The organism is Azospirillum sp. A29 (assembly GCF_042604625.1).
Taxonomy (GTDB): Bacteria; Pseudomonadota; Alphaproteobacteria; order Azospirillales; family Azospirillaceae; genus Azospirillum; species Azospirillum palustre.
The window spans coordinates 1-50,790 of record NZ_CP170468.1 but is presented as its reverse complement, the minus strand read 5'-3'; the positions used below and the strand labels follow the sequence as shown (position 1 = coordinate 50,790).

Annotated in this window: 40 protein-coding genes, 3 tRNA genes and 4 pseudogenes; 15 read left to right on the top strand and 32 right to left on the bottom strand. The window is 61.4% G+C overall.

Features of this window, described 5'->3' with window-relative positions:
• Positions 1-136 precede the first annotated feature (136 nt).
• From ABNQ38_RS34075 to ABNQ38_RS34045, 7 genes are all read right to left on the bottom strand, one after another.
• The gene (locus ABNQ38_RS34075) at positions 137-1,066 is read right to left on the bottom strand and encodes a replication protein RepA (RefSeq protein WP_377811152.1); all 930 of its coding nucleotides are present in this window, start codon (positions 1,064-1,066) and stop codon (positions 137-139) included.
• A 209-nt stretch (positions 1,067-1,275) separates the two neighbouring features.
• A complete protein-coding gene (locus tag ABNQ38_RS34070; RefSeq protein ID WP_377811151.1) occupies positions 1,276-1,521 on the bottom strand; it encodes a hypothetical protein in 246 nt (81 codons plus the stop codon).
• 535 nt (positions 1,522-2,056) lie between these two features.
• On the bottom strand, positions 2,057-2,740 hold the full coding sequence (locus ABNQ38_RS34065) for an HNH endonuclease (RefSeq protein WP_377811150.1): 684 nt from the start codon (positions 2,738-2,740) through the stop codon (positions 2,057-2,059).
• Complete coding sequence (locus ABNQ38_RS34060) at positions 2,733-4,268, bottom strand: AAA family ATPase (RefSeq protein WP_377811149.1); 1,536 nt, start codon at positions 4,266-4,268, stop codon at positions 2,733-2,735. The genes ABNQ38_RS34065 and ABNQ38_RS34060 overlap by 8 nt, the downstream gene beginning before the upstream one ends.
• Positions 4,269-4,636: 368 nt before the next feature.
• Positions 4,637-6,685, bottom strand: a complete 2,049-nt coding sequence (locus ABNQ38_RS34055) for a UvrD-helicase domain-containing protein (RefSeq protein WP_377811148.1) — start codon at positions 6,683-6,685, stop codon at positions 4,637-4,639.
• Positions 6,686-6,690: 5 nt separating this feature from the next.
• On the bottom strand, positions 6,691-9,675 hold the full coding sequence (locus tag ABNQ38_RS34050; protein WP_377811147.1) for a site-specific DNA-methyltransferase: 2,985 nt from the start codon (positions 9,673-9,675) through the stop codon (positions 6,691-6,693).
• Positions 9,675-12,674, bottom strand: a complete 3,000-nt coding sequence (locus ABNQ38_RS34045) for a BPTD_3080 family restriction endonuclease (protein WP_377811146.1) — start codon at positions 12,672-12,674, stop codon at positions 9,675-9,677. The genes ABNQ38_RS34050 and ABNQ38_RS34045 overlap by 1 nt, the downstream gene beginning before the upstream one ends.
• A 424-nt stretch (positions 12,675-13,098) precedes the next feature.
• Between ABNQ38_RS34045 and ABNQ38_RS34040 the strand changes: the two genes are divergently transcribed.
• From ABNQ38_RS34040 to ABNQ38_RS34030, 3 genes are all read left to right on the top strand, one after another.
• Positions 13,099-13,380, top strand: a complete 282-nt coding sequence (locus ABNQ38_RS34040) for a hypothetical protein (protein ID WP_377811145.1) — start codon at positions 13,099-13,101, stop codon at positions 13,378-13,380.
• Positions 13,381-13,469: 89 nt separating this feature from the next.
• The gene (locus ABNQ38_RS34035) at positions 13,470-14,567 is read left to right on the top strand and encodes a tyrosine-type recombinase/integrase (protein WP_377811144.1); all 1,098 of its coding nucleotides are present in this window, start codon (positions 13,470-13,472) and stop codon (positions 14,565-14,567) included.
• Positions 14,568-15,000: 433 nt separating this feature from the next.
• The gene (locus tag ABNQ38_RS34030; RefSeq protein ID WP_377811143.1) at positions 15,001-17,103 is read left to right on the top strand and encodes a multiprotein-bridging factor 1 family protein; all 2,103 of its coding nucleotides are present in this window, start codon (positions 15,001-15,003) and stop codon (positions 17,101-17,103) included.
• A 569-nt stretch (positions 17,104-17,672) separates the two neighbouring features.
• Here ABNQ38_RS34030 and ABNQ38_RS34025 read toward each other — a convergent pair.
• The 3 genes from ABNQ38_RS34025 to ABNQ38_RS34015 form a co-directional block, all read right to left on the bottom strand.
• Positions 17,673-19,334, bottom strand: a complete 1,662-nt coding sequence (locus tag ABNQ38_RS34025) for a hypothetical protein (RefSeq protein ID WP_377811142.1) — start codon at positions 19,332-19,334, stop codon at positions 17,673-17,675.
• 12 nt (positions 19,335-19,346) lie between these two features.
• Positions 19,347-19,640 carry a hypothetical protein gene (locus tag ABNQ38_RS34020; protein WP_377811141.1) on the bottom strand — a complete coding sequence of 98 codons (294 nt, stop codon included), beginning with the start codon at positions 19,638-19,640 and terminating at the stop codon, positions 19,347-19,349.
• 627 nt (positions 19,641-20,267) lie between these two features.
• Entirely contained in the window at positions 20,268-20,498 is a 231-nt protein-coding gene (locus ABNQ38_RS34015) for a hypothetical protein (RefSeq protein WP_377811140.1), read from the bottom strand.
• Between the two features lie 494 nt (positions 20,499-20,992).
• Between ABNQ38_RS34015 and ABNQ38_RS34010 the strand changes: the two genes are divergently transcribed.
• Genes ABNQ38_RS34010 through ABNQ38_RS34000 form a run of 3 tightly spaced genes read left to right on the top strand, consistent with a single transcriptional unit; the run spans position 20,993 to position 24,459 of the window.
• Positions 20,993-22,933 (top strand): hypothetical protein, encoded by a 1,941-nt coding sequence (locus ABNQ38_RS34010; RefSeq protein WP_377811139.1) that lies wholly within the window; start codon positions 20,993-20,995, stop codon positions 22,931-22,933.
• A gap of 6 nt (positions 22,934-22,939) precedes the next feature.
• Positions 22,940-23,644: a VWA domain-containing protein gene (locus tag ABNQ38_RS34005; RefSeq protein ID WP_377811138.1), complete on the top strand. Its 705-nt coding sequence runs from the start codon at positions 22,940-22,942 to the stop codon at positions 23,642-23,644.
• A gap of 2 nt (positions 23,645-23,646) precedes the next feature.
• Complete coding sequence (locus ABNQ38_RS34000) at positions 23,647-24,459, top strand: PP2C family serine/threonine-protein phosphatase (RefSeq protein WP_377811137.1); 813 nt, start codon at positions 23,647-23,649, stop codon at positions 24,457-24,459.
• 1,761 nt (positions 24,460-26,220) lie between these two features.
• Here the strand turns inward: ABNQ38_RS34000 and ABNQ38_RS33995 are convergent.
• Positions 26,221-27,123: a replication protein RepA gene (locus ABNQ38_RS33995; protein ID WP_377811174.1), complete on the bottom strand. Its 903-nt coding sequence runs from the start codon at positions 27,121-27,123 to the stop codon at positions 26,221-26,223.
• Positions 27,124-27,627: 504 nt separating this feature from the next.
• Between ABNQ38_RS33995 and ABNQ38_RS33990 the strand changes: the two genes are divergently transcribed.
• The gene (locus ABNQ38_RS33990) at positions 27,628-27,801 is read left to right on the top strand and encodes a hypothetical protein (protein ID WP_377811173.1); all 174 of its coding nucleotides are present in this window, start codon (positions 27,628-27,630) and stop codon (positions 27,799-27,801) included.
• Between the two features lie 172 nt (positions 27,802-27,973).
• Here ABNQ38_RS33990 and ABNQ38_RS33985 read toward each other — a convergent pair whose 3' ends face one another.
• Positions 27,974-29,557, bottom strand: coding sequence for a hypothetical protein (locus ABNQ38_RS33985; RefSeq protein WP_377811172.1), 1,584 nt, complete (start codon positions 29,555-29,557; stop codon positions 27,974-27,976).
• Between the two features lie 1,182 nt (positions 29,558-30,739).
• On the opposite strand from ABNQ38_RS33985, the gene ABNQ38_RS33980 reads away from it, so the two are divergent.
• Positions 30,740-31,561, top strand: a complete 822-nt coding sequence (locus ABNQ38_RS33980) for a hypothetical protein (RefSeq protein ID WP_377811171.1) — start codon at positions 30,740-30,742, stop codon at positions 31,559-31,561.
• Between the two features lie 19 nt (positions 31,562-31,580).
• Here the strand turns inward: ABNQ38_RS33980 and ABNQ38_RS33975 are convergent, their stop codons facing one another.
• Positions 31,581-32,798: a hypothetical protein gene (locus tag ABNQ38_RS33975; protein ID WP_377811170.1), complete on the bottom strand. Its 1,218-nt coding sequence runs from the start codon at positions 32,796-32,798 to the stop codon at positions 31,581-31,583.
• A 154-nt stretch (positions 32,799-32,952) separates the two neighbouring features.
• Between ABNQ38_RS33975 and ABNQ38_RS33970 the strand changes: the two genes are divergently transcribed.
• Complete coding sequence (locus tag ABNQ38_RS33970) at positions 32,953-33,177, top strand: hypothetical protein (protein ID WP_377811169.1); 225 nt, start codon at positions 32,953-32,955, stop codon at positions 33,175-33,177.
• Between the two features lie 1,222 nt (positions 33,178-34,399).
• On the opposite strand, the gene ABNQ38_RS33965 is transcribed toward ABNQ38_RS33970, so the two are convergent.
• Genes ABNQ38_RS33965 through ABNQ38_RS33950 form a run of 4 tightly spaced genes read right to left on the bottom strand, consistent with a single transcriptional unit; the run spans position 34,400 to position 36,635 of the window.
• Positions 34,400-34,756 carry a hypothetical protein gene (locus tag ABNQ38_RS33965; protein WP_377811168.1) on the bottom strand — a complete coding sequence of 119 codons (357 nt, stop codon included), beginning with the start codon at positions 34,754-34,756 and terminating at the stop codon, positions 34,400-34,402.
• Between the two features lie 2 nt (positions 34,757-34,758).
• A complete protein-coding gene (locus ABNQ38_RS33960) occupies positions 34,759-35,091 on the bottom strand; it encodes a hypothetical protein (protein WP_377811167.1) in 333 nt (110 codons plus the stop codon).
• Positions 35,092-35,115: 24 nt separating this feature from the next.
• Positions 35,116-36,372: a type II toxin-antitoxin system HipA family toxin gene (locus ABNQ38_RS33955; protein ID WP_377811166.1), complete on the bottom strand. Its 1,257-nt coding sequence runs from the start codon at positions 36,370-36,372 to the stop codon at positions 35,116-35,118.
• Entirely contained in the window at positions 36,369-36,635 is a 267-nt protein-coding gene (locus ABNQ38_RS33950; RefSeq protein WP_377811175.1) for a helix-turn-helix domain-containing protein, read from the bottom strand. Before ABNQ38_RS33950 ends, ABNQ38_RS33955 begins: the two co-directional genes overlap by 4 nt.
• Between ABNQ38_RS33950 and ABNQ38_RS33945 the strand changes: the two are divergent.
• Positions 36,588-37,412, top strand: a pseudogene (locus ABNQ38_RS33945) (IS5 family transposase). The gene ABNQ38_RS33950 and the pseudogene ABNQ38_RS33945 overlap by 48 nt on opposite strands.
• 255 nt (positions 37,413-37,667) lie before the next feature.
• Here ABNQ38_RS33945 and ABNQ38_RS33940 read toward each other — a convergent pair.
• The 6 genes and pseudogenes from ABNQ38_RS33940 to ABNQ38_RS33915 form a co-directional block, all read right to left on the bottom strand.
• Entirely contained in the window at positions 37,668-37,940 is a 273-nt protein-coding gene (locus ABNQ38_RS33940) for a DUF2283 domain-containing protein (RefSeq protein ID WP_377811165.1), read from the bottom strand.
• 571 nt (positions 37,941-38,511) lie between these two features.
• Positions 38,512-40,034 (bottom strand): annotated as a pseudogene (locus tag ABNQ38_RS33935) (IS66 family transposase).
• An 86-nt stretch (positions 40,035-40,120) separates the two neighbouring features.
• Positions 40,121-40,468, bottom strand: a complete 348-nt coding sequence (gene tnpB, locus ABNQ38_RS33930; RefSeq protein WP_377811164.1) for an IS66 family insertion sequence element accessory protein TnpB — start codon at positions 40,466-40,468, stop codon at positions 40,121-40,123.
• Complete coding sequence (locus tag ABNQ38_RS33925) at positions 40,465-40,899, bottom strand: transposase (protein ID WP_377811163.1); 435 nt, start codon at positions 40,897-40,899, stop codon at positions 40,465-40,467. The genes tnpB and ABNQ38_RS33925 overlap by 4 nt, the downstream gene beginning before the upstream one ends.
• Before the next feature lie 241 nt (positions 40,900-41,140).
• The gene (locus ABNQ38_RS33920; RefSeq protein WP_377811162.1) at positions 41,141-41,641 is read right to left on the bottom strand and encodes a hypothetical protein; all 501 of its coding nucleotides are present in this window, start codon (positions 41,639-41,641) and stop codon (positions 41,141-41,143) included.
• Positions 41,638-42,372 carry a hypothetical protein gene (locus ABNQ38_RS33915; RefSeq protein WP_377811161.1) on the bottom strand — a complete coding sequence of 245 codons (735 nt, stop codon included), beginning with the start codon at positions 42,370-42,372 and terminating at the stop codon, positions 41,638-41,640. Before ABNQ38_RS33915 ends, ABNQ38_RS33920 begins: the two co-directional genes overlap by 4 nt.
• A gap of 289 nt (positions 42,373-42,661) precedes the next feature.
• Between ABNQ38_RS33915 and ABNQ38_RS33910 the strand changes: the two genes are divergently transcribed.
• Together ABNQ38_RS33910 and ABNQ38_RS33905 are read left to right on the top strand one after the other, a co-directional pair.
• Entirely contained in the window at positions 42,662-42,943 is a 282-nt protein-coding gene (locus tag ABNQ38_RS33910; RefSeq protein ID WP_377811160.1) for a hypothetical protein, read from the top strand.
• 384 nt (positions 42,944-43,327) lie between these two features.
• Positions 43,328-44,009, top strand: a pseudogene (locus ABNQ38_RS33905) (IS5 family transposase); the annotation flags it as partial.
• A 6-nt stretch (positions 44,010-44,015) separates the two neighbouring features.
• On the opposite strand, the pseudogene ABNQ38_RS33900 reads toward ABNQ38_RS33905, so the two are convergent.
• The 3 genes and pseudogenes from ABNQ38_RS33900 to ABNQ38_RS33890 all read right to left on the bottom strand — a co-directional run.
• Positions 44,016-44,292, bottom strand: a pseudogene (locus ABNQ38_RS33900) (site-specific integrase); the annotation flags it as partial.
• Positions 44,293-44,321: 29 nt separating this feature from the next.
• Positions 44,322-44,756, bottom strand: coding sequence for a hypothetical protein (locus ABNQ38_RS33895; RefSeq protein ID WP_377811159.1), 435 nt, complete (start codon positions 44,754-44,756; stop codon positions 44,322-44,324).
• Between the two features lie 7 nt (positions 44,757-44,763).
• The gene (locus ABNQ38_RS33890) at positions 44,764-45,003 is read right to left on the bottom strand and encodes a transcription factor (RefSeq protein WP_145691100.1); all 240 of its coding nucleotides are present in this window, start codon (positions 45,001-45,003) and stop codon (positions 44,764-44,766) included.
• Positions 45,004-45,249: 246 nt separating this feature from the next.
• On the opposite strand from ABNQ38_RS33890, the gene ABNQ38_RS33885 reads away from it, so the two are divergent.
• Genes ABNQ38_RS33885 through ABNQ38_RS33875 form a run of 3 tightly spaced genes read left to right on the top strand, consistent with a single transcriptional unit; the run spans position 45,250 to position 47,383 of the window.
• Complete coding sequence (locus tag ABNQ38_RS33885; RefSeq protein WP_377811158.1) at positions 45,250-46,266, top strand: hypothetical protein; 1,017 nt, start codon at positions 45,250-45,252, stop codon at positions 46,264-46,266.
• 29 nt (positions 46,267-46,295) lie between these two features.
• The gene (locus ABNQ38_RS33880; protein ID WP_377811157.1) at positions 46,296-46,583 is read left to right on the top strand and encodes a hypothetical protein; all 288 of its coding nucleotides are present in this window, start codon (positions 46,296-46,298) and stop codon (positions 46,581-46,583) included.
• A gap of 8 nt (positions 46,584-46,591) precedes the next feature.
• Positions 46,592-47,383 carry a hypothetical protein gene (locus tag ABNQ38_RS33875; RefSeq protein WP_377811156.1) on the top strand — a complete coding sequence of 264 codons (792 nt, stop codon included), beginning with the start codon at positions 46,592-46,594 and terminating at the stop codon, positions 47,381-47,383.
• 116 nt (positions 47,384-47,499) lie between these two features.
• Here ABNQ38_RS33875 and ABNQ38_RS33870 read toward each other — a convergent pair whose 3' ends face one another.
• The 6 genes from ABNQ38_RS33870 to ABNQ38_RS33845 form a co-directional block, all read right to left on the bottom strand.
• Positions 47,500-48,039, bottom strand: a complete 540-nt coding sequence (locus tag ABNQ38_RS33870; RefSeq protein ID WP_377811155.1) for a hypothetical protein — start codon at positions 48,037-48,039, stop codon at positions 47,500-47,502.
• 105 nt (positions 48,040-48,144) lie between these two features.
• A tRNA-Ile gene (locus ABNQ38_RS33865) sits at positions 48,145-48,220 on the bottom strand.
• 8 nt (positions 48,221-48,228) lie between these two features.
• A tRNA-Leu gene (locus tag ABNQ38_RS33860) sits at positions 48,229-48,313 on the bottom strand.
• Between the two features lie 2 nt (positions 48,314-48,315).
• Positions 48,316-48,392: transfer RNA gene (locus ABNQ38_RS33855), tRNA-Pro, on the bottom strand.
• Positions 48,393-48,929: 537 nt separating this feature from the next.
• Positions 48,930-49,784 (bottom strand): ParB/RepB/Spo0J family partition protein, encoded by an 855-nt coding sequence (locus tag ABNQ38_RS33850; protein ID WP_377811154.1) that lies wholly within the window; start codon positions 49,782-49,784, stop codon positions 48,930-48,932.
• Positions 49,774-50,790, bottom strand: coding sequence for an AAA family ATPase (locus ABNQ38_RS33845; protein ID WP_377811153.1), 1,017 nt, complete (start codon positions 50,788-50,790; stop codon positions 49,774-49,776). Before ABNQ38_RS33845 ends, ABNQ38_RS33850 begins: the two co-directional genes overlap by 11 nt.

Genomic DNA, 50,790 nt, shown 5'->3' with positions numbered 1-50,790 from the left:
CCGTGCCTCCATTCTTGTGTAGGCGCACGGTATTTGGTGGGTTCTACCCTGTCAATAGTATCTACTCACCACCCATCATCAACTTAGGCGCCGTTCGCCGTGGACTCTGGTGATGGGGTGTGGACTCTGGTGACGCTCACCGGATGGCGGTGACGCGTTCACGGATTGGGGGCGGGGAGGGGTAGAGGGTGACGCCCCGGTCGTCCATCGTGACCACGGCCTCTGGATAGACTGCCAGAGCGGCCTCGAGAACGGCGCCGAACTTCGCCTTGAACTGGCGCACCAGCTTGTAGCCTGCGCCGAACTGCTGGTGCATCGCCGCCCAGGTCACCGGGGTCGGCTTGGACAGTGCATGGAGCCGATAGGCCAGCCATGTGTAGAGGTCGATGGCGGCGCTGTTGTTGGCGATCTGGCGCAGCGCCGTTTCGTTGACCGGCACCGGGTGGTCGAGCAGGGCCTGGAAGAAGTCGTCGGACAGGCGGACTGTATCGACCCAGAGGCGCGGCTGTTCGCTGTGGTCTTCAAGATCTTGCAGGCGGAAGCCGCCCTTGACGATGTTACCCTTTACGAATCCTGAGCCACGCTCGGTACGCCAGGTGAAGGTGAGGTTGCAGGCGGCGATGCGGTCGGCTTGGTCGCGCACCTCTTTGAGCGTCTTGCCGCCAACGCTGATGCCCATCCGGCCGAGCCAATCGCGCATGCTGGCGCCCAGCTCGACCTCCGGATTGTTGGTTTGTACGGCGCGGGTTTGCAGGTAGAGCATGATCATCCGAGCGCGGCTGCCATAGGGCACGCCGTGGACTCTGGTGACGCCATCAGCGTCGGGCAGGCTGCCGGGGTCGATAGTTAGGGTGACGTTATGACCATGCCGCTCCCACCGCTCACTGTTGCCAAGCTTTTTGTGTGGGAAGCTGGTCAGGCAGAAGCCTGAATAGGTAAAGGAGAGCGCAGGATCGTCCTCAGCCATCACAGCGGCCGCCATGTCGATGAGCTGCTTTCCTTCCGGTAGCAGTCGACGTGCTTCCGAGTGTCCGTGCTGCAATATCAGCTGATGAACGTTGCTCATGGCTGCCTCCCGGTCCGCACTGTGGCGTCTCGGTGTGACGAAATCAATGTGGACTCTGGTGACGCAAGCTATTTGGAAGTTATTTGGATCTTACTATTTGCTTCGTCACCAGAGTCCACGGGATAACTCCATATATGGCGAGTCGTGCGTCACCAGAGTCCACACGACCGTCACCAGAGTCCACAGGATAAGTTGCCGCTGGCCTTCTGTCACGATTGCAAATCGTCCGACTCGGGTGGTGTGGACTCTGGTGACGGCACGGTGGGGTCGAGGGCGGCGCGGTAGTAGTGGATCACGTAGGTCCGCACGGCTGAGGCAAAGTTGGCCGGTTCGCCGCCATGGGCGCGCACCAGCAGCTCCAGGCGGAAGAGTAGGGCGTTGCGGTGTAGGGTAATTAGAGGAGAGCGCGATGATTGTGCGCCAAACAACGCCAAGGTGAAACAGACGAAGAACACCGGCGCTGAACCTACTGTCCGTTATCCCGTCCGGCATCCAAGATGTCCGGACGCCCATCGAAAGTGGGCACTTCCGGACAGTTTTGGAGCTTGCCGTCAAATATCAATTTCCCGAAAAGTTGTCCTGGGGACCAGGAGGCAAGCCACCGTTCCAGTTCAGTTCACCCTTAGCGTCGTTTGGCGAACACCTATCGCGCTGTCCTCTTTTTGTCCCACCCGGCTTCTGGACGACTACGATGCCGTCGTCCAGGCATGCTGTGATGCCTGGAACGCTCTCACCGCAACACCGGAGCGCCTGCGCTCCCTCACCAATTATCCCTGGCTCCCATGTGTCAATGATTAGGCGCGGCGGTATTACTCAGTGCCGGCTCGTTCCACACAGGCGACAGTAGAACTGCCAAAGAAATGCTAGCAGACTGCCGAAATAGTCTGGCAAAGGAGGTAGGAGCACTTTGTGTTGTTGCCTAATTGCAAAGTCAGACACTGCATATTGCAGCTCCTGGACTCAGACAAGACTCTTCCATACACTGCTGGATCACCTTACCTTTTCACGTCCGCTGCGACGCAATCTACGGGTTATTTTAAATTTTATGTCAGTCAGTGCTTGTATCTTTAAAAGGGGTAACTCTCTTTCTTTTTTATCGCTAGTCTCTAGATAAGATTTCATTTGCTCTTCAATTTCCTCTTCTACCTGTTCTAATGCATCGACTCCTAATAAATCCAGTCCAAATCTTGTAAGCTTACACAGATGTATGGTTTCAACACCCTTCGTAGATATTGGTATATATATAAACTTTCCAACTCTCCATATGTTATCATTATATTCATCGTAATGTGGATGAACAATTGCAAAAGATTCCTTTTTGTTAGGATATCTTTTTACAGATTTGTTATGAAGTACATTCTGGTCTGACTTGAACCCGTTGCACGCTGCACATACCACAGCGAGGTTCTTAGGCTCAAAAGTGAATTGCGGGTGAGTTGCTCTAGGGACTATATGCTCAACATTCCACTCGTTCGCTCTATCGGTTGGATTTACTCTTCCACAAAAACAGCACTCATACGACTGTTGCAAAAGATAATGTTCACGCGCAAACTTTCTGATATCTTCAACTTCATCACGTTGCCAAAAAGACTTCTTTTCCTCTTTATTGGACGCTGAAAACAAATTTATAGTTTTATTATGTTCATCTCCAAATTTTACAGGCTGCTTAATCATGGTTTTCCACCTCATGAACTTCTAGTAATCCATCGATTAGAACTTTCATCGGGTCATCTTTATCTAGCTTTTCATGTATCATAGATACAACAGCCATCAAATTTTTATACTTACTATCATCAATTTCCCCTCGTGCTGCCTTCTTAAGTAACGTTGCGACAACATCACGCAGGTAGTAGTTGTTGTGTGCTGGGGATCTAAACGCCTGTACGAGGAGATAGTCCGATGATCGACCTGACATTTCAGTGGTTGGTATAGCTGCTGGCTTCGGGTTATCAAGAGTAACAAAAAACGAATTTAACTCAGGAACCTCCGATAAAACTAGAGGCGAATGTGTTGCAATTAGGTAGTGGCAACCAAAATAAGTACCAAATGCTTGCTTAAGAAATTCCATATATCGCATTTGCCATTCCGGGTGCAAGCTTATTTCTGGCTCGTCTATCAGTATGAGACTATCTTCTTTGATTACAGATGCTAGCCCAAAGAAAGCCATCATTACATTAATTTGGCCAGAGCTTGCATCCATAACATCGATCACGTCCCCGTCAATGTTTTGTATTTCTATTGAACGCAGGCCAACCAACCCAAATCGACGAAGCAAATATGCATCGTCGAGATAGGTCAAAAGATCAGCTATGGAGCTCTCGCGGTCATTAAGATCAAGAACAACTTCAGACCGCTTGTTGACCGTTTCCTTTCTCCTTCTAAACCGAATAATAGCTTGCTGAACTTTTTTTAAAGATTCAGGGTGGAGTCCTCCAAATCGGCGTATGCTATTAAGGGAAAATGAGTTATGTGACCTTTCCTGAAGATATTCAATGAAGTCATCTCTCATTGCAGCCTCGAATATCTCGCGGCCATACTTTGAATAGAACCTGATCTTTATGATAGGTCTTAAGCTAAGATAATTCAGAATAGTTTCCATTCTAGCTACGTTTTCTTCTGGTGAACAGTAGATCCGCGCATAGTTTTCAACGGTCTTGAATATCAACCCATGAGAACTGAGGCGACCCATACGTTCTTTCAATCCGATATAATGATAAAATCCTTCTACATCCTCGTCGTATTCGCTGTTGTCGTACAGATGTTCAAATGACCGACGATCTCTAGATAATGGAAACTTATCAAATGGAGATGTTGTAAGTGCGATAACCCTTTCTGGCACGTCGCACTCCGAAATTTCGCAGTACTCTTCGTCTTTAAATGACTTAATATTATCCTGCTCCGAAATTTTCAGGAGAAATTTATGACCGTTACATATATATTCTATTTCTGAAATTGAGAAATTTCGCCCAAAATTTTCACTAGCCTTTCTGTTGTCTTTCCCTACCACGCCAAGTTCCTTAAGATTTCTAATATAAATAAACACCCGCGCTATATCAGATATAAGTCGACTCTTACCGGTGCCATTGTTCCCAACCATAACACTGCATGTGGGTGAATTATTCATAATTATTCCGTGTGCCAAGAAGAGATCCTCACCGGCGGCGCCAGTAACTCTCCTAACTACCCTATTCAACCTAAACATGCTCTACACCTTCATGTTAGTTAAACCAACGAAATCTCTAGATTTTTGCTTTCGAGTGTTCTGAAACAGGTATCAGACATCTCCTCTCCAGCACGCTATCCTTCTCACAGCTTTGTGAAAGAAGTACCTTCCATTGTTGCGCATGATTTCATCACTCCGCCGAATCAGTTGTATTAAAGATTGTCTAAACAATCTGTAAGCGTTATAGAATATATTATAGATCACCTACTCTGCCGCGCGTTGCTCGCTCTCCGCGTCTCTGAACAAGCATTCCTAACCATTTCTCTTCTGGTAGTTCCCCCCTGTCACGCAGAGGAAATCTATTTCCAACACAGATAATTTCTGGATGATATTTTTTATCTTCCTTCCTATTGTATAATATCCGCCAAATATTCTGAGCAAGGGATCACGCCGGTCAGCAGCAGATGCTCGCGCGCCCGCGTGCAGGCGACGTAGAGCAGGCGCCGCTCCGTTTCATAGATATCGTCAAGTTCGGCTTCGTCGGCGGCATCTTCAACGCGCTCGTCGAACGGCAGAATGCCCTCGTCGCAAGCCATCACCACGACGGCGCGGAATTCCAGACCCTTGGCCAGGCTCATGGGAACCGTCACCATCGTCTCGGCGCCGGGCAACCCGTCGATCGCCGCCCGCGCGCGGACGACGAGCGGCGAGGTGCGGACGAACACGCCGATCTCATGACCCGCGATCCCCTCCTCCAGCCATGCCGCGACCGTGTCCCGGACGCCTGCGGCCTCGGCCGCGACGGTGGCGAAGGGTTTGACCTGCGGCGGCGGCCCGTCGAACACCGACACGATGCCGCGCCGCTCATCCTCCGTCCCGTCGCTGTCGCGCAGCACGGCCGGCAACAGCCGATCAGCCGCCCGGCGGATCTGTTGCGAAGTGCGGTAACAGACCTTGAGCGTGTGCGAACGGCCCCGCACATCGATGCCAAGGCTCGCCCAGGAATAGGGATGCTGGAATATCCGCTGGCCGATGTCGCCCGCCAGAAACAGGCTGTCCGGCCGGGCCGGCGCCAGCGCCGCGAAGAAGCGCAACTCGGCCGGGGCAAGATCCTGCGCCTCGTCGATGATGATATGGTCGAACGGCTTAGCGGAACGCCGCGTCAGCGCTTCCGCCAAGCCGGTGAACACCGCCGCCCAGGTCGTATAGCGTTCCGACGCCAATACCGACCGCACCGCCGCGAACACCGGCCACAAGGCCGCGCGCTGGTTGGGTCCGAGCCGGCTTTTGCGGCCCATGCGCGGGACGGTCGCATAGGCGTCGAGCGACGTCAGCCCCCAGGCATCGATGACGTTGCTCCATTCCGACAACAGGAAGCGCTCGGAAAAGCCCTTGAGCCCCGCCTCGGCCACCGCCGCACGCAACCGCTCCCTCAATACGGCATCCGAGGCGATGCGGGGACGCACACCATATTCAAGCTGATGCATCTCCTCTGCGATGCCGCGGAACGAGGCGGTGACGATGCGGGGCACCACCCCGCCGGTCTCGGGGGCAAGGACCAGCAGTTTCTTCGCCATGGCATCGGCGAGTGGTTGTGAAAAGCTTGCCAGCAGAATGCGGGCGGCGGGATTGGCGCGGGCAAGGCCGACGGCGCGGTGGATCGCCACGATGGTCTTGCCGGTCCCCGCCGATCCAGCCACCCGCGCCGGACCGGCAAAGGAACGCCCGACCAGCGCGCGTTGTGACGGGTGGAGGAAGACGCCCCATTTCTCCCAGGGATAGGCCAGCGCCTGTTCGAGTTCCTCCTGGTCGGCGATCAGGCGAATCCGGCGTAGCGCGTCCGGATGGGCGAAGGGATCGGCGGGAAGCCGCAGGGCCGGCGCGGGCGGCGCCAGCCGGCCGGTGACGGCATAATCGAGCAGGGCTTCGGCGGCCTCGGCCGGAAGATGGCCGGTCAGCGCGAAAAAGCCGTCTTCGCTCGCCGCCCGGACATCAGCCAACCAGTCGGCGGGCACGCCGACGGACAGCAGCGCGTCGTCGTCCAGCCCGGCGAACGGGCCCGGCGCATCGGCTTTCGCGCTCCTGACACTTGGCGGTGCACTGGCGGGCGGAGCAACATTTTCCACCCGCTCGCGGATCTCGACGATCTGGATCGCCCCGGTTCGCGGATGCGCCTCGATCCGCCGCCGCTCCGCCCAGCCATAGGCGTCGTCATGATGGCCGACATAGGCGACGAGCAGGCTGTCGGCGCTCCGGTGCACGATCAGCCGGATATCGCGGTTGACCCGCGCCGACCAGAAATTGGGATCCTTGCTGCGATCGACGCGATGGAGCCGAAGGCCGTTGCCGGCCGGGTCCATCTGCAGGTCGAAGACGCTCGCCTTCACCGCCTTCTGGTCGGGGCCGGATAGCCGGTTGAAGGAGGCGGTGAAGCTGTCGGCGATCAGGAAGTTCATCGCGCTCACACTCCGAACACTTTCATCACCTCGTCTCCGAAGTGGTTGATCACCTTGACCGCGATGCGGCCGCTGGCCGGACGCGGAAACGGCCGCGAGGTGTCGGAATAGAGCGTCGCCCAGGCCTCTTCGTCGATCTCGGCCTGGAGCGCGGTCTTCAGGCTCTTGTAGGGATCGTTGGCGCCGAGGAAATAGGCATGGCGGACGAAGAAGCTTTCCTCGTCATAGGCGGTGTCGATGAACCAAGCGGCGATGCCGGCGGTGTCGTTGGAGCGGATGTCGCCGGTGTTGGGATCGAACACGTCGACGCCGTTGACCTTGACGCGGATCTCCGGCCCGCCGTCGTCGAGGATGTCGACGTCCGGTTCGCCGAACACCACGAACATGTTGCCGCGGCCGGTGTTCTTCAGCTCCTCCGACATGTGCATGTCGGGGTTGATCCGCGCCTTGAGGATCTTGAGGCTGCCCAGGCTGCCGAGTTCGGAGGAGTGGGCGTCGAAATTGAAGGCGCAGGCGATCAGCACGTCGAAGCGGGCGTCCACCGCCTCGCGCGCGGCGGCGACGATGTCCTGGCGGCCGACGGTGCCGTATTCCGGGCCGATCAGCACGGCGGCGCGGCGTTCGGGACCGTTCCCGCCGTCTGCCGTCCTCCCTTCGATGAAAATGCCGCTGGCGCCGATGAAGTTTCCCGGCCAGGGCGTCAGGCTTTCGAAGACGATGCGGTCGCCCTTGTCCTGCTGCTTGACGCCCTCGGCCTTGAGGTAGTCGATGACGATGGCGGCGAAATCCTGGCCGGCGAGATCGGCGACGGCGGGCGAGCGGTTACCGGCGGCGGCATCGAGGGTCTCGATCAACTCGTCCTCGCCCGCCAGTGCCGCGCGGTGGGGCGACAGGCTTTCGACGGTGAACGGCCCGGCGACGCGGACGCGGGAATTGTCGGTGTAGGGCTTGTCGTAGAGATATTCGACCTCGGCGCGGGCGGCGATGCTGGCGTCGATCTCGCGCTGGCGGGCGATGCGGGCCTCCCACCAGCGGACATGCGGTTCGGCGGCGGCGGCAGGAGCGTTATCGGGCAGCACGCGGGGGATTTGCCAGTCCTCCCAGCTTTCGCCGGTGGCCGTGTTGAGCGCGGCGCGCAACGGCTCCAGCACCGCTTGCCATTTCTCCCAGATGTCATCGATCAGCGGGTTGTTGGCGATCGACTTGAGGGTGATGTGGGGCACCCGCTCATAGACGAAGCCCTGACGAATGTCGTTGTGGACCGGGCTGTCGGACGGCAGGCGCTGGGTGAGCGCGGCTTCCTTGGCGCGGCCCTCGCGGCTGTCGGCGAGCAGGTACCACGGATAGCGCGCCGCCATCAGGCGGGTACGCGCCAGCGCCAGCGCGACACGGCTGGTGTCGATGGTGATCCAGCGCCGGCCCCATTGCTCCGCGACATAGGCGGTAGTACCTGAACCGCAGGTGGGATCAAGCACGAGGTCGCCGGGATCGGTGGCCATCAGGATGCAGTGCTGGATAGCTTTAGTAGCTGTCTGCACTATGTACAACTTCTCGTCACCAAACCCACTTTGGCGAGTATCCTCCCAGATGTCGCTTTGAGGTTTATATGGGAAATCTTCTACGTACCGAAGATATGTAAGAGTATTTCCAATACCATGCAGTCGACCTGCCTTTTTAAGAGCATTCAGCCCTTTCTCGTTTGTGCTAAATGTCCTCTTCCCTGGAGTAAATTTACGGCCAAATACTGTAAACTCTCGAACATCATTTGGCTGCGGAGAACGAGCACTGGTAAGGGGATTTGGGCGATAGGCTTTTGATCCCTCTGGTAACGCAGCACGCCCAATTATTTCTTCAGCAACCATTGGCCTTCTAACCCCATCAGAAAGCTGAACAAATCTAATATTCATATCATCAAGATGGGAGCGCTCGATGAATAAAGGCCTATATTTTACGATGTCTCGATTTTTAGCAAACCACAATATGGCATCAAAAGTGTTGTCGAGAAGACCACTAGCCTTTCCAGTTGTTTTTCTAAAAATAATCTGCGAGCAAAAATTTCTATCACCAAAAATCTCATCCATCAACGCACGCACACGATGCACATTCTCATCGCCGATCTGCACAAAGATCGAGCCGCTCTCTGTCAACAGATCGCGCATCACGGTCAGGCGGTCGCGCAGATAAGCCAGATAGCTGTGAATGCCGTCCTTCCAGGTGTCACGGAACGCCTTGACCTGCTCGGGCTCGCGGCTGATGTCGGTCTGCCGGCCGTCCTGGACGTTGCGACTCTGGGTCGACACCTGCCAGTTCGAGTTGAACTTGATGCCGTAGGGCGGGTCGAAATAAATGCACTGGACCTTGCCGCGCAGGCTCTCGCGCTCGGCAAGGCTCGCCATCACCTGGAGACTGTCGCCCAGGATCATGCGGTTCGACCAATGCTGGTCGTGCTGGTAGAATTCGGCGCGCTGGTCGGGTTCGACGCCGTTGAAGTCGGCGAACAGGTCGGGCGCCTCGGTCCGCGCCTCGCGCGCCTGGGCGGTGCGGCGCTTGAGGTCGTCGATGATCGCCTTCGGGTGGATCTTCTCCTGGATGTAGAGCGGCGGCACGTTGACGACGAGGTCGGACCAGTCCTGCCGGTCCTTGCCGCGCCACACCAGCTGCGCGTCGGACAGCGTCAGCGTGCCGGTCTCGGCCAGTTCGGCCATCTGCTGCTCGGTGATGGTGATCCGTGCGCCGTTCCAGATTAGTTCGGGCACGCTCGGTTCCTGCTCTGTGCGCCGCGCGCCTTCGGGCAGGGGCCGGGTGCGCGGGTAATGCGCGGGCGGCATCGGCGCCGAATCCTCGTCGCGGCGGAAGAAGCTCTCCATCTCCGCCGTCGGGATGTTGCGCCGGGTCGCAGCCTCATGCTTTAGCGTGTCGACCGTCTTGCTCGCTTTGGTCGGGTTCGCCTTGGTGGAGCTTGCCTTGGCGGATTTGGGCGGGCGGGCCATCAGACGGTATCCTTGGACAGCAATTGATCGACCAGCACAGCGAAGTCTTCCTTCATCACCGCCCAGTCCCTGAATTCGGCGAAGCCCCAGCGGCCCCAGCCGCCGAGCGCGTTGACTCCTGGAACCCACAGGTCGCGGGTGGTCTGCGCCTTGGCCTTGTCGCTCTCGTCGCGCAGCCCCTTGACCTCCAGCACCAGGGTCAGCGGCGTGTCGCCGCCATCGTCGAGGCGGACGAGGAAGTCGGGCAGATAGCGCCGCATCGTGCCGCTTTCGAGATAGGGAATCTCGAAGCCCATCGCCTGGTTCTTGGCATACGCGAGGACTCGGGGGTGTTCTTCCAGCGTCAGCGCCAGCTGCTCTTCCCAGCTGCTGTCGAGCACGACATGGCTGATCTGGCATTTGGGCGGACGGGCACCGGTCGTCCAGCACGGCTTGGAGGTGATGAAATTGACATGGCGCGTCGAACCGCGCGGGTTGTAGGGATCGAGCACCGCCAGCATCCGCCCATCGCTGCCACGCGTGCAGGCGATGTCGATCTTCTCCGCGGCACGGGCCAGCTGGTCCTGGTAGAGGATGGCGCCGATCGGCACGCCGCGGGTGTCGAGATAGCCGCCGTCGAGCCAGCGGCGGGCAAGGCGCTGGATCTGCGGGAACAGGTGCTGCTTGGGAAAGCCGTCTTCGTCGCGGAAATGGGTGAAGAGCAGATGCTTGGCGAGGTTGTAGCTGATCTCCGACGGGCGCAGACGCTCCAGCACCTGCGGGGTGATAGTGACGCCGGCGCCGACGATCCCTTCCATCACGACGGAGGTCGGACCGATATCGGCCGGCGTGATCACCAGCCGGCTGTCCTCGGTGAACACCGCCTCCAGCCTGTCGGACGGCAGGTCGCGGCGATAACCGGTGACACGGGGAAAGACGATCTCCAGCCCGGCGCGCTCCCTGATCGCGTGGACGCGGGTTATCGGCTTCGGCTTGACCGGCTTCGTCGTTTGCGGCGCGGCGGCGAAGTCGAAGGGGATACCCATGATGTCGGCATATTCGACGTCGAACAGGCCGGTCTTCGGGTTGAGGTCGTAGGATTGGCGGCGCAGGCCGCGCCCGACCACCTGTTCGCACAGCAGCTGCGTCCCGAAGGCGCGGACGCCGAGGATGTGGGTCACCGTGTTGGTGTCCCAGCCCTCGGTCAGCATCGACACCGAGACGACGCAGCGGATTCGCTCGCCCAGCCGGCCCTCGCGGCCGACGGTGTTCATCACCTCGCGCAACAGGGCGCTCTCGCTTGCCTCGCCTTGGGCGCTGGCGGCACCGGCGCGGATGGCCATCTCGCGCTTGAACTGCTCGATCTCCGGTCCGGCGGCGTCGCGGAAGCTCTTGTCGAGCGCGTCGCCGGATTCGATCTGGCGGGAGTCGATCAGCAGGGTGCGCGGTCGCGGCAGCCGGGCGCCCTGGTCGTCGTAGTTGCGGAACAGTTCGAGATGCCCGGCGTGGAAGGAGGCGCGCTCGCCCTCCGCGGCATCGCCGCGCTCGAAGCCGGCGATCCATTCGAACACCAGCTTGGAGATCGCGGTGTTCTGGCACACCACGATGAACACCGGCGGCACCCCGATGCCGGCACGCCGCCAGCGCTCGAACTCACCCTCATAATGGCTGTAGAGCGCGTTGAGCGCCGTCTGGAGCTTCTGCGGCAGGCTGAACGGGCTGAGCTTGCCGGCCGCCGCCGCCGTCTTCGGCAAGTCCTTGCCGATATGCTGCCACAGGTCGCGGTAGACGACAGAATTGGTCTGCGCGAGGTTGTCGGTGACCGGCACACGGGGCAGCTTGACGATGCCGCTCTCGATCGCGTCCATCAGGCTGAAATCCGACACCACCCAAGGGAACAGGTAGCCCTCGGGATAGCCCGACCCGCGCAGGAAAAACGGCGTAGCCGACAGGTCATAGACTGCCCTGACCCCATTCGGCAGGGCGCGATCCAGCGTTTCGATGCCAGTGATCCACAGCCGGGCCGCCTCTTCGTTCGCGGCGGCCTCCTTCTTGTCATCGCCGGTCAGGGTGCCCTCGTCGTCGCCACCGACCTTGTGCCGGTAGCAATGGTGGGCCTCGTCGTTGATCACGGTGACGCGGTCGTAGGACAGCAGCTTGCCGCATGCCCTTGCCAGCATCTGGGCGTCGGTCTCGAGGGTCTTGATCGGTTCCCGCTGGTTGCCCTGCAGCAGGCTGCGCGAGATCTTGGTCGCCTCCAAGGTCTCGCGGTGCTGGAACGCGTGGTAGTTGGCGATCACAATCTCGGCACGCCGGATGTGCGGCAGCATCTCCGGCGGAACGATCTCGCGCGTTTCATAGTAATTGTCGGATTCGCTCGGCAGCAGCACGCGAAGGCGGTCACGGATGGTGATGCCGGGGGTGATGATCAGGAAGGCACGGGAGAAATTCTTGGAAGTCTTGTGGGCGGCGTTCACCGCCTGCCAGACGATCAGCATGGCCATGACCGTCGTCTTGCCGCTGCCCGTCGCCATTTTCATGGCAAGGCGGAACAGACCGGGATTGGCCTCCTCGTTGGCCTTGGCGATCTGATCGAGCAGTCCCTTGGTTACGGCACGCCTTGGCGCCACCTCTGTCAGCCAGATGATGGTTTCCACCGCTTCGATCTGGCAGAAGAACGGACGGGGGCCGGCGAAGCGATGATCGCGCCAGTGTTCGAGCAGCCGCTGAGTCGCTAAGGTCACACCCCAATCAGCGGGATTGCGCAGCGCGCGCCAACGCTCGACGTAACCGCGGATTTCGTTGATCAGCGCGTTTTCGCTGTAGGTTTCGATATTCAGCGACCCTTGGCCGGCCGGCCGCCTTTTGCGCGAGGCGGGGACAGGCACGATGAAGCGGGACGGACGGCGGCCTTTCCGGGGCTCGCTGTCGAGCGGTTGACCATCCTTGTCGAGAGGATGGTGCAATTCCGGCGCACGGTATGGTGAGTTCAGAATCGGTCGCTCGTAAAAGCTGTTCAACGGCTTATTCCTGCTTCACAATCATATGGCGTCAAAAACCCACGGCACCCTGCAAGAGAGTTAATACTTTTTCTTAGCTTTGTATGCAACTGGCCCCCTAACCCCAACACCGTGTTGTTAAGGCGATAAAACCGAAATCAATACCCTAGATACAGGGGATTATATTAAAAATGCTCCAACATGTTGTGTGTTGATGCCTTAAAGACACGGTATTGCCCCTAACCTGGGCAATTCACCAGAGCTGAAACTGGCGGCGGTGGGCGTGAGTTTAAGCCGCTGAATTCGGGTATGCTTTTGATGCTGAAGCAGCCTCACCACGGATCAATGGAGTTTATGCCCGCCATGGCCGGAGAGTACCGGGATTCTGCCCGGCCTGTCACCGGTTGCCGGCAAGCTGGTTCACGCCGCCTACGATGCCGGCGTTGTGCTGCTGGCCGAGATTGATCGGCGGCTCGGGATTTGCGAGCGCCTAGCGCGCTGCATCGAGGATCCGCGCACTCCCAAGCGCATCCGGCACACGCTGGCGGAGATGATCCGCGCTCGTGCGCTTGTTACCTACCCTCTCGTCCTGCGCCGCCCCCCTGGATCAGAGGACATCGCGACATTTATTCGGCAGACAACGCTAAGTTCGAACAAATGTCGCGATGTCCTCGATCAGGCCTCCACGCCCGCCATCCGCCCTCATCATCCCAACGACCGCCGATAAGTGTCTTTTGTCGGCGATCGTCGGCTTGACGCCGCCGCCGCCCTCGGCGACCCTGTCGCGCCCGCCCAACCCGCGCCGAGACCCTGCCCGTGCCGCTTCCCGCTCCGCTGCCCCCGGACACCGCCCCGGCGCCGACGATCGCCCTCGATGCCGACGCCGCCGAGCGGCTGCGCCGGCTGCGCGCCGAGGCCACCGCCGCCAACACCGCGCGGGCCCAGCGCAGCGACACCCGCTACCTCACCGCCTGGGCCGAGCGGCGGCTCGGGCTCGACCTCACCGACCCGGCGGCCCTGCCGCTGCCGGCCGAGACGGTGGTGACCTTCGTCCTCGACCATGTCGACCTGACCGGCGACGGCATCAGCCTGCCGGCCACCGTCGACGCCGCCCTGGTCGCCGCCGGGGTGAAGCGCCGGCCCGGCCCGCTCGGCTTGGCCACCACTGAACGCCGGCTCGCCACCCTGGCGGCGCTGCACCGCGCCCGCGGGGTGCCCAGCCCCACCCTGCATCCCGGCGTGCGCGACCTGCTGCGCCAAGCCCGCCGCGCCCTGGCCGCCCGCGGCATCACCCCCCAGGCCAAGCGCGCCGCCACCCGCGACGAGGTGCTCGGGCCGATGCTCGATGCCCTGCCCGACGATGCCCGCGGCCTGCGCGACCGCGCCATTCTTGCCGTCGCCTTCGCCAGCGGCGGCCGCCGGCGCTCCGAGCTGGTAGCGCTGCGTCTGGCCGACGTCACCGCGGCCGGGCGCGACTTTACCCTGCGGATCCGCCGCTCGAAGACCGACCAGCAGGGCGCCGGCACCGACGTGCCGGTGAAGCGTGCCGCCGCCGACGCACTGCGCCGCTGGCTGCGGCTGCTCGCCGACCAGGGCATCACCGACGGGCCGCTGTTCCGTGAGCTGTCGCGGCGCGGCCGGGTGGTGCGGCGGCGGGGCGCGGAGGGCGGGGCCAAGCCGCTGGACGGGCGGGTGGTGGCCGAGGTGGTGAAGCGCGCCGCCCGGGCCGCCGGCCTGGATCCGGCCGCCTACGCTGCCCACTCGCTGCGCTCGGGCTTCCTCACCACCGGCGGGCGCGACGGCATCCCGCTCGACCTGCTGATGCAGCTCTCCGGCCACAAGAGCCACCGCATCGCCGCCCGCTACTTCCAGGCCGGCGCCGTGCACCAGAACCCGGCCGCCGACCTGCTGTAGAGGAGCACGCGGTATTGTAGAATTTGTCGGTCTCAGGCGTTGATGGGAACGGAACGATCTTCGGCGACCAAGTTGTGCTGATAAATGGCAATGCAGCTGGCTTTTGAGCGAGAAGAATCTGTGAATGTCGTCTCTTCATGAGACGACTTCGCAATGCTGACAGCCCCCGCCCTGGTTGGCCGGGTTTCCAAATTGTCAGCCCTGCAACGCCGAGGTGGTGACCCTAACTAACAAGCTCTTAGGCCTCCTCTCGCTCACTGCCGCAGAGGTCGAAAATTGCTTTTGATGGCGGATTCCGCAGAGCATATATCCGGCGCTTGCACTCACCTATTACGCAAAAATTCAGATATAACACCCTATCAACCTGCAAATTATCGTGCTATGAACGCATCAGGCTGGGCTTTGATGCGCTGTTTATCTGATGGAGTAAAAAATGGATGGGCAGATCCCGACATCGTTGCTGCGCATGGCGCGTGAGAAATCTGGGATGAGCCAGGGAGCCTTGGCGGCGGAACTGGGTGTAAGCGGAAGTGTGGTTTCTCGGCTGGAATCATCTGACCGAGCCGATGGGAAGATGGCGCAACGGTATCTCGTTGCTTTGAAAACGGAACTCGCCGCTGAGATCATCCAGTTTTTTACAGACCGGTGGCGTCATATTGAACGGCCCGATTTCCTGCATCCGGAGCGGGACGTGATTTGGAGCGCGGAACGGGCTTTGCAAGCGCTTGCCGAGTTTGAAAACGATGCGCAGTTCGATGTTATCCTTCGGGATCCCCTCACCCAACTACGTGCCAGAATTCTATCCGAAGTCGACTTCGTCAGGCACATGGAGCATGGTATAGCATTTGTAGGTGACATCGGCGTAGGCAAGACGACGGCCCTCTCGTTTGTCACCAATCTAGTAGTCGGCGACAGCGAAAAGCAAAAAAGCGTATTCCCTACCGGGAGCGGCCGCACAACTGTGTGTGAGGTGGCCATTAAAATTGCTCCTGCGTTTGGCATTGCAGTGGATTGCCTGACAGAAGAACAGATCCGAGGGTTGGTGACAGACCTTGTGAATGGGCTTGTGTGTGGGAAAAACGGCCCTCCAAGCGAGATCGAGCGCGTTATACGCAATATGGCGGATGTTCGTCGAATTACTATCCGAGCTAAAAACTCATCTGAAAAGCCTGCTACTATCGATTATCTGAAGAAGCTCATTGAATCATTCAGCGATGTCGAAGGTATTATCGCCGAAGTAATGGCTCGGATGAAACTTGAAAGCCGTACTGAGACGCAGTTAATACTGTCAAAAGATACTGAAGGAAGTATGGAATGGTTGGCTGAAAACATCAGCAAGATAAACTATGGGCAACACCCTAAATTCTCAGTTCCGCAGCGGATAACCGTTCTATTGCCGCTTGAAGCGCTAAGGGAAACACCTTACCTGATCAGCGTTATCGACACCAAAGGTGTCGAAGGCACTACTCAGAGGCCAGACTTGATGGCCCAAATTGAGGACTCCAGAACGGTTACCGTTCTATGCTGTAAATTTCCAGACGCTCCTGGAAATACGCCGCTTTCGATTATGCGGGAGGTCGTCGAGACGGGGTCTGACGCACTGGATGCCGAGCGTTTGTGCCTGCTCGTTCTTCCCCGGGAAGATGAAGCCCTAAAGATTGTCGATGACTCCGGGACTACCCCTACAACCACCGAAGAAGGATATGCGATTAGAGAAGCTCAAATTGATCAGCAGTTTGTCACTGATGGCTTGGTCAATATTCCGGTGAATTTCTATCAGGTCGGCACGGACGAGCCTGAAGACGTATGGCTGTGGCTAACCTCGCGCATTGGTGCGATTAGAAAAGCAAAAGTGGAGCGCATCCGACGCCATGTCATGGCGGCAGAAGATCTCGTTATCAACGCCGATGTCGCTAAAACGCGACAAGCTCGACGCACCATTGCGGAAGCTATAAGTAAATCTGCTGAACGCTTTAGGGAGTTGCCAAATGCTATTAGACCAGCCCATGCCAATCTAGTTGCAGAGGCCAAAAAGACGCACCAGAGTTCTGTGGCTGCCTCGGTGAACCGTCGAGGGGTCTGGGAAAATTTCCCTGTCGCGCACATACTTGGTCAAGGTGTTCGCATCGATGCAAACCTCCGAACCCGCGATATCTTCGTTCGTATTGATGAAACGATAGAGGGCTTGAAGGCCAACTTTTCGCATCTAGCGGACATAGCGCAGTTTCTTGAAAACCTTAAAGAAAGCGTCACGGAATGGCGCAAGGAGTTTCTGTCCCGTACCGCTCTTGCGGGTCGAACTCTGTTCGCGCCTCACTTGATCCAAGCTAGCGCCATGTGGTCACAGTGTGAGGCGAGATATGGAGCGGGTGGAGGATACCGTGTGAACGTCGCGGATATTTTCCAGGCCCATTTCGAAGAGGATCAGACGGCAATTGCGACCTTGAAAAAAGTTGAGGGACAGGTTGTAGCGATTTGGTCACAAATTGTTATCGACCCTCTGGAGGCGGCGGCTTCGTTCAGTGATGACGAGTAGTTAGTTGCCGTCCCGGCTCGGCTCTAATCTGTACACAGTGATAACGCCCGCGCTGCCGATTTAGGGGCGCGGGCGTTATCATTGCGATTGACGCACGCTCGACTGAACCGCGTCGAGTTTCCCGGAGACTCCTTTCTGAAAGAATGGGGGCATCATGACAAAACCGGCATCACCCAAATACGCCTCTGAAGTCCGCGATCGGGCGATGCGGATGGTGTTCGAGCACGAAAGGGTGACGCTATAGAACGGGCAGAAAACTACGCCAAGCGGACAGAACCGGAACAGATGGTCAAATTGGGCCGGATGAAACCTGCTTCCATCCAATTTCGGGAATAACTTGTTGTCTTCTTGACGCGCCCGCGCATTAGGGTGCAGATCAAAAGCGATTAGAGATGAGGAAGATCAAGGGGTTTAACCCACTCGGCTGGGGTTTTAGTAAGAGCTATTAGGCACGCAGGCTACGGATCAGAACGACCAAAGACACAGCTGCGGTTGCCACACCCAGCCACTCCTTCACCGCTAGCGCCCAATCCCTTGCATCTTTCGCGAGGCCCTCGCTCATGTCCTTTTCAGCCTTTGACGACATTATCATCCTCCTTCTCATCCAGCGTCGAGAGCAAGGCAGCAACGCCGCAATCTTCCGTCGCTACGTTACCTGCCAATTCCATGTGGACGGCCGTCCTTGCCACATCGTCCGCCCGCTGCCGGGATTCGGCGTACAAGCGCTCATGATCTGCCAGCGCCTGCTTGTGGGCGTTTTCACGCCACGCCCTAAACGAACTCGTAAGGTGCGCCGCCCTATAGTCCAGTTCATCAAGAAATGTACGATCCAGTTCTAGAGCGCTGTAGTTCGCACTTCTCTCGTATTTGGCCTTACGGTCAAGTAGGACGCCCTCGACAAGCGCCAGTACCGTATTTAACATATTCGGCGGGCATAAAATTTCTGCGTGGTCAATTTTATATGGCAAGAACTGGTTTTCAATCTCCATAATTCTGTATTCTGTCAACCACTCTGTCAGAGTCCTAGCGTCAATGCGCTCGAGTCGCATTCTTTGAATTATTTTGCCATCGCTGCCAGGCACCGCTACAGGCGCTCTATAGATGATCGGTGGCAGTGTTGATGCCCAATAGCGTCTGGAGTCGTTATTAGCCAACTCCTCTGGGATCTTTACCGTTTGGTTGTTAACGATCTCAAACGAAACCGTCCGCAAGGCTTTGCGGCCGTCGTGAACCCCGGAGTGGCGGTTTAGCACATGCCCTGTGCCGCGTCCTGCTGGCGGCGGGAAACCTAGCCAGAACCATGGTGCGTCACGGTAACGCCACTTGGCCTGCCCAGTCGGCCAAATGCCTATATGACTGTCAAAGCGCAGATAAGGGATCACGCAACCGTGCTGGAAGCCCAAGGTTAAGCTGATGTGCTCGACCCATGCGATCTCGCCATCCACCTCGTCGCCATCGACTGTCAAACGCGCCGTCGCTGCGGAGCGCACGATGCTCGTCAGGAGCACACTTGGCCACGTCCAAATCTCGGAGTGCTCGAAACATGCAGGGTCGCCGCCCAGATCGCACTTCCATCCGACGACCTCGCCCGTTTCGTGAGCCCATGACGGCATCGCGCGCAGGGCATATATGTCGCGGAAATAGGACTCCAAGCCATAGCGGAGTTCGATCTCCCTCAGCTTAGTGCGCAGCAATTCGGCCACCCGGACCGCGGGTTCAGATTCGGTCTCCATGCGGGTAGCCGCTTGGTCGAAGTGGCTGACATCGCGAGTCAGTTCCAGGATAGCTCTTGATTCCGTCATGCCGGAGATGTATGGCACCGCCGCCAAGGCAATTCTCAAGTATCCCCGCGGATCAGCACGCAGCGTCGCATTCATCTTGCGCTTATCGTCAGGGCAGATCCGATAATAGGCCAGATAGTTTTCCGCCTTCGCAGTGCCGTCGTCGGTTTCGTCCTTCTTGGTCTTGTAGATGCCCGCCTTCTTTGCGATGTCACGCAGGACAGTATTTCTTCTATTTTTACCGCTGCTTGACTTCATCCTCTCCTTAACGCGGTCGAGGATAAGTCCGAGGTTCTTTGCGATGCTGATGCGCACCTTAGATGGCAAGCTACCTTTGTAATTTTCGATCGCCCGGCGGATACGCTCTGCCGGAGCGTCTTCTGCCTGCTTCACGAGATCGGCGACGGTCTCGGCTGCCGGATCCTGGGCACTCTTGTCCATATCCATCATGCTCCTCTCCCTTCACCGAATCCCGCGGCGGTAACGCCGCGACCGTTTCGACCGCCACATCCACAATGCGGTCATCACGTCACCGTCAGCGGCCACAACGACCGCCATACGCCGCAGCGCATTGATCTGCGACCGGGGTGTGCCTTCGGCAGCAAGCTCTGCCGCCGCATGGCGCGATAGCGTCACGCTCCGCGCTCCGCCGCCCACCGGAAGCTCTCGCCCCCAAGTCAGCACCGTCTCGATGTCCACGGGGGAGATGCCCCGCTCGTCTATCCGTAACCGCGCATGCGCTGTCATTACCGTCATGGCAAACCTCCGTTTCGTCGCCAACGGCAGGATTTTGCGCTACTCGCCGCCATACTCGGCCATCCAAGGCACTGTTGAGTGAAAAGAAATTGAGTAGCTAATAGGGCTCTATTTGCATGGCTCAAATCAGCTAAGCTGTATAGCTGTATTTAAAGTTTCGAGCTTGGTCAGTCGGGGGGACATCTGCAGCCGACCCTTTGCCGGGGTGACCCAAGAATGTTTCTAAGCCGCTGTTCGACGAAATGGGGGCCATCGGCACGCTGCCGGTGGCCGTGACAACGCACACTACATCCAGGACCTGCTGGACGCGCGGCTGCGGGAGGTCTGGCTTCCGACTCGCTTTGTCGCTTCACAAACGCCACGGTATCGCCGCCCGCTACTTCCAGACCGGCACCGTGCACCAGAACCCGGCCGCCGACCTGCTGTAGGTCGAGAGGAGCTCAACGACTGCGACGCAGATGGCGAAAAAACACGGTCAAGAAAAAGGCCGCCACCAAATAGGTGCGGCCTTTCAGGTTTCGGTTCGGGGAGGATGAGAACCTGAGATGACCATAGGCTTCTCCACGTTAATGCTCTGTGAACAGCACCACAAATCCGCCCTTCTACTCCCTTATTGTAAAACCTTGATCAGAACAGCGGGAGCTGGATGCGCCCGCCATCGTCCGTGTGGGCTTTGGCGGCGCACACCGCGGCGTCCTGAGCGCCGGTCATCGTCCGGGCACTTCCAGAGCGGACCGGCTCTCCAGCAACGGTGACGGTCCAGCTCCACAAATCCGGCCCGCGCCAGACCACCGCCAGATCGCACCCATGCATCCGCGTCACCGCGTGGCGTGTCGTCCAGGTCGTTGTCGTTGGCATGCCGGCCCCTCCACAAGCTGCGGCTCGCTGTACCACAGGACGACGGTGGCCAGTAAGCACGCCATGTGGAAGCGGTCATCTGAGCAGATGCTCGCTTGCGCCTGCGCACTTGCTGATGCGGTTCTCCGGCCACAAGAGCCACCGCATCGCCGCCCGTTACTTCCAGACTGGCTCCGTTCACCAGAACCCTCCCGTTGACCTGCTGTAGGTCCGAGGAGCGCATTGTTCAGTGAGCACCCGTTGCGCTGCCGCCAATCCACGCAAATTCCAGACAGCACACTGAAATCTACTAGTTTATGGATAAGCTAAATTTCAACCTTAGAGAATGACTCTCATTTCTCTTTTGTTCATTTCTGTTATGTAATTAACCAACACCAATCTCGAGTGGACGCAAAAATCTCTCTGATTGATATAGCGGGTTGCATTCCGATAGCCGCCTGTGGCATTTGAAACTGGTGCACGGCAAGAGTGTGCAACTAGGTTAAGAGCGTGTGATGCTATTCCCGGCGCAGTTCATCCCGAAACACCGGATCATCATCGACACGTGCTCGCTTATGGACCCGGTGGGTCGAGAGTATATCGCCACGGGACTCTGGCCGCTGCTCAAGCAATCGTCTCGCAGGCTGGTGATTCCAGAACGGGTTTGGGCGGAACTGCAGCGCTTGTCGACGTCCGGAGACGGTGATCGGGAGCGTCTGGCGCAGGCGGCCAAGACCTTGGTTGAGCGGCTACGAGCTGACGGATGCGCAGAGGTTTTTGGCGACCCTGGTGATCCGTTCGCCGATGCAGTGATCGCCTCGGTGGTAACGCGGTACCGGACCAAACTCGATATGCTGGTCATCACACAAGACAGGGCCCTCGCTCAGCTCCTTCTCGGCATCCGAAACGCCGACGCAATCAACTCCCGTTTCGATCTTACGATCGCCCGTATCCGTACATCGGGGCTTGAACAGTGGCAGGCGTCCGACACTGCCTGGACGAAGTCGCATGGGCCAGCCTCCAGCAACCATGCTCCCAGGTCCAAGTCTCAGCCCAAGCCGAAACCGGCAGCCTTCGCACTCCCGGCTCAAATTGTGGCGGGAACGCCGCAGCCAATCCGGGTGTCTACGATCCCCGGAGAGGGTCAGACCGTTGCGACAGAAGCAGGGATGGCCTTCACCCTTGGACGGGCGCTCGCGAATGGTGGTGAGGGCACCATCCATGAATTGGGTGGAGGAAAGGTCGCCAAGATTTACAAGGCTGAACGCCTCACAGATCGGACGCTTGCCAAGTTGAAGATCATGACGGCTAAGCCAGTGTCCGTCCGCGGCGTGTGCTGGCCGGAAGACGTGCTCTACAACAGCCGTCGTGAGCCGGTCGGTTATCTGATGCCCAAAGCAGAAGGCATTTCACTGGACACGTCCGTCTTCAAGAAGCCCCTTCTGCAGAAAAAACTACCGGAATGGAAGCGCGTAGACCTCGTGCGTGTTGCCATTCGAGTCGCAGAGATCGTGGGCGAATTGCACAGCCGCAACGTGATCATGGGTGACATCAACCAGGGCAACATCCTGGTGAAACCTGACGGAACAGTCACGTTCGTTGATCTGGATTTGGCGCAGATCGATGGTTACCCCTGCCCCGTTGGCATGATCAACTTCACACGTCCGGAACGGCATGGCCGGGACTATTCGACGTACCTGCGTGACTTCGACGACGATCGGTTCGCACTCGCCGTCATGCTGTTCATGATCCTGGTTCCTGGAAAGCCTCCCTACTCGCACGCAGGCGGCGGCGATCCAGGTGAAAACATCCGCAAGAGGCATTTCCCCTATCCTTTCGGCCAGCGGGGCAGCGACGGTGTGCCTGACGGTCCCTGGCGCTTCATCTGGAGCCACTTTTCACACAAAGTGAAGGAAGCCTTTCACCGCGCCTTTGCGGAGGGCGTGTTGATGGAGCCTGCCGAGTGGATGAAGGTCCTAAAGACCTATGAGTCGGCGATCACCAGGGGGAAGATGGATCTTGAGCAAGGCAACGAGATCTTCCCAACCCGGATTAAACGCCTCTCAGCAGAGGTTCAAAGCCTCTTCAACATCCAGCAGAAGGAGATGGTCGAGTTCTCCTGCCGGACATGTTCCAAAACCTTCGAAATGGCCCGCTCGCGGGTTGACCGGCTGAACTTCACGCCAGACCGATGCCCCGACTGCAAGAAGGCCGCACGCCTGCAGCGTGATGCCAGCTCCGCCGATGTTACGTCCTCGGGCCCGACAAAGTCGGTTCTACGACCAACTGCCGGCGCCCTGCGACAGCCGACTGGTACACAGAGCCGGCCAAGGCCGTATGTCAATCCAACTCGGAGCGCGCCACCACGGATGGGACCGACGCCAATCTCGCCGCCCTCCTGGAACGCCCCGGGCGAAGGGCTGCTGATAAAACTCCTCCGAAAATTGTTCGAGTGAACATCGATGTCCAAAAACGAATTGATCCTCAGCCATCATGAGCTGATTGAGAACCCCACAGCCCGCGTCCCCGTTTGCCTAGTACTGGATGCCAGTCCATCCATGAGCCAACGGCACCGTGGCGACCAGATGACGGCGATCGAAGCGCTGAATGCCGGAGTGAAGGCGTTTTACGACGCTGTCGCAGACGACGAGATCGCGCTGTATTCCGCTGATGTCGCCGTCATCAGCTTTTCCGAAATGGCGAAGGTCGAGGTTGATTTCGGGTCGGTCGAGCGCGGTACTCCTCACATCGATATCCATGATGGCGGTGGCACATCAATCGGAAGCGGGGTGAACGCCGCGCTCAATCTTCTGGAGCAACGTAAGCAGCAGTACAAGGAAACGGGGGTGGATTATTACCAGCCCTGGCTGGTGCTGATGACTGATGGCGCGCCAACGGACAAAACCCACATCGAGGCTTCCAGAAAAGTTGTCGATCTCATCAACAGGAAAAAGTTGACGATCTTCCCGATCGGCATCGGTTCCGAGGCAGAGCTTGGCACGCTGGCCATGTTCAGCCCGACCTGCCCACCGCTGCGGCTCCAGGGACTGCGGTTCGCCGAATTCTTCGAGTGGCTGTCCAAGAGTGTGGCGGCGACCTCGCGCTCGACGCCCGGTGAAACAGTGAAGCTGGACGTCGAGGGGATAAAGGGCTGGGCGGAACTGTAACAATGAAGGCGACCCTAGTGCCACGCGGTGGCTTTGCCGTGCAGATCGGCCGCGCCCATCAGGCCGGAGGATTGCCGTGTCAGGATGCGGCAAGACTGCGGCGCATCAGGCGTTCTGGCTTCGTCACCGCGGTAGCGGATGGCGCCGGCAGCGCACGCTATGCCGCCGATGGTGCTCGGGTCGCGGTCAAGGCTGCGGTCGAGGCATTGGAAAAGAATCCGCGCGCGGTGCTGGCGCAGGCGGACCATCGGTATGTTCTCGATCATGTGCGGGAACGCATGGCAGCGCGGGCGGCAGAAATCGGCTGTGATCTTCGTCAACTCGCCTCCACCTTGATGGCAGTCCTCGCGCACAAATCGGCTGAAGGGGTGGACTGGCTGGCGTTCCACGTCGGGGATGGCGTGATCGCTGCCGATTTTGGCACGGGCCCTGAAGTTCTCAGCCGGCCAGAAAACGGAGAGTTCGGGAACTCGACCTACTTCGTCACCGATGCCAGTGCACACGATCATTTTCGCGTCTACCGCGGCAGCGCGCCATGGTCCGCATTTGCCCTGATGACGGACGGTGCGGCAGAATGCCTGTATCAGCGTTCGACCAGAAAGCTCGCCGGCGCCGTCGGTACCATGTTTGATTGGTCACGGAGCCTAGACGCTCGACGGTTCACCAAAGCGCTGGAACAGAATTTGGCTTCGGTCATCGCCCCACGGACCACCGACGATGCAACACTGTCTGTCGTCTGTCTCGGCCCTCGAATGGGCACAGTGAAGGATGTGCCGCCTCGCGCATCAGCAGTGCACACGGGTGTAGGGCCATAACCTTCAGCGCCGCTCTCTGCAGGAACAGTGCCCAACAGCGGTATATTGGGCTCCGCCAGGAACGAGGTGAACCAGCAATGCTGGGTCGGCAGCATGAACCCCTCGTAAAGAAGTACGCGCGTCCGTGCGGCCCTTTGTAGGGCTGCATCACGCGTGCCTATGACTGCAAGCTTTGGTCTCGTAGGAGCAGTCGGCGGTCGCTTTGATCCCGAAGAAGCGGCTGGCGCGCGGCGCGCGCGCCGGTGGCGCGGACTGCGCGCGCGCTGCGCGCAGCGCCGGCGCGCACCATGGCGCGCGCGCCAGCGACCTGTTGTGGGGTTAGGACACGCGCGCGCCGGACCGCGCGCGCTCCGATCCCGAGCTGGCGCGCGGCGCGCGCGCACCGATGGCGCGGAGTGCGCGCACGCTGCGCGCAGTGCCGGCGCGCACCATGGCGCGCGCGCCAGCGACCTGTTGTGGGGTTAGGACACGCGCGCGCCGGACCGCGCGCGCTCCGATCCCGAGCTGGCGCGCGGCGCGCGCGCACCGGTGGCGCGGAGCGCGCGCACGCTGCGCGCAGTGCCGGCGCGCACCATGGCGCGCGCGCCAGCGACCTGTTGTGGGGTTAGGACACGCGCGCGCCGGACCGCGCGCGCTCCGATCCCGAGCTGGCGCGCGGCGCGCGCGCACCGGTGGCGCGGAGTGCGCGCACGCTGCGCGCAGTGCCGGCGCGCACCATGGCGCGCGCGCCAGCGACCTGTTGTGGGGTTAGGACACGCGCGCGCCGGACCGCGCGCGCTCCGATCCCGAGCTGGCGCGCGGCGCGCGCGCACCGGTGGCGCGGAGCGCGCGCGCCGGCGCGCACCATGGCGCGCGCGCCAGCGACCTGTTGTGGGGTTAGGACACGCGCGCGCCGGACCGCGCGCGCTCCGATCCCGAGCTGGCGCGCGGCGCGCGCGCACCGGTGGCGCGGAGCGCGCGCACGCTGCGCGCAGTGCCGGCGCGCACCATGGCGCGCGCGCCAGCGACCTGTTGTGGGGTTAGGACACGCGCGCGCCGGACCGCGCGCGCTCCGATCCCGAGCTGGCGCGCGGCGCGCGCGCACCGGTGGCGCGGAGTGCGCGCACGCTGCGCGCAGTGCCGGCGCGCACCATGGCGCGCGCGCCAGCGACCTGTTGTGGGGTTAGGACACGCGCGCGCCGGACCGCGCGCGCTCCGATCCCGAGCTGGCGCGCGGCGCGCGCGCACCGGTGGCGCGGAGCGCGCGCACGCTGCGCGCAGTGCCGGCGCGCACCATGGCGCGCGCGCCAGCGACCTGTTGTGGGGTTAGGACACGCGCGCGCCGGACCGCGCGCGCTCCGATCCCGAGCTGGCGCGCGGCGCGCGCGCACCGGTGGCGCGGAGTGCGCGCGCGCTGCGCGCAGTGCCGGCGCGCACCATGGCGCGCGCGCCAGCGACCTGTTGTGGGGTTAGGACACGCGCGCGCCGGACCGCGCGCGCTCCGATCCCGAGCTGGCGCGCGGCGCGCGCGCACCGGTGGCGCGGAGTGCGCGCGCGCTGCGCGCAGTGCCGGCGCGCACCATGGCGCGCGCTGTGCGCGCCTCTGCCTGTCGAGCGCGCAAGTCTTCAGCGACCGCGCGCCTACAATGATGACGGAGAGGTGCGCGCAGACTCAACACGCCCCAGCGCAGGCACGACCGAGGGCGTCAGCCTGAGGCAGGTGCGCACTCTTGGCCGGGCACCGCGTCTCACCCTGACGGAGAGCTTGGCTGGGAGAATGGATCAGCTGTCCAGCAGCTTGCCAATCGGTGGTCGCGACGGATGCAGGATCACCCCAGCACCGCTATTTGCGATCTCGACCCGCGCATCGGGATAGGCTGCCAGTGCCACCGTCAGAGCCTCGAGGAAGGGCCGGCGGAAAAATCTCGGTTCCTTGAAGCCGCCGCCGAACTGCGCATGGAGAGCGGTCCACGACACCGGCATCGGCTTGGCCAAGGCATGCAGCCGGTAGGCGAGCCAAACATAGATGTCGAGGGACATGGAGCGGTCACGCAGATGCCGGACCGCGGCGTCGAGCAGGGGGACCGGATGCTGCCGGGCGGTGTGATAGAACACCTCGTCGAGGATCACGGCTTCGTCGAACAGGCGCGGCAGGGGTCTGTCGTCGTTGTCATCGAAGATCAGGCCGCGGCGGACAACGCCGCCTTTATCGAACCCGGCAGCACCACCTTCAGCCTCCCAGAAGAACTTCATGGAGCAGGCGGCGATCCGCATCGCCTGCTCCCGGAAAGCCTTCGCTGTCTCGCCGCCGACCGATACCCCCATGGCCTCCAGCCATGCCCGCATTGACCGCCCGAGGGCGATCTCCCGGCTGTTCGTCCTGACGGCCTGGGTGATGAGATAGATCAGGATCATCCTGGCTCGGGCGCCATAGGGCACACCGAACAGCCGGAGGTGATCGCCGATCTGCAGCCGACCAGGCTCCACGACCAGCCGCATCTTGTGTCCCACACGTTCCCACGCCTGATCGTCGGGAATCCGGCGATGCGGGAGAGCGGTCAAACACAAACCCGAATATGTGTAGCCATGGGTGCCCTGCTCATCGCCAAGAACCCCTGCCGCGATGTCAACAAGGTTGGCGTCGGCGCTGGAAAGGGCAGCCTCCCGGCCGCCGGCGATGATCACGTCGTGTAATTCACCCATGGCGACACACGGTGACGCCTCCGGATACTCTGCGTCAAGTGTGGGGTTGGGGCACGAAGCCAGTTGGAGATAGTAGATTCTCTATTAGTTGCTTTGTGTTCCAACCCCACGGGATAACCCGGCTCCGCGTGTCCCAACCCCACGGACCCGTGTCCCAACCCCACGGGACAAGCCGCCAGCCTGTGGATAAGCGGGGGAGCGGGAGAGCGGCGAGCAGGCCGTTGGAGTGGCTGTTCCCACCCTTGCCTGGCGAATCGGAGAATGGACGGTGGTGGCCATCGTCGGAACGCCCACCGCTTCCGGATTGATGGCTTGCCCCTCCTCGAGGGAGGCGGGAACGCTGTCGGTACATGGATGACAAGCTCGCGATGAGCAACGGTCACGAATGGCTGCAGCCCCGGCGTCACCGCGACATGGTACAGATCCGTCTGTTGATGTCGCCGCCCCCGCTCCGCCCCTCGCAACTGGAAAGGCGTCTGCTTCGTCATGTTCATCATCTCCGAGGCGGAGACCGCCGCGGTGCTGGCCGCCTATCGAAGAGCCGGTGAGTGGGCGGCGGTCGTCGAGCTGCGCCGGCTGTTCGCCGGCATTCAGGACAACGCGTCAGCCCTCCGGGCGGTGCGGGCCATCGTGTCCCGTGCCGCGGCGCTGGAGCGATGATCCGCGGCCACGTGAACGCGCCAAGCAGACTTCGGGAACAACGCCTGTGAAGCGGGGACGTCACCGCCCCTCGTACTCCAAAGAGCGGTGAAGCGCCTCGGATCCGGCGCAATGGTCGCCAAACCAACGGCAGATCACCTCGCCCCGCTCCGGCACCCCCACCACCGCAGGATCACATCTCGATCCCGCGGTACCGCGTCGATGCCAGGAGCTGTTCGGCGCTGCTCTTCACCCACTCCGCGGTCCATGCGCCTTTCCCGTTGGGGGTCTTCCTCAAATACTGGAGCAGGCCGGCAAGTTGTTGCAGATCCGCCGGATCGGGCCGCTGCCGCAGGACGTCCAGCTCCCGTTTCTGGCGGCGGATGGTGTCCTCATCGTCCAGCAACCGGGCAATGAGCTGGTCCGGAGTGGCCGGCTTCCCATCGAGGGCGACGCCCGTGCGTTCGACCTCCCGTACCACCTCGCGCACCAGGGGCGGGCGGGCCAAAACCGCGGCGGCCTCCTGGCGCGCCCGGTCACGCTCCTGTTCCGCCATGGCACGGGCCTGTTTGTCGGCGTGCGCCACCCGCCGGGCCTGCCGCAGCGCCATCAGCAGCCGGACCGCGGCGCCGGCGGCGCCGGCGGTCACGTCCCAGCCGTCCGGCAACTCCACCTCCAACTGCGTCGCCAGGTCGGCGGCGGTCTGGCGCTGCTTTGGACTGGGCGGCGGCGCGTTGGTGCGCGCCCGCTCCTCGGCGATGGTGGCGCGCAGCCGCTCCGCGCGGTCCTTCCACACCAGGAGCTGATCGAGAATCGGCTTCATCCGGGCCGCCGACACCCTACCGCGGCCGGCGCGGACCGCCGCGACCTCCATCGCCAGAGCGACATGCCGCGCGGCCGCCGCCGCACCGGCGGCGCAGCGCCGCTGCTCGGCGACATGGGCCTCGCGGGCTTGGCGAACCGCATCGGCCTCGCTCTCGGCCATCCGGTTGGCCAAGCCGAGACCATGGTCGCTGGCGCGTGCCCGGTCGGGCGCGCGCAGCGCCACCTCGGGCCGTCGGCGCTTGGCCGGACGATCGATGCCGGTTTCGGCGAGGCGGCCGCCATGCCACGCCGCGGCGAGCTGGATGCCGCGCTCCTCCGCCACCGCGTTGATGGCGGCAGCCACCACCTCGCGGCGCCAGGCGCGCAGCGCCGCCGGGCCGGCGAGGACCGGACGCGCGCCACCGCCGCCCTTCACCCCGGAACGCCCGGCCGGCGCGGCCTCCCAGGCGCCATCGGCGCGCCGGCTGCAGTGGCGCGCGGCGACGGTCATGTGGAGGTGGGGCTGATACTCGCCCTTGCCGTTGCGCGCGTGCACCGCCCAATGAGCAGGGTGCCCGGCCTGCTCGAACCAGGCGGCGATGCGCTCGGCCACCGCGCGGCGCGCGGCGGCATCCATCTCGCAAGGAAGCTCGGCGATGACGCGCCGGGCGACCACCCCGTTCTTGCGCGTGGTCGCATCGGCGCAGGCGTCGAGTGCCGCGCGCATCTCGGCGCGCCCCTGCCCCCCTTCGCTCTCCAGCTCGTCGGCGCGGCTGCGGTGGCGCTCGACACGCGCGTCATAGTCGAGCCCGCCGGCCGCGCGCCGCGCGCCGCCATTGGCGTGGGTGATCGAGGTGACGCGCGCGTGGAAGGTCCGGCCGCCTCGGCCGACACGACCGGAGGCTTTCGGCGCGCGCGCGGCGACCTCGCGGTAGCGGCCAACTTCCCAGTCCTCTTCGGCGCGCGCAGGCATGCGCTCCTCCACCCTTGACCGTTTTGACAGTGATCCATGCCCAAATACCTTTTTGATGAAAAAGTAATTGGGCATGGATCACTGTCTGTTGGGGTAGGCTATACCGAAATCGCATGCAATTCCAGGAGGGATCAGAAGCCAAGACCATAGTGCGCGCGGCTGTGGCGGGAGCTGCGCGCGCCGGATGCTGACGCGCGCAGCTTTCATGGACGAGGCTCAGTCTCACGGCTCAGCCACAGCGTATGGCCACATCCGAGACGTCATCGCGCGGCACGCCCGGCGCGCCTCTCGGATGCACGCGCGCTGCCGCGCGCGCCCTTGCTGGTCCCGGCGCGCGCCGGTGGCGCGCCCGCGCGCAGACGCCGCGGCGCGGGTGCCTGTCCCGCGCGGGGACCGCCGCCCAGCAGACCGGGATGCATTCTGTCGACGCGCACGGCGTCTTGGCGGGCCGATGGCCGACCGCATGGTGGCACGGGCAGAAAGCCGGGACGCGGCTGGGCGCTGCCGGTGCGTTCGTCAACGGCGGGATCCCCGGCGCTTTTGGAGCGGCTGTTCCGCGCGGCACCGCCCAGGTGCGCATGACGGAACCAAGAGCTTCTTGAACGAGCGCGACCGTCCCACGGTTTGGTCGATCGCCCACTCCGACGCGCAAGATCTCAAGCCAGACTGCGCGCCAGGCCAGTGCCGCTTTCAGACAGATGTCAGCCATCGGCCCGTCGGCCCTTGGGCAATCCGCACCTTGCAGCGCTCACGAGAGGGAGTTCGGCAGATCGGACGGAAGGAGGCGGACGGCGTCGGCGCATGGCCAGCATCCAGACAATGAAGCGACCGGAAGCCCCTTGCATTCAGCAGGAGCATCGGCGTTCCCTGCATTGCATCAGGGTGGCTCCCCCAGACTATGGCCCTCTGAGCGACTCGGGGGACGGACTATCCAAAATTCCACTCGTGGCTGCCCAAGGAGCTTCAATAGCGGAAAGAAAGCCTAGGAGAACAGAAAACTCTCTGCGCCAGTCTGTGTTATGCCTGAATGAACTGCCGGGAAACTGGCATAACACAGAACAGAATAAAAGTCAATAATTCATACCCCATTCTCTTGTATTCTGTTGACCTAGTCGTCACTCCCGATTCTTCCTTTTTCAGAAGAAAGCGCTTCCCGCTTTTTGCTAATAAATGAGGAGTGCGATGGAAAAAATCAGATATCTGATCCGGATTACCGAAGAGGAAGCCAAATCCGGAAAATATAACCTCGTCATTCTGGAGAATTGCGACGAGGATAGCCTGATGGATTATCATGAAGGAACAGCACAAGTTCACTTGCTGACAACGCGTGGTCAGATGTTCGAACACAACATCGACCGCCTTAGTGACGCACTTTCCGGAATTCGCAAGGAAACGAAACGTCGCTTCCGCCGTATGTTCTGGTTTTCCCCGTTTGGGGGATCCGGGTCCGAATGCGCCGAACTGATCATGGATCTGGAGAAGGTGCGGGAAGCTTCTTCAACGCGTGCTCACCCCACTCCCCGGGAGAGCGACGCCCAGCCAGAGCCCCCGCGTTCGGTGACCCGCGACCATGGCCCTGTTCAGCCTTCTGCCACCGAGATGACGCGAACTGCGAAACTGGTGGCTCCCCCTCCCGCAAACCTTCCTCCTGCACAATCACCGCTGCAAGTGCTGACCTTGGAGCCGGATGACTATGGCGACCTGAAGCGGTTGCGGAAACATCTGCTCAGTGTGACCGACGAGGACATCCGTCGGCAAGAGCTGACGCAGGTTGCGGGGATCAAGAGGATCTGGGGCGATCGCCTCAACCTAGCCCCTGAGAGCCTGACAGCCGAACAAAAGATTGTCCGGGCTTTGGCGGTTGTTCGTCAGGAAATGGCCGCACGGGGCATAATCGATTCTGGCAAGCAGTCGCTGGGGCAAAAAGAGGAGGCGCTGTTCCGGCAGGATGTCCAACGGCGTCGGCAAGCCAACACCAATCGGAACCGGGGGTACGAGATGTGAGGCCGGTGCTCTGACCGCTTCACTCGTCTTCGGCAAACAAGCCGCGGCTTTCGAGACGCATCTCGAGGGCCGCGGGTGCCATCTCGGCCTTCAGCCGATCAAGACGGGCGCGCACCCAACAAACGAACCGGCCGACCCGGGGCGGGATCTCCATCCCGGCAAGCGCCGCGTCGAGGGCGATGACATACCGCTCAAGCTGAAGGATGCGCTCATGTTCGACGATCAGTTCGTCGAGCGCCGCGCTCCGCCGCCTTTCCAGCGCGGCACGGCGCTCGGCCTCCGCCCGCCGGCGCGCCTGCTCTTCCGCCTCCCGGCGCCGCCGCTCGTCGGCGTCCCGGTTCTCCCGTTTGGTGACCGCCATGGCGACGACCTCGGCGACGATCGTCACCGCCATCGCCTCGAGTTTGCGCCGGCCGTGGTCGGCGTAGGTGCGGCGCATGGCCGGTCCCCATGGACTGTCCCGACGGACGCGGACCTCCTCCAAACGCACGGCGAGACGGCCCTGATGACACTCCTCCCATTTCGGGATGTGCGGCCGTCCCCATCCGAAGGCATGGCCATAGCGTTTCCGGTCAGCCTCCTGCTTTGCCTCCCAGACCGCGAGCGCCTGGAGCTCGGCCGGGGTGGCGGTGTGCGCGACCTTGTCGGCGACTTCCACGAGTTCGACGGTGACCGTCTCCCCCTCCACCTCGAAACGGGCGGAGCCCTCCCGGGCGTCGAGGACGACGCCACGGCTGGCGGCGGCGCGCGCGAGGTCATCCAGCACCACGCCCACCCGGTCCACCGAGACTGGGCGGGCCGTGACCTGGATGACGCCGGCGCCGCGGACGCTCACCAAGCCCTGGGCGTCCGGCTTGGCCTTTGCCAACTTGGCGAGAGTGGCGTCGACCAGCCGGTCGCGCGGCGCCGGAACCGAAACCGTCGCGGGCTCCGTTCCTGCCCTCACCGCCTCGCGTGCCGCGGCGGCGGCCGGACTGACAGCCAATCCCAGCCCCGGGTGGATAAGGATGCGGTCGCTACCGGTCCCATCGGACGGCCGCGACGGCAGCGGGATCACGCGCACCGGCTTGTTGTGGGCCTTCTTCATCCAGTGGCCGCAGGGCGGGGTCGGCACCTCATGCTTTTTGCAGAGCGTCTGGAGCGCCGTGCTCGACAGCCCGAACTCGGCCGCCAGTTTGGTCATCGGCCGCTCCCAGACCAGGGCATGGAGTTCGGCGCGCGTCAGGACGGTCGTCATCGGGAAATCCTCCCCCCTTCGCAGCGCGTCCTCCCGGATGCCGACGGTCCCTCCTCCCGAAGCGCCTCCTGGCCTCCCCTTCGAGGCTGGACAGGGCGCATCGCTCGGTGTTTGGCTGACGGGCTCTGCGTGACCAGGTCGGAGGGAGGCGGTGATGAGTGTGACCCTGCGGTTCCGCGAGGAGGGGCCTGCGTTCGAACGCGCGAAGGCCATTGCGGACGAGCTCGGGCTATCGATCGAGGGTTATCTGCTGGCGTGCATTGCCGAGGGGCACAAGATCCTGCGGGCCCGCGCTCCATCAACTTGGCTGGACCGCGAGGAACCGGCCTTCGTCCGACGCGGCCTGCCGCCATCCATTGCTCTGGCTGTGGTGGACTGAACAGGACGGGAGACGTCATTTGCCTCGCCGGCTGCCGCTCCGCGACTGCCCCCGCAGTGTGACGGTCGACCCTTTGGGCGCCTGAGGCCGACACGGAGTGCGGGATGGAAAAAGGACGGTCCATCGCAGTCTCCGGTCCTGACTGCCGGCATGAGCGGCGCTGAAAAGCGCTGTGCGCGCGTCAACAGGGTTTCAGCACGCCGCCACCCGCCCGACCGGGTCACACCGGACGATGCTTACGGTCGGCAAGCGTGCCTACTTCCTCGCAGGGCGGTTCGAGGGAAGGATCAGGATAACGGAAAATCTCCAGCTCAGCACCCCTGGTCAGCGCTCCTCGCAGCAGGCGTGTCCTCACGCCAGAAATGCAGCTGTTCGGGCAGCGCCGCCCGCCAGTCCAGGACCGCCTGTGCAGCGTGCGCCATGGCAGCGGGCACGGGGTCGGTGGCCTCGTCGACGGCTTCGGCTCTTGCCTGCCATCTCGCATGGCATGCGGACCATTCTGCCGTCGAGGACCAGCTGCTTGGGGTCAGGATGCAGAGATAACGATTTGGCTGCGGAAGCGGAGTCGGCAGGGATGGCGGGTGCTGTACCAGGATCGACTCCGCCACAGAGGCGGCCGGCTCACCCCGTGGGGTGAGGCAAGCCCGTTGATGACGCTTGAGTGCCGGATCGTTCACGCGTCCCTCTCCTTATTAGCCCTTACCATTGATGCGGCGCGCGCAAAGGCGCGCGTCTCCGCATGGGATGGCCAGCTAGCTTTCGCCAGATACCGGACGTTTGCCCGAGAGCAGCCCGAAGGGCGGCTGCTTCGCCGGGCCGGTCACTGACGGCGTTAACGCGGCCGTCACTTCCCGAACCCCAGACGCCAATTGGATAAGCTCCAACCTCCTCTGCGACCCAGCCGGCGAGGTCTCGGTCCAGCCCATACTGGACGGACCCGCGGGCTTGAAGGCCGGGGTCGGTGAAGGGGGCGGTTTCGTCATCATGGAGGCGTCCCTCGCGAAGGTTGAGGCGAAAAGCTTCGTAATAAGAAACGGCCCTGACTGCTGGCATGGGCGGCGCTGGAAAGCGCTGTGCGCGCGTCAACAAAGTTTCAGCACGCCGTCCCCCGCCCGACCGGGTCACGCCGAAAGCGATTACTGCTGGCGAGCGTGCCGACGTCCTCGCAGAACGGTTCGAGGAAGGTCAGGATAACGGAAAATCTCCAGCTCGGCCCCCTTGGTCAGCGTGTCCCCGGTTCGCGCTTGTCCTCACGCCAGAAATGGAGTTGCTCCGGCAACGCCGCCCGCCAGGTCAGGACCTCCTGAGCCGCGTCGAGGCAGTCTTGCGCCCTCGGATTGTTCGGGTGTCTGGCCACGAGCTGCTCGCAGCTCGCGCGGTAAACAAGCCAATCCTCCGTCGGTGCTTCACGCCCAGGATTGTCCAGCAACCACGGGACCGGCCCCGTCACCGGCTTGGTCGGCGTTCCCGGCGGATGCTGTGCGTAGACCGAGTCCAGCATCGAAGATGCCGGCATCCCCTGCATGTTGAGCAAACGCCGCTGCATCCGAAGCGATAGCGTCAAGGCGTTGGTATTCATTATCAGTCCTCACGCCAGAAATGCAGGTGCTCAGGCAGCGCCGCCCGCCAGGTCAGGACCCTCTCGGCCTCCTCCAAATAGGCCGCCGCCAGCGGATTGCCCGGGTTGCGCTCCACCAGCCTGACGCAGGTCTCGCGGTAGGAACGCCAGCGGGAGGTCGGCGCGTCCCGGGTCGGGTCGGTGATCAGCCATTTCACTTGGCCCGGCCCCCCCGTCGGAGTGCCCGACGGATGCTGCGCGTAGAGGGATTCCTCCGGCGTCGAGGCCGGCACGCCCTCGATCGTCAGGAAGCGCCGCTGCGCCCGCGACGGTGGATTGGACAAGGTGATGTTCATCGTCCCTCTCAGTGTCGTCGTTGATCAGGGTTTTCTGCCGGTCCGCCGCGGCGCGATCACGGCGCCGATCCGGCTGCGTGAGGTCCGCCCCACCCCACTATCCTCGGCAAAGTCACGCCAGCGGTCCACTGCGCCGCGCACCTGGTCGATGATGCCGGTGACGTCAGCCGACGGAATGGAGAACTCCGCCGCCATCGCCCGCAGCTGCCGCTCGCCCGGATCCCGCCCTTCGCCCAGGGTGGCGGTGGAATGCTCGCCCCCGGGTCCGTCCGCATAGGTCAGGTCGTAGGCGGGCGCCAAGGACCAGCTGCCCGTCCGGTCCATCAGATAGGCGAACTGGCGGCCATGATCATCCCGATTGTGGGCGAACACGTTGAAGGCGGCGCGCCGGAACATCTCGACCACCTGCCGGTGATCCTTGGTGAGCTGGAAGGTGAGGATCATCAGCGTCTTGTAGTCCAGGCTCGGCTGCCGGAAGTCGGCGTGGAGGTGGCCGCAGGCGGAGTGGAGGTGGGTTCGGCCGGCCGGACCGACACGGTCGAACCGCTGCGCTGCGAAGTAGGCGGGCGTCTTCGGGCTTCCGCTCGGCAGCAGGCGGGTGGGCGGCAGGGTCAAACCGGCGGCGCGCGCCATCCCGGCATAGGCCTGCTCGATCGGACCGATGTCCGCCGGGTCGTCCTTGCCACGAAACTTCACCAGCCAGTGCGACCAGCCCTCCGGAGCCACCAGGGCGCCATGGATCAGGTCGCCACTGCAATCGTCACGGCAAACCACCGCCTTCGGCCGGGCGCCGCCCGGGGAGCCGCCCACCCGCAGCAAGGTGGGGAAGAGCGCCTCGGGCGCCCCTTTGAGGACTTGGCGGCTCTGCGCGGCGATCTGGTCGAGATCGATGGCGCCGCTGTCCACGGGCTCCTCGGTCTCCGGCCGGTAGACCAGGGCGCCCATCGCCCATTCTCCCATGCAGGCCAGCATGTCGAGGGGCGTCAGCGAGAGGGGATTGACCTTGCTGGCGGCGGCCCGGCGATGGATCAGCAACCGCCCCCACCCGTCGGGCAGGCTGTCGTCGAACACGCCGTGGAGGCCGGAGAACGGCGCGTCCGGTCCTTGCAGAACGCCTGGGCGTGGGCTCCGCAGAAACCAGGACAGCATCCGGCCAGAGGCGAGGAAGGCGTCGTCGAATTCGACATAGATCTTCCCGTCGCGGCTGGCGAGGCGGCCGACGGGCTCCTCGTCGCCCTCCCCCCAGCGCAACGACACCGTGAGAACGCCCACATGCTTCATTTGGCCACCGTCCGGCGCTTGCCCCGTTGCCGCTTCTGCCGGTCGATCACCTCATCGAGGCTGCGAAACTCCGGTTCCGGAAACAGCGCGCCGAACGCCTCGATCGCGTCGAGCACGACGGCGACGCGGATCAGCGCATCGAACGCCAGCTTGCCGCTGGCCTCGAACCGCCGCAGCGTCCAGATGTTCACCCCGCTGCGGTCGGCGACCTCCTGCTGGGTGAGCCCAAGAGCGACCCGGCGGGCGCGGGCGCGGACGGCCACACTCCGCGCCACATCCCCAGGGGTCATGAGGCTAAGTGGGATCATGAAGCAACTTACCCCAGGAATTTTGTAATAAATTGGATTATGTTCCAGCTTATGTCGGGAAACAAGGTATGAGCGCCATGGCGGGATTTGCCGGAGCGCTATGGGACGTTCGGCACGGTGTCGGGCCGGCATCTGGCAGCGCATCCTGGAAGCCTTGCAGGCCCGTGCCGACCGCCAGGGTCGGGTGGACTGGAGCCTGCATTTCGTGGACAGCACTGTGGTCCGCGCTCATCAGCACGCCGCTGGCGCCCGGAAGGCCAGCGGCGAAAAAGGGGGATCAACGGTGAGGCGCTGGGCCGATCGCGCGGTGGCTTCTCGACCAAGGTCCACATCCGCGCTGAGGGTCTCGGCAAGCCGGTAACCTTCACTTTGACCGGTGGCGAAGTCCACGAAAGCAAGGCATTCGCCACGCTGATGGGGACCGGTTGGATCAGGCGGTTGGGCCGCGGGCGACCGCGCCCCAAGCCCGACCGGCTGGCCGCCGACAAGGCCTACAGCAGCGACGTCATCCGCTCCGCCCTGCGACGGCGGAGCATCACGCCGGTGATCCCGACCAAGAGCAACGAGCGGCCCGACCCGGCTTTCGACCGCGATGCCTATCGGGAACGCAATCGCGTCGAGCGCCTGATCAATCGGTTGAAACAGTTCCGCCGGATCGCCACTCGGTATGAGAAGCGAGCCGCCAACTATCTCGATATGATCACCATCGCGGCGATCCTTCTATGGCTCTGAACTTTGCCGACACGACCTAGCCCAATCACCGCAGCGGTGGTGGTACAGAGTGGTAGGGTTAGAAGCGTAGTTGACCATATCAGTGCGGCCTAGAGCACCTATTATCTTTATTTTGGCAGACAGAGAGGCCGTTACCGCAGATACTGTAGCGCTCAAGAACGGCGATTCAATGATACTCCTAAATATTTTTAATATAATAATAATTAGGAAAGTTGCCTTCTAACCCTGTGAAAACATAATTTTTTGAAATAATCCTTAAAAATCAAAAGTGTTCTTTTGAACCTCCTCAATCTCAGGGGTGTCTTCTCCGCACAAGTTGTAGATAACATCTCCTCCATGTAACCGTATAATTTGCTCTACGAAATGCCTATTTTTAATAGCCTCCTGAACGTCATACCCAACAATTTCCCCGTCATACCCATAATCAACCATTATGTTATGATAGGCTTCAACTGTCCGCGCCGAAGGCAAAGCGCGAATTTCAATGTAAATTGCATCACTGACTGGATCGTGGTTGAGCTTGATCATTTCATATATCTTCGAAAGCGTTCATTACAGTCTGCCCATCAGGCTCAATTATGAGCCGGATAAAGCGCTCAATGCTCGGCGCATACCCCCAATAACGTGTTCGTTTAGTTTCCGTCTCAAAATCCCGACGCTTTGGGAATTTCATGATGTTGGAAACGTCACTTTGTGTCAGTTGGCAAAGATATGGACGCCGAGTGAGGACATTCAACGCAAAATACCGCGTTCTCCAAAAGGGCGGCGGTGGAAGGGAGGGAGGAACCGTCATGCTCGTAGTAGCTCACAATCGACTTGACACAACCAAAACGTAGTATGGATTCTTTTTAGTCGGTGCACAAGCCGAACAAGAAAGCTAGGTGCAGATTTTTTCGCGAGTTAACCATTAATCTAAGAGCAGCTAGCTCAACTGCAACGTCCTATAGGGTCGCATTTTTCGGCTTTGGTAGCTATCCGAGACATGTGTTTCGCAATTTCAGTGTTCAGTTAAGCATCGGCACTTGGTATTGCTGCTGTGGATGTAAAGTAAGCGTCGTCTGTGGGCTGCGGCGTGAATGGGTTGCCGTCGCCGTTGACCCTACTCTGGAATGGTGATGTTCCAGGGCAGGAGATCTGCGATGCGGTTGATTGGGTGATCGGCGATGCAGCCGAGCACATGGCGTAGGTAGGCCTGTGGATCGAGGCCGTTGAGCTTGGCGGATTCCACGATGGTGTAGATCGCCGCGGCGCGCTCCCCACCGGCATCGGAGCCGGCGAACATCCAGTTGCGTCTTCCTATGGCCAGCGGCCTGATCGCTCGCTCGGCTGCATTGTTGGAGTTCTCCAACCGGCCGTCATCGACGTAGCGTGTCAGCGCCGTCCAGCGCGAGCGGGCGTAGCGGATCGCCTTGGCCAAATCGCCTTTGCCGGGGATACGCGCCAACGCGGTGTCGAGGAAAGCGGCCAGCTCGTCGAGAATGGGCCGGGCTTCCGCCTGGCGAACCCTGCGGCGTTCCTCGGCCGGTTGGCCAATCAGGGGACGTTCGATGTCGAACAGCCTGCCGATCCGCTTCAGTGTGTCGGCGGCCAGGGGCGAGCCGGTTTCGGCATGCTCGTCGAAGAACTTCCGGCGCACGTGAGCCATACAGGCCACTTCGGCGACAGCGGCCTCGTACAGGACATCGAACCCGGCATAGCCGTCGGCATGCAGGTGCCCGCGGAAGCCGGCCAGCTCCCGTTGCGGATGTTCGCCCTTGCGGTCGGGGGTATAGCGGTACAGCACCGCAGGCGGGTCCTGTCCGGCATGGGGGGGCGCTCGTCGCGCAGGTAGACCCACAGCCGCCCCGTCTTGGTCTTGCCGCGTCCGGGATCGAGCACAGGAACCGGCGTGTCGTCCGCGTGCGGCACCGAACCGGCCAGCAGCGAGCGCTCCAACTCCACGCCTTCGCGGGCGTAGATGGCCGATTGCCGATAGAGCGGCAGGTGATCGCAGTATTTGGCGATCAGCACATGCGCCAGCAGCCCGGCCGAGGGCAGGCCGCGCTCGATGGGCAGCGACGGCATCGGCGCCTGCACCATGCCCTCGCAGCACCGGCACGACAGCGCCGGGCGGATGTGGCGGATCACAGTGAAACGCGCCGGGACGTAATCCAGAACCTCGCGGACATGCTCGCCCACCGGACGCAGGGCGCCGCCGCAGGATGGGCACGCGTCATGTGGCGCGTGCACGATCTCGGTGCGCGGTAGGTGCTCCGGCAGCTTGCGGCGGCCGGCCTGGGCACGGCCCTCCGGCGAGGATGCCGGCGGCTTGGTGGAAACGGCCGGCATCCCTTCGGCAGCCGCTGCAGCCTCCAGGTCCTCCAGCGCCAGTTCGAGCTGGTCGATCTCGCGGTCGATCTTCTCGGAGGAGCGCCCGAATTGCATGCGCCGCAGCCGGGCCAACTGGACCTTGAGCTTTTCCACCTCCAGCGCCTTGGCCAGCAAGCCGGCTTTGGCAGCGGCCAATTCGGCCTCGCTGGCTTCACGGCATTGGCGCTCGGCGGCCAACTCCGCGGCCTGCGCGGCGATGATCGCGCGCAGCGTCTCGATGTCGGTGGGCAGCGGCTCGGCGGTGGCGGACATGGCCGGAGTCTACCCGATCGGCGGCTCCCGGAAGAGGAACGATCACCGTCCCGGCGCCGATCGTCGGCGGGCGTGGCGGCCGGGACTCACCCTGCCGTCTCCGGGCGCCACGGGCGTTGCGGCGCGTGCCAGTCCATGCCCTCGAGGAGCATTGAGAGCTGAGCCGGGGTGAGCACCGCCACGCCTTCGCGGCTGATCGGCCAAATGAAGCGCCCCTTCTCCAGGCGCTTGGTAAACAGGCAGAAGCCCTGGCCATCCCAGTAAAGAACTTTCACCAGATGACCTTGCCGGCCGCGGAAAACGAACAGATGGCCGGCGAAGGGGTCCTGCTGGAGAACCTGCTGGGCGAGCATGGCCAGCCCGTCCATCCCCTTGCGCATGTCGGTGGCACCCATCGCCAGATAGACCCGCACCCCGGCGGGAACCGAGATCATGGAGCATCCAACGCGCCGACCAGCCGGCGCAGCGTGGCGGGGGCAATGTCCTCGGCGACCCGCAGCACGCGACCGTTGGAGAGTACCACCTCGACCAGGGCGGCACGGTGCTCGACGGGCGGCGTCTCCGGCGCCGACGGTGTCATCACAGGAGACGGCAAGCCAGCGGGTGCCGCCTCCAGGACATGAACGGGCACAAAGCCCGGCGCCTCAGCGGACAGTTCCCCGCTCTCGAGTTGTCGGCGCCAGCGATAGATCAGGCTGGTGCACACGCCGTAGCGGCGCGCCACCGCGGCGACGGCGCCACGGCCGCCGTGGGCTTCGCCCACCAAGCGGATCTTCTCCTCGGGCGAATAGGTCCGCCGCCCACCGGCGCCGGTGATGACCTCGATACGTTGGACTGCCACAGTGCAAACCACGCTGCTTGCCACGATGCCAAGCCGGCAACACCAACCAGTGCCGCCGACGTCCAGCTTTCACCACGCGGCACACTGCTCCTGCAAGGCAGCCCACAGACGACGCTTACTTCTCCTTGGTATTTCCGCCTGAGGCTTTCGACAGAGCAAGGTGCTCTAAGACAAAGGCGTACCGGGGCATGGGAGTAGGTTTGCCCTACGGCCATCGTGAGAGTGTACGAGCCACTTATGTATTAAGAATAGATAATAGTCATACCTAATACGTCCGGCAACATACACGCAATCTGTCAAGTATTGATTTTTGCGCACGGGGATCAACGTCAGCGGCAAGATGCCACAGTCGCCTTGCCTCTCGTGTTAGATTAAATATTGTTCCATTAATATCAGAAATACTGCTCTTTATATCGTTGATATCTCTTCTCATTATACTTTGACTTCTATCTCTCCCCGGATAATTTTTGTATTTATCAGGGTTTATTTTTTCGGCAATTTCCCACATTTTATTAATTCGATCTATTTCTTTATTAATTCTCTCAGATTCTCCTTCTAATCTTATAATCTCTTCGCTAAGTCGTTTTGCTTCACTAATAATTCTATCACCTTCTCTGATAAGTCTGTCGCTTTCATAAAGCAAAGCAGACTCAATCCCATCTCCGTTATCAATCTCACTGGAGATAATTTTCTGATCAGTAGCATAAGCACCATGCGGCGCACATATATAGGTAATCAATATTAATATAAATCGTGCGCTTTTCATTGTAAATCTCCTAAGATTTCCGAAACATATCTTGAAACATCTTTCAAATATGTCTTAATGAAATTTTCAAGGATACCTCTCGTGCATACTATACTAGACCCCATATCCTTCATATAAATGAAACCACCAGCCTCAAGCCCAATAAGTACTTTTCGCCAGCTCTCTTGAGACGCGATTTCAATGTGAAGTTTTGCAATATCGGTCTGACTAAATCCTGTCATTTCTGGTATATTACTAAATGTCGAAATTTTCTCAATAGATTGTCTAGAAAATATTGCTTGTCTAGCATCTTCAGCCGTAATATTTGATAAAGAACTAACCTTTTTCAAGGTGTTACCATTTTTGTCTTTGTATTTTTTGCTATTATTGATTTTGGAGGACTCTTTTGTAGGTGATGCATCTATCGTTTCAGCAAGATTAATCATTGCTGAATTATGATTATCCAAATATTTCTTAATATTAACATCACCACGAATACCCAATTCTTGTATTGAAAAAAGCCACTCTGCAAAATGGCGGCTTTCTTCCTTTTTAACTATATCTAAACAATCATCTTTCTTTATAGAATATCTTTTTAATCCAGATTTATCTTTATCGTAGTCTGAGTTATCTTTACCAGAAATATAATTTTCTGCAAAACTAATCATATCAGAAACCAGCTTGGCTTTACAATCTGCCAATGCGCACAATACTGAGAACTCAGCGCTAAGTAAGCAATCATTAGTTGCCATACCGCGAACCCCTTATCATTCTCGAAAAAAATACCAAATCCCAGCAACACCAACAAACTGAAATTTGGGAGACCTCCAAAAAAATTGGAGAAGCACAATTTTTCAGTAGATAGCCTTTTACTTTTTTGATGATCAAAATAAAATACTTTCTTCCGACAATATTGTTTGAGAACAAATTAAATGAAATTTGAACAAAGCGTTAATATGTGGGATAAAAGCTTCACCACAACACGGGAGATGAGAAGTCCAATACGGAAGTCTCTCTCCAGAGAAATGATGGAGCCATAAAATGAAGTCGATCATTCGCACTGCCTGCCTCACTGTCATCTTCGCCGCCACTCTCGGTTCTTCCCAGGCAGCTTTTGCCTGTTCGTCGGGGTTCTTGGCGGACCTTGCTTGCAGGGCGGGCATCATTAAGAAAGAAACCGCACAGGATCTGGATCGGCGGCACGCCCAGATGGGGCGTCCACTCGACAGCGCTTACCGAGCGGGGCTCAACAGCGTCGTTCCGGGTGCTGGCGACGCTTGGCGCCTGAATGACGAAATGAAGCGTCGAGGTGTCATCCGCTGAGTCTCCTTTGAAGAGATTGACACCTCCTTTGTGACCTTAAGAATTACAGCTCCGGATATCGACTAAGAGCGCGGATCAAAACCTCCCCTCCGTGGGCTCAAGCCATTGAGTTTGCTCAGCCCACCAGAGGTTTTGATCGGCACTCTAACGCCCTTACCTAAGCAGTTTTGTCCGGACCGGGCCACAAATGGCTTGGCTCGGGCAAAACTGCTTATATTGGAGAAGCGCGCGATAAGTGTTCGCTGAACAACGCGAAGGATGAATTGAACCGGAACGGTGGCTTGACTCCTGCCTCTCAGTCCAGTTGCTCAAAACCTGTCCGAGAAGAAGTTGAACCGAATGAATCAGTTGTGATGCAAAGGTGCTTCCAGGACGGAGGCAAGGATGTGGACGCCGGAGAAACGCGAGTGGCATGATCGCAGCGGGCTGCGCTACCCGAGCGACTTGAGCGATGAGGAATGGCGGATCGTCGAGCCGCTGGTCCCGCCGGCTCGGCGCGGTGGCAGGCACCGCAGCGTCGATCTTCGGGCGGTGCTGAACGGCGTGCTGTACGTTCTGGAGACGGGCTGCCAATGGCGTCACCTGCCCAAGAACCTGCCACCGCGCAGCACGGTGCATGACTATCTGCACCTATGGGCCTGGGAAGGAGCGCTGGAGCGCATCCACCATGACCTGTACCAGCGGGTCCGCGCGGCGGAAAAAGGGGGCTGCGGCGGATCCAGTTGGCTACGACGCGGGCAAGAAGATCAAGGGGGTCAAGTACCACATCCTTGTCGACACGCTAGGACTGCTCCTGAACGTCGCTGTCCACCGTGCCGATATCCAGGACCGCGACGGCACCGCCCTGGCCCTGGACAAGACAACCCGCGCGCTATTCCCCTTCATCCAGGTGATCTTCGCCGACGGGGGCTACCAGGGGGACGTCGCGGCCAGCAAGGTGAAGGAGGCCGGCGACTGGCGGCTGGAGATCGTCAAACGCTCCGATCAGGCCAAAGGCTTTGTCGTGCTTCCGAAGCGGTGGCTGGTTGAGCGAACGCTGTCATGGCTCACACGTTGCCGACGCCTCGTGCACCACCAGCCAGTCGAACAGATGCCGCACCGCCGTCAGCTAAGCGCTGCTTGGCCATCGGGGCCGTGTGGCTGCGCGTCAGTCCCTCGATCCAGGTCGCGACGTGCAACGGCTGCACCGCAGTGAGCGACGGCACCCCGGCGGCCTCGCACCAAGCCAGGAACTCACCGGTGGCCCGCACGTAAGCCCGCCGGGTGTGCGGGTTGCGGATCTCGGCCGCGAAGAACTCCAGAAACCGGACACTCGCCCGCTCGCCAGCGGCGATGACGATTTGGGGCAGGGGGTGATTGGAGAGAACATCCGGGAGCGTCACCGGGAGTCCTTTCGCCACCACGCGGTCAGCCGTTGCCACAGAGCCGGCAGGTTGATGCCGACACCGTGATACTCCGGGGCGAGCTTCCAGACCTTATCCTTGGCACTCAGCTCTGCGAGCTTCTCGTAGCCTTTGCCGGTCAGCCGCTCGATCGCGAAGACGAACGCCGCCTGATGGCGACCGAGCACGCACCCAGCTTCCAAGAGCAGCATGAGGTTCATGCGGGCCATGGCGGCCGACCAAACCTTGCCGCTGGGGCCGAAGAATGCGCCATTGCACAGGTCGATGTCGAAGACTGACGCCCCTTGTTTTCCTTCGATGTGCCGCAGCAGATCGAGGGTCAACTCGGCATCATAGGTCGCCAGTCCGTCCAGCCCCTGCATTCCCGCCTCCCTCTTCATGCGTCCCGCCGGCGCGTCGATCTGGGTCATGCGGTGCTTAGATTTTGGACGGATCAAGATTGGCTGCCCGGAGCCGTCCGGCGATCTTCTTCATCTTCATGAACTCGGTCCCGAAAGAATCACCGATGCCAAGGGCCTCGCAAAACTCCTTGCGGGAAACGTTCTGGAGGACCTCGGCATACTTGATCACCTGGAGATGCAGTTCGGCGACGTAACCGTTGCGCGGTGCTCCCTCGATGGCTGCTTTGATGGTCTTGAGGGCTTCGGTGGCAGTCATCGCAGGGCTCCTTCAGGGCTATCCATGCAGAGAGCGTAAGCGACGCCGTAGCTCTTTGCAATGAGCTAATAGCTATGAGCTCAAAGCTCTGGAACCGGTTATTGCTGATAAAGGACATTATCACAGGTGGGAGGGACGAGGGTCGCTCCGGACAGCGTGATGACGTGAAAATTTTGAAAACGCCTATTGCCTTTCTAAGAGGTAAATGCCAATTTGTGTGAAGACACAGAAAACGGGATTTGCCTCATGTCCGAGACCAACGCTGACATCAGCGCTGAAGAGCGCGCCCAGATGTTTCACGAGAGCTATGACAGTGGTTTTGATGCCGGCACCACCCTCGCCGATCTGGTGATTGCCGCCGGGGACTTCCTGACCCGGATCATTGGAGCCGACACTGTCGATGCCGGTATGGCCCGGATTGTCGAGCCGGTCGTCACCACGTCCGGCACCCCCATGGACAGCCCAAGCGACTGGCGTCACGCGCTCAAGGAGGCCAGCAGCAACTGCTTTTCCGAATGGCCGCTCGGTGCCCGGCTGCACGACCTGACCGCCTACGCCGTCTATGGCATCGTTCTCGATGGCAGCGAGGATGCGGAGGAGCGCGCACAGCACCTCGAGGAGTTGGTGACGGAGGCTGAAGTTTTCGCCGCCCAGGCTCCCCTCACCGCCTGGGGCCTCGCCACCCCCGCCAGCTCGCACCTTCTGCGTCTGGTCCGCCTCGCCAGCAACCGCTGGGCCCTCGATACCGGCCGGCCGGTCGAACCGGCCGCTTTGGCCGAGTTCGGCGGCGTCTCCGAGGGGCGCATCCGCAACATGATGTCCGGCACCAACCGGGCCTTCACTGCTCAGGATGGCCGCATCCCGGCCGTTGAGGCGTTGGCCTGGCTGGCTACCCGTAAAAAGGAGTTTTGGACCTCAATCTGGCGCGAGCAGCCCCTGCCGCAATACGAAGATCGCAACCGTCCGCCATTGGAGGAGGCGCTGTTCGTTCCAGTTGCCCGCGACGGCTCTGTCTTCCATCCAGGACTGCAACGCGGCGCCGGCTACACCATCGGTCCCAAAGGAAAGGAGCGGCAGATCGCCGATTTCGCCGAAGCTCTTGCTAAGCTGCAGAGCATGCCGGTGCCCTACTGGCGCCGCCCCAACACCCAAGGGAACTGGGGCATCGTCAGCGGCATCAGCTGGGACCGCTATGACGCCACCGACCTCGCGATGCTCGCCGCCCAGCCGCTCCCAATCGCCGCGGACACGTCCCGCGCCTGATCGGCGCCGCCTCTGCCGGAGCCCTCCCCATGCTTGAGCCCCACGACTTCACCCGTCATGCGCGGGACCGCGTCACTGCGCGTGCGTTTCCGCCCCTGGTGGCCGAACTCATCCTCGACTATGGCGAGTCCCGCGACGCCGGTGATGGCGCCCGCACCTACGCCCTGACCCGCGCCAGCATGCGCACCCTGCGCCACCGCGCCGGCCCCACCCTCGTCAAGGCACTAGAGCCCTATCGCAGCCGCAACGCCTACGTCATCGCCGCCGCCGGCCGGGTCATCACCTGCGCCTACGCCCCCAAACCCCTGTTCCGCTAGGAGTCGTCATGGACACCCCCCTGTTCACCCGCTTCGCCCCCCTCCTCCGCGACCTCAGCGACGACGCGCTCGAAGCGGAGATCCGGCAGCCGCAGCGTCTGCTCCTCGACAGCCGTCTCCAGGGCGGCAAACGCATCGACGTCGCCTACGCCCCATTCGAGCACGTCACCCCGGGCGCCCGGATCGTCCTGGTTGGGTTGACGCCAGGCCGCCAGCAGATGGGCAACGCCCTACGCGAAGCCCGCCGCGCCCTCCGCCAGGGCCTGAGTGCCCCCGACGCCCTCGCCGCGGCCAAGGTCTTCGCCAGCTTCTCCGGCCCAATGCGCAGCAACCTGGTTGCCCTGCTCGATGGCATCGGGGTTCATAGCCTGCTCGGGCTCGCCTCGACCACCTCCTTGTGGGGTGCGGACGCTGGTTTGGTCCACTTCACCTCGGCGCTGCGCAACCCGGTGTTCGTCGACGGCGCCAACTACAGCGGCGCGCCGTCGATGCTGACCACGCCCCTCCTGCGCGAGCAGCTGCAGGCTGGCTTGGCCACTGAGCTGGCGACGCTGGCCGGGGCTCTGGTGGTGCCGCTCGGGCCCAAGGTGGCCGAGGCGGTGGAGGCCCTCGCCCGCCAGGGGGTGCTCGATCCTGCCCGCGTCCTCGCCGGCCTGCCCCACCCGAGCGGTGCCAACGCCGAGCGCATCGCCTTCTTCCTCGGCCGCAAGCCGCGGGCGGCGTTGTCAACCCAGGTGGATGCCGACAAGATTCTCCAGGCCCGCACGATCCTCGCCGCCAAGGTGGCCGCGCTTGGCTGAACCATCCCGGACGAACTGGATGCTCGATGCGGAACGCCAGACCAGCATCATGCTGCTGGCCCTCCGGCTTCAAAGTTACGACGTCATGGATCGTCGCGTATGACGGGGGCAGCTGATCAGGCGGGATGGGCAGCGCGCATGAGCTTCGCCAAATCCAATTCGCCCTCTGCGCCCCAGCCGGCCGTGCCAGCCTTCACCTCCGGCCGGAACGCTTCGTACAGGCGGAATGCCTGCCGGGCGAGGTCCGCCGCTGGGAGAGAGTTGGCCAGCACCGTCATGGCTTGTTGCACCTCCTCAAGATCCTCTCCGAACTTGCTGCCCAGGTACCGCTCTACGCTCGCCGGCGTGATTGGCTTACCTTGGCGCACCGCGCGCAGGCCGTCTTTGGTATGCACGGCGGGGATCGATCGCCCCATGAGGTCGATGTGGATCTCCTCGCCCTGCTGGAGGGCCTTGCGCTTATCGCTCACCGTCTCTGGTGTCGGCTCATCAATCCCCAGCCGGACGCCTTTGGCCTGCGCCGTGAGGCCCGACAGCGCCTTGCCCAGGGTGAGGGCCTCATCGCGGTCCAGGCCCAACCGTTCCGCCACCACGGCGGCCCACAGCGTCAGCACCGGTGCCCTGTTGATCATGATCTTGCGGTGCGATGACGACATCGTCTCACCTTGGCGTTGATCCCCTCTCCTGAACGAGGCTTCAGCCTGGCGGTTCCTCTAAGGGGGGCAGAGCGGGTTCAGGCGGCCAGCGTGCGGCCACATAAGTGGTGGACCCGGCAGGATTTGAACTTGCAACCAGACCGTTATGAGCGGCCAGCTCTAACCGTTGAGTTCCGGGTCCGTTGAGGGTGGTGCGCCTGGAGGGACTTGAACCCCCACGACTTGCGTCACTGGAACCTAAATCCAGCGTGTCTGCCAATTCCACCACAGGCGCCTTGGTCGGAGCGGCCGGATTCGAACCGGCGACCCTCTGCTCCCAAAGCAGATGCGCTACCAGACTGCGCTACGCTCCGTCACAGGGTGCCAGGTGAGGAAATCGATCCCCAGCATCCTCGCTGATCATAGCCAGCAAGGCGCTTGATATACTTGGGCACCACAGAGGCGCTCAAGCGGAAACGACAAGAAATTGGTGAGGGCAACGGGACGTCAGGGCCCCGACGGTCATCCGCCCTTTAGCCGGTCTGTACGCGGTTCAGCTTGATTGAGGTTTTCCCGCCGATCGAGGGCCTTCGCCCTGGAAACGATCGCCTGCACCGCCTGGAGGGCTGCATCATTGTCTTGGATGCCGGTGAACAGCCGGCGCAGTTCGCCTACAGCCTCCCACTCGCCACCTGTTTGGTAAGGCCTTCCGTCCAATCTATGTGAGCCGTGCCGACACGCTCGTGGACGGCACGCCGGAGCAAATCCTGCTGCACAACGAGACGGGGTTACGGCTATGCCACTGGTACCCCGCTCGCTAAAAGGGGTGACAGCGAACGCCGTTCCGTCCCTAACTTACGACGTCGTAAGTTGAGCGGCTCTGCGACAGAACTTACGACGTCGTAAGTCGCCTACTCACCCAACAGGGTGTCGATGCGAGCACGCATGGCGCGCAGATATGCGCGGTGCTCCTCGGCCAGCGACGGGGCTGCCTCTTGCAAGCGGCTGAGGTCGCTGGCCATCTTGCCCAGGCTCTTGCCAATCGCCTGGGGCGTCCAGCCGGTGGCGCGGCTGGGGGCGGCCTGCCCTGCCTTCTTAGCGGCGCGCAGGTCGCGCACGGTCAGTCCGGCTAAGACTTGCGCCCATAAATCCCGGATACGGTCTTCATCGTCGAGCGTCGCCAGCTCCACCAGAACGGAGCGGCTGACGCGGCTGGGTTCCTGGCGGTAGGTATCGAGGATATCTGTCGGCAGCCGCAAGACGGACAGGCGGCGGGACACCTCCGCCTCAGCGCAGCCGAGCATCGCGCCGACCTCGGCCATCCGATAGCCGTGGGTCTCCATCAGCCGCTGCAGGCTGCGCGCGAGGTCTACCGCATCCAAGTCGACGCGCTGAACATTCTCGATGAGCGCGATCTCTTCCGACCGCCCCTCGGTAATGATGGCGGGGATGGTCGCGCGACCGAGCAGCTGGTGGGCTCGCCAGCGACGCTCGCCCGCCACCAGTTGGTACCGGCCGGGTTTGTCGGTCGTCTTCACCAGGATGGGCTGCTGCAGGCCGATTTTTCCGATGCTGTCCGCAAGGGACTGTAAGGCCACGTCGTCAAACACCGTCCGCGGCTGGTCCGGATTTGGCGTGATGCCAGTCACATCAGCCTCGATAAGGCGGGGCAGGGTGCCTGACAAGCCGAACAGCTTGTCGGTCTCCGATGTCTCGGCGGGGGCGCTGACTGGCGCCCGCTCGGCGCGCTTGAACTTAGGTGGCATGCTGCACCTCGCGCAGGCCGGCGGTGACCATCAGGCTGTCAGCGATGGCGACGAACGTCTCCAGTCCAGGCGCGCCGGGGTCGCCGGCCAGGGTTATCATATTGGCGGCCGACGCTTGGGAATAGACGGTGGAGCGGGGGATTGGTTCGAACAGCGGGATTTGCGCGCCCCACTGGCTGTGTAGCTCGTCCAGCGAAGCCCGGTCCTGCGACTGGCGGGCCGTGTACATCGTCGGCACGATTCCCAGGAAGCGGAAATCCGGGTTGGACCGGCGCCGAATCTTCGCCACCGTCTCCAACAGGTGTTCCAGACCAAGAATGGCATGGGCCTCGGTCTGGCAGGGGATCAGCAGCAGCTGCGCCGCGGCGAGCGCGTTGCTGGTGACCATGCCCAGCGCCGGGGCGCAGTCGATAACGATAAAGTCATAGTCGGCCCGCGCGCTCGACAGCATGTCTGCCATGGCGCCGATTCCGGTGGGTTCGTGATAGAGGTCGGCCTCTGCCGCCGCCAGGGCGATGGAGCTCGGCACCAGATCAAGGCCCGGCACATCGGTATGCAGAATGACGTCGGTCAGCGGCGTCTTGCCGGTCAGTGCATGATAGTGGGTGCGGCCCTGTTTTGTCAGCTCCACCACCCGCTCCTTCGTCACGCCGACATGCACCGTGGCGTTCCCCTGGCTATCGGCATCGACCAACAGCACGCGGTTGTCGGCCCGCGCCAGCACATAGCTCAGATTGACGCTGGTCGCCGTTTTGGCAGTGCCGCCCTTCTGCAGTGCGACAGCAACGGTCACTGCCGGTCCATGCCGCTGCGGCCGGTCCAGGCCAAGAGCGGCAATGGCCAGGGTGCCGGCTACGTCGCGCGGCACCTTCTCCCGGTCCGTCTCCCAACGGCTCACCTTCTGCTTGTCATAGCGCCGGCTGAGCAGGTCATTCAACCACACGGCAAACTCGGGCTGGGTTTTGCCCAGTCGCTCGCGCAGCGCGCGCAGTTCCTCTCCGGTCAC

What these genes read in the sequence shown, in the direction of transcription:
- tnpB (WP_377811164.1), bottom strand. Translation starts at nt 40,468, where the DNA reads ATGATCTCGGTTCCCGCCGGGGTGCGGGTCTATCTGGCGATGGGTGCC.
- ABNQ38_RS33985 (WP_377811172.1), bottom strand. Translation starts at nt 29,557, where the DNA reads ATGCCTGCGCGCGCCGAAGAGGACTGGGAAGTTGGCCGCTACCGCGAG.
- ABNQ38_RS34015 (WP_377811140.1), bottom strand. Translation starts at nt 20,498, where the DNA reads ATGCCAACGACAACGACCTGGACGACACGCCACGCGGTGACGCGGATG.
- ABNQ38_RS34025 (WP_377811142.1), bottom strand. Translation starts at nt 19,334, where the DNA reads ATGATGGATATGGACAAGAGTGCCCAGGATCCGGCAGCCGAGACCGTC.
- ABNQ38_RS33915 (WP_377811161.1), bottom strand. Translation starts at nt 42,372, where the DNA reads ATGGCAACTAATGATTGCTTACTTAGCGCTGAGTTCTCAGTATTGTGC.
- ABNQ38_RS34050 (WP_377811147.1), bottom strand. Translation starts at nt 9,675, where the DNA reads ATGGCCCGCCCGCCCAAATCCGCCAAGGCAAGCTCCACCAAGGCGAAC.
- ABNQ38_RS33920 (WP_377811162.1), bottom strand. Translation starts at nt 41,641, where the DNA reads ATGAAAAGCGCACGATTTATATTAATATTGATTACCTATATATGTGCG.
- ABNQ38_RS33955 (WP_377811166.1), bottom strand. Translation starts at nt 36,372, where the DNA reads ATGAAGCATGTGGGCGTTCTCACGGTGTCGTTGCGCTGGGGGGAGGGC.
- ABNQ38_RS34030 (WP_377811143.1), top strand. Translation starts at nt 15,001, where the DNA reads ATGGATGGGCAGATCCCGACATCGTTGCTGCGCATGGCGCGTGAGAAA.
- ABNQ38_RS33875 (WP_377811156.1), top strand. Translation starts at nt 46,592, where the DNA reads ATGGACACCCCCCTGTTCACCCGCTTCGCCCCCCTCCTCCGCGACCTC.
- ABNQ38_RS33850 (WP_377811154.1), bottom strand. Translation starts at nt 49,784, where the DNA reads ATGCCACCTAAGTTCAAGCGCGCCGAGCGGGCGCCAGTCAGCGCCCCC.
- ABNQ38_RS33895 (WP_377811159.1), bottom strand. Translation starts at nt 44,756, where the DNA reads ATGACCCAGATCGACGCGCCGGCGGGACGCATGAAGAGGGAGGCGGGA.
- ABNQ38_RS33970 (WP_377811169.1), top strand. Translation starts at nt 32,953, where the DNA reads ATGAGTGTGACCCTGCGGTTCCGCGAGGAGGGGCCTGCGTTCGAACGC.
- ABNQ38_RS33975 (WP_377811170.1), bottom strand. Translation starts at nt 32,798, where the DNA reads ATGACGACCGTCCTGACGCGCGCCGAACTCCATGCCCTGGTCTGGGAG.
- ABNQ38_RS34005 (WP_377811138.1), top strand. Translation starts at nt 22,940, where the DNA reads ATGTCCAAAAACGAATTGATCCTCAGCCATCATGAGCTGATTGAGAAC.
- ABNQ38_RS33890 (WP_145691100.1), bottom strand. Translation starts at nt 45,003, where the DNA reads ATGACTGCCACCGAAGCCCTCAAGACCATCAAAGCAGCCATCGAGGGA.
- ABNQ38_RS34060 (WP_377811149.1), bottom strand. Translation starts at nt 4,268, where the DNA reads ATGTTTAGGTTGAATAGGGTAGTTAGGAGAGTTACTGGCGCCGCCGGT.
- ABNQ38_RS34065 (WP_377811150.1), bottom strand. Translation starts at nt 2,740, where the DNA reads ATGATTAAGCAGCCTGTAAAATTTGGAGATGAACATAATAAAACTATA.
- ABNQ38_RS33870 (WP_377811155.1), bottom strand. Translation starts at nt 48,039, where the DNA reads ATGTCGTCATCGCACCGCAAGATCATGATCAACAGGGCACCGGTGCTG.
- ABNQ38_RS33910 (WP_377811160.1), top strand. Translation starts at nt 42,662, where the DNA reads ATGAAGTCGATCATTCGCACTGCCTGCCTCACTGTCATCTTCGCCGCC.
- ABNQ38_RS34010 (WP_377811139.1), top strand. Translation starts at nt 20,993, where the DNA reads ATGCTATTCCCGGCGCAGTTCATCCCGAAACACCGGATCATCATCGAC.
- ABNQ38_RS33990 (WP_377811173.1), top strand. Translation starts at nt 27,628, where the DNA reads ATGTTCATCATCTCCGAGGCGGAGACCGCCGCGGTGCTGGCCGCCTAT.
- ABNQ38_RS34020 (WP_377811141.1), bottom strand. Translation starts at nt 19,640, where the DNA reads ATGACGGTAATGACAGCGCATGCGCGGTTACGGATAGACGAGCGGGGC.
- ABNQ38_RS33940 (WP_377811165.1), bottom strand. Translation starts at nt 37,940, where the DNA reads ATGATCAAGCTCAACCACGATCCAGTCAGTGATGCAATTTACATTGAA.
- ABNQ38_RS33965 (WP_377811168.1), bottom strand. Translation starts at nt 34,756, where the DNA reads ATGAATACCAACGCCTTGACGCTATCGCTTCGGATGCAGCGGCGTTTG.
- ABNQ38_RS33880 (WP_377811157.1), top strand. Translation starts at nt 46,296, where the DNA reads ATGCTTGAGCCCCACGACTTCACCCGTCATGCGCGGGACCGCGTCACT.
- ABNQ38_RS34055 (WP_377811148.1), bottom strand. Translation starts at nt 6,685, where the DNA reads ATGAACTTCCTGATCGCCGACAGCTTCACCGCCTCCTTCAACCGGCTA.
- ABNQ38_RS34075 (WP_377811152.1), bottom strand. Translation starts at nt 1,066, where the DNA reads ATGAGCAACGTTCATCAGCTGATATTGCAGCACGGACACTCGGAAGCA.
- ABNQ38_RS33885 (WP_377811158.1), top strand. Translation starts at nt 45,250, where the DNA reads ATGTCCGAGACCAACGCTGACATCAGCGCTGAAGAGCGCGCCCAGATG.
- ABNQ38_RS34000 (WP_377811137.1), top strand. Translation starts at nt 23,647, where the DNA reads ATGAAGGCGACCCTAGTGCCACGCGGTGGCTTTGCCGTGCAGATCGGC.
- ABNQ38_RS33960 (WP_377811167.1), bottom strand. Translation starts at nt 35,091, where the DNA reads ATGAACATCACCTTGTCCAATCCACCGTCGCGGGCGCAGCGGCGCTTC.
- ABNQ38_RS33980 (WP_377811171.1), top strand. Translation starts at nt 30,740, where the DNA reads ATGGAAAAAATCAGATATCTGATCCGGATTACCGAAGAGGAAGCCAAA.